Below are 56,759 nucleotides of genomic sequence, written 5' to 3' on the forward strand. Positions count from 1 at the left end.
ATAACTGATAAAAAATAATTTTAATCTCTGAGTACTTTGATTAGCCTAGCTTTTTTGAGCTTCAGGGACTGACTTGACGCGACTCGCTGCATGCGGCACATTTACGATGAAATGTTCGATATGCCTTCTGTTGCCGTAACAAGCTGTGTATGCTGTTAATTTTCCGCTGGCGCGTATATCATTCCAGAAGAGAATCAGTCAGTTTGCGCGGTGACGAAAGTTTAGGCGGATGCAAGCGTGGAATGGTCGAACCGTTCGACGCTAAGTCAGGCGCTTTATCGGGAGAATGATCATGGCGGTTGCGTCCAGCACGGCGACTGAACAACAGGAGACGAATTTGCGCCCCGCCGATGAGACCATTGCCGAAGACGCGCGCGCCCTGTCAGCCCAACTGAAGGCCATGCGGGAGCGGTTGTTTGCGCCATCGTCGCGCAAAACCCTGCGGACTTTCACATCTGGAGAGGCGGCACGTCTCGTAGGAGTCTCGGACGGCTACTTGCGGCAATTGTCGCTAGCCGGTGAAGGCCCTGCGCCAGTCGTTGGGGCAGGGGGGCGCCGTTACTATTCGCTCTCTGATATTGACGCTCTGCGCCACTACCTGGCGGAACAGGCGATGATAAAAGGCAATGTTTCCAAGGCCCGTTCCTATGTGAAATGGCGTGATGCCGAACGTGGCGAGCATTTGCAGATCATTTCCGTGACAAATTTCAAGGGTGGCTCCGGTAAAACCACCTCGGCCGTCCATCTGGCGCAATATCTGGCCATGACCGGGCACCGGGTTCTAGCGGTCGATCTCGATCCGCAGGCATCGCTGTCGGCTTTGTTCGGCTATCAGCCGGAACTCGATCTGGTCGGCAATGACACGATTTATGGCGCCATTCGCTACGACGATGAAGTCAGGCCGTTGCGGGAGATCATCCGCAAGACCTATTTTCACAATCTCGACCTGCTGCCCGGCAATCTGGAATTGCAGGAATTTGAGCATGTGACGCCGCGTGCCTTGGCGGAGCGAAAGACGGGCGATGCCAAGAGCCTGTTTTTCGCCCGTGTCCAGAATGCCTTGCACAGCGTAGCGGATGATTATGATGTCGTGGTCATCGATTGCCCGCCGCAGCTTGGATATCTGACATTGTCGGCGCTTTGTGCATCGACATCGGTGATTGTCACCGTGCATCCGCAAATGCTGGATGTGGCGTCCATGAGCCAGTTCCTGTTCATGACATCGGATCTTCTCGGTGTGGTGCGTGAAGCGGGCGGCACGCTGAATTTCGACTTTCTGCGCTATCTTGTGACCCGGTTTGAGCCGAATGATGGCCCTCAGGCGCAAATTGTCGGTTTTCTGCGGTCGCTGTTCGGGGAACGAGTGTTGACCTCTCCGATGGTCAAATCCACGGCGATTTCCGATGCCGGATTGACCAAACAGACGCTTTACGAAGTCGGGCGCGAGAATTTCAGTCGCGGTACTTACGACCGGGCGATTGAAGCGCTGGAATCGGTAAATGCCGAAATCGAACAGTTGATCCACACGGCGTGGGGACGCAAAGAATGATTGGAAAAAACCGAAAAAGCGAGTTGCGCGCGCTGTTTTCCGATCCAGGATCGGGGGCAAGTTCAGAGACTGCGGAACCCTCTGTTTCGCAACCGACGGCGTCCGGCGAACCGCGTAGAGCAGACACTGTTGAAGAACAGCCCCCCGCAGCGCCCGTGGCGCGCGCAGCCTCCGGGGCGATAAAGGCAATGGGATTGACGTTGTCCTCCATCACCAGAGAGGCGGAGGAAGCGCGTGCGTTGCGGCAGGCGATTGATGAGGGCGAAAGGGTCATTTCCCTTGCTACGGATAAGATCGATGCGTCCTTCGTTTCAGATCGTCTGAGTGATGAGGAACGAGACGATCCTGATTTCATCGCGCTGGTTTCCAGTATGCGCGAGAGTGGCCAGCAGGTTCCGATCCTCGTGCGGCGTCATCCTCTTAATGACGACCGCTATCAGGTTGCCTATGGTCACCGTCGCTTAAGTGCTGCCAAGCGCCTCGGTATCGCGGTCAAGGCGCTTATCCGGCCCTTGAGCGACGACGAGCTTGTGCTGGCGCAAGGCAAGGAAAATGCCGAGCGACGCAATCTCACCTTCATTGAGCGTGCCTTGTTTGCCAAGGCGTTGGCCGATCGTGGTTTTGATAGAAAAGTCATCGGTGAAGCGCTTTCGGTGCAAAAAAGCGAGTTGTCGCGGCTTATTCAGGTCGCGGAAAGCGTACCAGAGCGCTTTGCTCGTGCCGTTGGACCAGCTCCGAAGGCGGGTCGCGAGAGATGGATGGCACTTGGCCAATTGCTTTCGAGCGAGCAGGGGCAGCTGAAAGCGGCTGGATTGGTGTCTACAGACGGATTTCGGATCGCAGCCACAGATGAGCGGTTTCAAAAACTATTCGATACGCTGTCCGGTAAGGCTCCTGTGGAGCGCCCAGAACCTGAGGACATCAGGGGGCCTGATGGCCGTGTCTTCGCCCGTATTGGACGGCAAGGGCGGCGGCTGAAGATTGAATTTCTGGCGGAGGCCAATCCGGGGTTTGTCGATCAGTTCGAAACGCGTCTGGCGGCGGCTTATGCCGCCTATTTGGACGGCGAACACGACTAGAATGGGTTTGCATCCGGCTTTTGCTGGATGCTTTAGACCTGCATTTTTGCAGCACTACTGCATGCCCCTTAAATCCCAAGGGATTTTAAGAGGACACTATGCAGAGGTTACAACGGGTTATGGCGCGTTGTGTTTTATCGAACGCAAGACGCCGTAAAGTGCAACGAGAAGGAAGCAATACGAGACAAGAAAAAAGGCCCCAAAACGTCACCATTTCGGAAGCCCTCTTCTATGTAGCAATTCAAGAGAATCACTTCTGGCCCCAAAAGTCAAGACATGACCTCATATTCGTGGGTCATGATGTATCTTTTTGCGTCTTGATTTTACGGCGCTGGTAGCAGCGTCAGGCCATAATGGTGCTTAGACAAAATGATGGAACAGTATCGACCACAATGTGGCGGTGCTTACGGCGTCGTGCGTTTTGTCAAATGCGTATAAGATGCTGTAATCTTTAGATCTGCTGCGCAATTTCTCCGTAAGTCTGGTTCGATTTATGGAGTTATGCGTTAGATCGACCGTTGCATAATATGCTGAACTCCTCGGATTTCAGGTGGGAAACCTGTGGTTTCTATAAGAGATAAGATTGGTCTTAAATCTCGCTTTATAGCGCGGGAAACGGTCAATTTCGCTTATGCGACCAGTTGGTTGTCGATACTGTGGTGAGTTCAATTGTCTTGGATCCTTGAGATACCAAGCAACGAATTCGTGTGCGGACGGGATTCCTGCGTTTTATCAATAGGATGCCGTATCACTTCAATCTGCTGCGAAATATTCTCTTGGTCTTGTGTCTTAAGTCAGAAATTGCGCAGTCGATTGATGGATTGCCGAAAGAGTGAAGGGTCTTCAGTCCATCCTATTTCGGTGATCGTTAACCCGTCCTGTTGGGTTGATTGAGTTTCAGTGTTTGTCATTTGGGCCTGCTTGTCTCCTTGTAGAGGGGACGCGACATTATGGAACGAGCTGCAACAACGCCCTTTGGCGGCGGACGGATGTCTGGTCGCGTCCTAGCGCGACAAGCACGCATTGGCGAACGCCAAGCTGCTCTGCGGCAAAGCGAAGGCGCAAATTCTTCTGGTCGCGCTGACAAATGGCAATTGCTTCGCGCCTTAACCGAAGCGCGTGCTGTCTATGGTCTGGGTGACCGGACAATTTGCTTGCTTGAAGCGCTTGTCAGCTTCACCACCGAGCGCGAGCTGGATGGCCGGGAACCGGTTATTGTCTTTCCGTCCAACCGGGAATTGGCTTTTCGTGCAAGAGGAATGGCGCCAGCGACCATACGCAGGCACCTGGCCTGCCTTGTCGATGCAGGCATGATCTTTCGGCGTGATAGCGCCAATGGAAAGCGCTATTGCCGGAGAGATGAAACTGGCGAAGTTGAGGATGCATTCGGATTCGATCTAGCGCCGTTTGTGCTGAAAGCAGAAGAAATTTACAGCGCGGCCGAAAGCGCCCGTGCGGAAGCCAAGCAGTTCCGCGCCTTGCGAGGGGAGGTCACTGTTCTATCCCGGGATATTTCTAAAATAATCACACTCGCCCTTGAAGAAGGACGAGCAGGGGATTGGGAAAGCTATTTGCTTTGCTATCAGTCTTTTTGCAAAACGCGCACAAGAATGAAATTCAGCAGCGACATGCAAATTTTCGCGCAGGAGCTGCGCGCACTGTTGTCAAAGGTTGAAAATGATTACCTTTCAAGCCTTTCTGAAGAAGAAATGAGCGGCAATGATCGTCAAAATGAGCGTCATCAACAGAATTCAAAATCAGACCTACAATTTGATAGAAACGGCAATGATCATAAAACAGCGGAGCCGGTTTCACCTCCTCTCGACCAACGCAGATTGGCTGTAAGCCTGAAAAGGTTGAAAACGCTTTGCCCACAAATCAACGATTACGCCAAAGATGGGATTTCTGAATGGAGCGATTTGATCAGGGCGGCTGACACTGTGAGGACGATGTTGGGCATCTCCCCTGATGCATGGTTGAAGGCAAAACAAGCAATGGGTGAACAAGCCGCCGCAATTACCGTTGCGGTCATGCTTGAACGCGCCGAAGCAATTCGTTCCGCAGGCGGTTATCTTCGGACATTGACCGATAAGGCAGAGCAAGGGCAGTTCAGCGTTTATCCTATGCTGCAAGCGCTCGAGAAAAACCTACCGCGTAGCAAATCTTAAAGCTGGGTGACGTTGGGAAAATCTGAATGGGGTGATGCGACAGAGGCTTTCTTTCCGTCGCAGCCTTTTGAAGTTTAGGTTTCCCCTGCTCGCTCCACTGAGCTTGGAATTTCGGCGCATTGAGGCGGAACAAATGTCACTGCAATGCGTTTGTCTATGACGCGAACCCTTATGGTCCTGAAGCGTAAGTAGACAACTCCGACCGTGACAACGGCCGTAACGATGCAGCAGGCAAGTGAAGCGTAATTCGGGTACGCGATCATCCGGCTGGGATACAGAAATATGCAGGGTTTCGAGAAGGCCAGCAGCCATCACCGCATTGGATCGGATCAGGTGATCAGAGTGGGCTATAATGCCTGGAAGACCGGTGTTGCATCGAAGGCGGGATTTTTGATTGATGGTGCGCAATATTTTCGCGCACTTGCGGATTCTCTATCTCGCGCTCAGGAGCAGATATTCATCATCGGTTGGGACTTTAACCCTGACATCCAGCTTATACCGGAAGATCAAGCTTCACCCACTTTAGGTGAGTTCCTTATTTCGCTTGTCGAAAACAATAGCCGTCTCGCCATTCACATTCTTGTCTGGGCGATGGGTCCAATCTATTCTGGAAAATCCCTGCGCATGCTTGGGAACACCGAACTGAAGTCGCATCCAAGGATCGACTTGCGGCTTGATACGCGGCATGCTGTTCGAGGTTCTCATCATCAGAAAATGGTGGTTATCGACGATGCGCTGGCGTTTATTGGCGGCATCGATCTGACAGCCAAGCGCTGGGATACGCCCGAGCACCGGGCCGATCAACCTTTACGCTGCACACCAAAAGGCGAACGGTATGAGCCGGTTCACGATGTGCAAATGGCAGTTGATGGTGAAGCGGCCGAAGTAGCGGCTGAAATCGCCAGGCGTCGGTGGTGGCAGGCGACAGGTGAGGATCTTGTGCGTCCACGCTGCTATTCTCATTCTTTTCCGCCAGCTGCACGCTATGTATTTAGCAATTGTGACATCGCTTTTGCGCGGACCGAACCGGCAATTCGCAGAAGCACATCCGTTCGTGAGACGTTACAACTGACCCTTGACTGCCTGTCGCGGGCAGAGAAGCTTATCTATATAGAAAGTCAATATTTTGCATCGAAAGATGTAGCGGATCTTTTGGCTTCTCGATTGAGTGAGCCGGATGGTCCTGAGGTCGTATTGATTTCGACGCTGAATTCGCATGGATTTCTCGAGAGAAAAGTACTGGGGGAAAATCGAGACCGAATGATCCGCAAGCTTAGACAAGCTGATCGATTTGGTCGGTTTCGTGCTTTCTATCCAGTTGTCCCAGATGAGAGCCGCGATACTAAGTGCGAGGAAGTCCTGGTCCATGCCAAGTTGATTATCGTCGATGATGTTTTCATTCGCGTCGGGTCGTCGAACCTAAACCAGAGATCGGTGGGCCTTGATACGGAACTTGACGTCGCCATCGAAATGCATAGCGACAAAGAACGGCAGATCCTGGCCGACATGCGAAATGGGCTGCTTGGTGAGCATCTTGGTCTGCCGAGCACTGAATTGGCAAAAGCCCATCAAGAAGCCGGATCATTGGTGCGCGCCTTGGATCGAGTGAACGTTGGATTGCGTGGGCTGCGATCTTTTCCTGTCGGTGACGAGAACGGCAAGACAGGTTTGCATTTTGCTACGGGCCTTGTGGACCCAAAAGCACCTTGGTGGCCGTTGCAGTTGGTTTCTATTCCATTTTCGATGCTCAAGAAAATCCGACGCATGGCGATGTCGAAGGCAGGACTGAGCCAGGCCGATGGACAACAGCAGCGGATATCTGCCAACAACAGTTAAATTATATTTTTGAGCCCCACCGAGAGCTCTTGTGATTGGTAAATCACAAGAGCTTTTTCTATGGCGAGGCTTAGTATTCTTATGAATGCAGCCTATGACATCGTCAAAGAGTTGCTGCTTTCACCGTCTCATTTGACGAGGAATTATTCCGGCGTTCGCGGCGCGAATAATACCATTCACTGATGGCAAAGACCGGGATGCCGATTGCCAGCGGAATGAAAAAATACACAACGCGAAATGCAATGAGCGCGCCGATCGATGCGTCTTTGCCCATGATGAATGAGATCGTCGCTTCCATGACGCCAAGTCCACCAGGAACATGGGCAACCAGCGCCGAGAGGTTAGCCATGACATAGGCGGTTGTCGTTTCAAAAAAACCTGCGGACGATCTTGCCAACCAAAAGAGACAAGCGGCGACGGCAGCGAAATTGGCGATGCCAACAGCAACCTGGGCAAGGGCGATAGGCAGGGTTGGCAGTGAGAAACGCCATTTGTATATTCGTATTTCACCGCGCAGCCAGGCTGAGGCCACGAGATAGATGCCAATTGCAGCCAGACAGGCAAATCCAATCAGCCGAGCAGCGAAACTCCCCATGCCGCCGAGCTTGGCCGCACTCTGCGGAAACAGGGCAAGGCAAATGCCAGCCAATCCTATCAAGCCGATTCCGACGGTTGCGCCGCAAAAGAGAATGATTTTGGCGACTTCCTCGTTTTTTAGGCCCCAGCGCCGATAATACCGATAGCGGACCGCACCGCTGGACAGCGCCGCCAAGCCGACATTATGTCCGATAGAGAGGCTGACAAAAGACGCGACCGCGGCTTTTCGCCAGGACAAACGAGAACCAGCATAGAGGATGCCAAGATAGTCGAAGCCAGTCAGACAAAGGTAGGAGACGGCACAAAAAAATAATGACAGAGCAAAACCTGTCCAAGGGATGGCAGACAATGACATTTCGATATCGTTGAGGGAGAATTTGCTCAGTGCCCGGTAGCTCAGCCAGAGGGCTATTGCTGTCGCAGCAAGGAAAATGCCATTCAACAAAATCTTCTTTTGCATCAAATCCGTTCCGAGGTTGCTCTTCGTACAGGGAACGATTTCCTGGCTAAGGTGTTCCCTGACAATGAGCTCCATATTTCGTCTCCTTACCTATAATATTCATAGCTGTATCGGCACAGACAGAAGACTTGATCCAGCCAGAATTGCCGAAGTGATCGTAGCCACCGAAGCAGATATTGTCTGCCTTCAGGAAGTGGATGTCGGACGAAACCGAACCTCAGGAATTGATCAAGCCGACGTGATAGCAGGCTATCTCACCATGCAATCACATTTTCATTCCGCCTTGAATGTTGCTGAGGAACGATATGGCGATGCACTGTTGACCAGGTTTCCGACCCGGATCGTCCAGCAGGGCATGTTGCCATCACGCGGTGAGCAAAGGGGCGCGCTATTGGTGGAGGTATCGATTGGACAAATTGCTGTTAACGTCTGCGTGACACATTTCGGCTTACGGGCGGGTGAGCGAGCAGAGCAGGCAAGGGCGCTTTTGGGCGTGGAATGGCTCGGACCTTTGCTGGAGGCAGATGCTCCCATTGTGGTCGCAGCCGACTTGAATGCTGTCTCGAATTCAAAAGCTTTCAAACTCCTGACGGCAAGATTGGCCGATGCCACGAAAGCTAACCTAAAGTCCGACAGCCTCAGTCGGTCGAAGCCGACATTTCCATCTCGCTTTCCATTCCTGCGGTTGGACCATGTTCTAATATCAGGTGGATTAAATATCCTTGAAGCACGGGTTATCGATACACCTTTGGCACGGCGTGCCTCAGATCATCTGCCGCTTCTTGTTACAATGCAAATTTGATTGCACTTCGCATGATAATATTCAATTAGTTCCATAATGTTCATTATCAATTTTAATGATGTGCCTGGGTGGGTTCATCTGTGAAATGCGAAGGGATATCCACCCCTCGCATTTCGATTTTCCCACGGATGAAGTGATCTGGCTCAAGGCCACAAACGGGCGTGTCTGTTGACATCCTTGTAAAGCAGATAGCGGAACCTGCCGGGACCGCCAGCGTAGCAGGCTTGTGGGCAGAAGGCGCGCAACCACATGAAGTCACCGGCCTCCACCTCGACCCAGTCGTCGTTCAGTCGGTAGACGGCTTTGCCTTCCAGGACATAGAGGCCGTGTTCCATCACATGGGTTTCCATGAACGGAATGATGCCGCCAGGTTGGAAGCTGACGATATTCAGGTGGAAGTCATAGCGTATATCATTTGGATCGATGAACCGGGTTGTCCCCCAGGCCCCGCCGGTGTCAGGCATCATGGCAATTTCATGCTCGTCTTCGTGGGTGAAGATTGCCGGTGGTGGCTCCAATCCGTCTACCGCTTGGAATGTCTTGCGAACCCAATGGAATTTTGCAGGCGCGTCGCTGGTGTTGAGAACTGTCCATGTCGAACCGGCTGGCAGAAAAGCGAAAGATCCGGCACGAAGATCATGCTCTGTGGTTCCAAGAGTAAGTCTAAACGCACCTTCTACTACAAAGATCGCTGTTTGGGCTTGAGCATCTGGCTCCGGTCTTATGCTGCCTCCTCCGGGTTGAACTTCCATTACATATTGCGAAAAAGTTTCCGAAAATCCTGTCATGGGTCTGGCGATGATCCAGGCGCGGGTTTTTTCCCAATGCGGCAGAAGACTGGTGACGATGTCGCTCATCACGCCTTTGGGAATGACCGCATAGGCGGTTTTGAAAACAGCCTTGCCCGAAAGCAACTGCGTCTGGGGCGGCAGGCCCCCATAATTGGTGAAATAGCTGTTCTGGGTCATGCGGCCTCGGTTTTTCTCCGGATGGGTTCCTTTGTCTTGTATCGCATAAACCGAGCAACAGGAATCGTGAACCTAAGTCTTTTCCTTTGAAAACCTGCTTTGCAGCATATGGGATTTGGATAGTCGTGGATTTTCTGGGCTGAAAAATCCTTGAAATTGCCGAGCAAACGCCTTGAAACAGACGACTTACGGCTCCATCTTCAGGTCAACCCGTGGTCCGGGCCCCTCTGGCAGCAGCCGCCGGCGCTTCTGCGATGTCGGACCGTTTTCGACACATGCGCCGGCATAGGATTGTAGCCATGGTCTTGGTTCTGTCAGGTGGTTCGCGCGCTTTTTCCCAGGTCAATTGCTTGTCATCGATGGCGATAAACATCTCGCACCGCGCCGGTCGTGATTGCCGTTACCGTATCCCCGCCCCTAAGCTTTTGAATATCTTACGCTAGGAGCAGGGTTATGTTTACAGAAATCTTTGCCACTTTGATCAGCTTTTTTATGATCGACCCGATAGAGGCGGATCTTCGCAGTCGCCTGGCGTCGATGAATTCATCGGCAAGTACAATAGAACAGGCGCAAACATGCGTGCGAGATTCAGCTCCGAAGCTATTACAACAAGCGCTTGGTGATCCAAGCTGGGCTGTTGCCTCTGGCTTACGGATTTCTTTTGGCTGGACTACGCCGGTTGCGGTTGTCTCGGAAATTTCTCCCGAATGTCGCACCGCCTTCTCACTGCTTGGATCTGAGACCGGCGGCGATGTATAGACGATTTGAACAAGGACAGGTTATGACAAAACTTCACGACAGAGGACATGCGATGGTTCAGAGCGTTTCAGGGCTGGATTGGTGCCCAAAGGACGATACCACCTTCACAATCCGTGCCCGTCGGAATGTTCTGGCTGGGTTCTGGGCCGGAGAACGCCTGGGATTGCGCGGCGAGGATTTGGTGCTTTACGCCCAGGCGCTGCATGTAGAGGATCATCGATTGCCTGGTGATCTCGATCTTGTTGAAAAAATTCAAGCAGATTTCGCGTCGGCTGAGGTGGCAATCAGCACAGCCGATATTCACCTTGCGTTGCGCTCGTCGCATCAGCAAGCGCTACGGGATAGCGGTTGCACGGATTAAGATGATGATGATGTCTCGACAGCACGGTCCTGCCGCAGGTGACGACATTGTGCGGGGATCCGGCTTCCTGTTGGAGGTGCTGGAAACCGCTCGTTTGCGTGGTGGTATTTCCATTGGTGAACTGATCGGTCGGCGGGGTCGAATCGGGATAGCCTTCACCTTGCTGGTGCTTTGCCTGCCGACCCTGGTCCCCCTGCCCGGTCCTTTCGGGATGGTTTTCGGCACCTGCCTGGCATTTGTTGCCGTACAAATGTTGTATGGTGCAGACCGGATCTGGCTTCCGGGTTTCATTGCGCGGCGAACGGTGTCGCTCAAGGTTGTGGAAACAATGGTGCGGCTTGGACGGCCCTGGGTGCTGAAACTCGAAAGCTGGCTGATCGCCGGGCGTCTGCCGTTTCTCACGGGCAAGACGGCGCGAATGATCCTGGCGCTGCCCATTCTCGTACTGGCAGTGCTGATCTCCCTGCCTATCCCCTTTGGCAATACCGCTCCAGCGCTGGCAATCATCTTGATTGCTATCGCTCTTGCGGAACGCGACGGCCTCGTGGTGATTTTTTCGCTCTTCGTTGCAGCTGGCGCCGGTGTCGTGACCTATTATCTCGTCACCGCCGCTGGAAACCTGCTGACCTGGGCATTTTAGCGGTTCTGCTGGTGGCGAAGGAGATTGTCTCTATTTCGCCATCGGTACGAATAGCCCGAGTTTGATATCCCGCAGCACGACATTGGTATGCATTCGGCGTATTTGCGGGTTTTCAGCCATGATAAGGGCGGCGATATCGTCGTAATGCTCAACATCCCGGGCAGTGACAATTGCGATCAAATCGACCTGCCCGGTTACATAATAAACCTGCTGAATATGATCCTGACGTTCCGACCAGGTACGAAAGCGGGCAAGCGCATCGTAATTGTCGCGCTCAATCTCCATGCCGACGATAAACACCATGGGATGGCCGGTTATCTTGCGGTCCACCACCGCCACTTCACTTTTGATGATCCCCTCTTCCCGCAGCCGTTTCAGACGTCTTTGTACCGCAGACAGAGAAAGGCCGATCTGTTCGGCAATAATCTCAGCCTTCAGCTGACAATTTCTCTGAATGATATCGATGATCTGGCGATCGAACCGATCCAAATCGTCCATATGGCTGATCCTCCAAGTGTGCGTTTCACCTTATTTTTCCAGGGACTATCCGCTTTATGCAAGGATTTTCTGCGGTAATTATGCAATCTAGTTCGAAATTGCGCGCATAAACTGCACGGATAAGCCATTATTGTGACAGTCAATGTGAAAACTGGATCCTGTATGATAGATGGCAGCGGTTTCGCCCTTGAGGTGGAAGATATCCACAAGAGCTTCGGCGCGCACGCGGTTCTGAAGGGCTTGTCGGTGCGTGCTGCGAAAGGCGATGTCATTTCGATCATCGGGTCCTCGGGGTCTGGAAAAAGCACGTTCCTGCGCTGCATCAACTTCCTGGAAATGCCGGACCGAGGGCGCATCGTCGTCAATGGTGAAGAGGTTGCCATCAAGCTGGGGCGGCGTGGTGAGCCAAAGCCCGCCAGCTGGCGTCAGGTCGAGCGGTTGCGGACCGGACTTGGGATGGTGTTTCAAAACTTCAATCTCTGGGCGCATCGGACAGTTTTAGAGAATGTTATCGAAGCGCCGGTGCATGTGATGGGCGTCAAGCGCGCGGAAGCTATCGAACGTGCCGAGTCCTTGCTGCATAAGGTCGGTCTCTACGATAAGCGCGATGCTTATCCGGCTTTCCTCTCGGGCGGGCAGCAACAGCGTGCCGCCATTGCCCGCGCGCTCTGCGTGGAACCTGCCGTCATGTTGTTCGATGAGCCTACGTCGGCGCTCGATCCGGAACTGGTTGGTGAAGTGCTGAAGGTCATTCGTGATCTGGCCGAGGAAGGCCGGACCATGCTGCTCGTCACTCATGAGATGCGCTTTGCCCGCGACGTTTCCAGCCATGTTCTGTTTCTACACCAGGGGCGTGTCGAAGAGCAGGGACCGCCTGAACAGGTCTTCGGCAATCCGCTCAGCGACCGCTGTCGGGAATTTACCGGCGGGATCGGCGCCTGACGGTATCTTTGAAAATTTAAAATTCAACCAGGAGAAAGCCTTTTATGAAATTCTTCCCGCTTCTGTTGGCAGGCGCTGCCTTCGCCTTTTCCGCTTTTTCGGCCCAGGCCGATGTGCGGTTTGGTGTGATGAACGAATCCTATCCGCCCTTCTTCGCCAAGGATGCGAGCGGTAAGTGGCAGGGTTGGGAAATCGACCTGATGGATGCTGTTTGCGCTGAGATGAAAGAGAAATGCTCTATCGTCGAACTGTCCTGGGATGGGTTGATCCCGGCATTGGGCGCCAAGAAGTTTGACGTTATCTGGTCTTCCATGTCGATTACCGACGAGCGTAAGAAGGTGATCGATTTCACCGATAAATATTACAATACTCCCAGCCGGTTGATCGGCGCGAAGGACATGAAGCCGGGCGCCAGCGCTGATGACGTCAAGGGCAAGACCATCGGCATCCAGGTGTCGACCATTCAGTCCGAATATTACAAAAAGTATTTTGCCAAGGTGGCCTCGGAAAAGACCTATCAAACGCTGGATGAAGCCTTTCAGGACCTAGCCGCAGGACGGATCGATTACGTCTTCGGCGATTCCATCGTGCTCGACACTTTCGTCAAGAGTGATGCCGGCAAGGATTGCTGCGCCAATATGGGCGATGTCGCCGCTGATGCCGCCGTGCTTGGTTCAGGCGTGGGTGGCGGTTTGCGCAAGGACGATACCGCTTTGAAGGCAAAGTTGAATGCGGCGCTGGCCGCTGTCCGGGCCAGCGGCAAATATGATGAGATCACCAAGAAATATTTCGATTTCGATATCTATGGTAAGTAAACGGTAGCTTACGTAAATGGCTGTTTCCCCCGGCATACTCGATCTGCTTTCCCCCTATCCACCTGGATGGGGAGGAACGCTGCTATGGGGTGCCGGGGCGACGCTTACCATTTCGGCAGGTGCTTTTCTGATAGGGTTGGTGATTGGGATTGGCGGCGCTTTGGGCAAGCTGTCTGGCAACCGCCTGCTGCTCGGATTGCTCGATGTCTATACGACAGCGGTGCGCGCAGTGCCGGAACTGATCCTGATTGTCGGTCTTTATTATGCAGGCACCGATGGGCTTAACCGACTATTGCAGGCATTCGGCATGCCAGTAGTCGAGGTCAATGGGTTGATTGCCGCGATTGCGGTTCTCGGTGTCGTCCAGGGTGCTTACATGACCGAAGTGCTCAGGGGAGCTATCCTGGCGATCCCGATTGGTCAAAGTGAGGCGGCAAAAGCCTTCGGCATGTCGCCGTTCCTGCGGTTTCACAGGGTCACCTTGCCTGCGCTGCTGCCCAACGCCCTGCCCGGCCTTGCCAATTTGTGGATGGCTGTCACCAAGGATAGCGCGCTGGTTGCCGTCGTCGGCTATCAGGAACTGGCGCTGGCGACCCGGCTGGCGGGGGCGAGCACCAAGCATTATTTCCTGTTTTTCCTGGCTGCCGCCCTGCTCTACCTCGCCATCACTCTTGTTTCCAACCTGTTCTTCAAGCTGATCGAGCGCCGGGTGCGGCGCGGTCAGCCGCTGCTGTCCTAGGAGATGTGATGGATTTCTCCTGGATAGGCAATTACTGGCCGTTGCTGCTGACCGGAGCATGGCAAACCCTCGCATTGCTGGTGATTTCTGTCGTTCTCGGATTTGTAATGGCGATTGGCCTCGCTTTCGCTCAGGTCAGCGGTGGACCGGTGACGCGGGTCCTTGCGCGCGGCTATTCGACGTTTTTTCGTGGCACGCCGCTATTGATCCAGCTCTGGTTGCTTTATTACGGCGTCGGATCATTGCTGCCGATGATCCCGGGCATTCGTCAAAGTCTGATCTGGCCGCTGTTGCGGGAAGGATTTTTCTTTGCGGCGGTCAGTTTCACGCTCAATTACGCGGCTTATGAGGCCGAAGTTTTGCGCGGCGCATTGCTGGCCGTGCCCAAGGGCGAACTTGAGGCGGGCCGTGCTTTCGGCATGGGACGCTTCACGCTCATTCGGCGGGTCTGGCTGCCGCGTGCTATCCGCATCGCCCTTCCCACCATCGCCGGGGAAGTGGTCATGCAGCTGAAGGCCACTCCCCTCGCCTTTACCGTGACGGTCATGGATCTCTATGCGGTCGCCTACAAGGTGCGCCAGGATACGCTGCTTGTCTATGAACCGCTGATCGTCGTTACCCTTTTCTATCTCGCTATTACTGCGATTATTGCCCGTTGCTTCCGGATGGTCGAGGCGCAGGTTCCAATCCGGCGATAACCAACAGGACTATATATATGACAAAGGTTCGTATTCTCGATGGCGGCATGAGCCGTGAACTTCTTCGGCTAGGTGCGGAGTTGAAGCAGCCGGAATGGTCGGCGCTGGCCCTGATCAATGCTCCTGACATCGTTCGTCAGGTGCATGCGGAATTCATTGCGGCGGGTGCCGATGTTGTGACGACCAACTCTTATGCATTGGTGCCGTTTCATATCGGCGAAGAGCGTTTCCAGAGTGAAGGCCCATCTCTGATTGCTCTGTCGGGTGAGTTGGCGCGGCAGGCGGCGGATGCCTCAGGTCGAAAGGTGCTTGTAGCCGGCTCTTTGCCTCCTATCTTCGGTTCCTATGAGCCGCAGAATTTCGATCCGTCGACGGTTGATGCCTATTTGGATGTGCTGGTTGCCAACCTTGCGCCCTTCGTCGATGTGTGGCTTGGTGAAACGCTCAGTCTGATTGCCGAAGGCGAAGCCGTTCAAAAAGCGGTTGCCGCAACAGGCAAGCCCTTCTGGATTTCTTTTACACTTGCTGATGAAGCGGGACAGGATATTGGCGGCTCACCGAAGCTTCGCTCCGGCGAATTGGTCCAGGATGCCGCGCTTTGGGCGGCGGGCTCTGGCGCATCGGCGCTGTTGTTTAATTGCAGCAAGCCGGAAGTGATGAAGGCGGCGGTGGATGTGGCGGCAGCGACATTCAGGCAAAAAGGTGTTTCCCTGGACATTGGTGTCTATGCCAATGCTTTTGAAGGTGAGCAGGGTGAGGCCGCAGCAAATGAGGGACTGCATGAGACCCGCGCCGACCTGACTGATGATGCCTATTGCCGCTTTGCCTGCGATTGGGCTGACGCGGGTGCAACGATGATTGGCGGTTGCTGCGGCATTGGCGCGGCGCATATACACCAATTGTCCAAGGCACTTTCCGCTTAGTCTGCGCTTCTAAGCACCAGAACGGGTCTTGCGCATGATCCAGAGAAAGGCAAGGCATCCGGCAAGACCTGTGACGATGCCAATCGGCATGTCCTCCGGTGCAACGGCCAGTCTTGCCACGAGATCGGCGAGGATCAGCACCAATGCGCCCGTCAGCGCCGAGAGCGGCAGGACACGGACATTGTCTGATCCCGCCAGTGCGCGCACCATATGGGGAACCATCAGGCCGACAAAGCCGATGGCACCTGAAAATGCGACCATTGTCCCGGTGATGAGTGCAGAGATCACAAATAACATCATGCGAAACCGGGCGACAGGCACGCCCAGGGTTGCCGCCGTCTCATCGCCCATCGCCAAGGCATTCAGCAAACGGGCATTGGGTAGGAGATAACAAAGTCCGGCGGCAAGCACAGCGGCGGGGTAAATCAGGTGTTGCCATTGGGCAAGGCCAAGCCCACCGAGCATCCAGAAGGTTACGGTTTGGGTGGCGCGGGGATCTCCGAGAAAGACCAGGAGGTTGCCGAGCCCGGTAAAGAAAAATCCGACAATCACGCCCGACAGCACCAGCCGGTCGGCCTGAAGGCTGCGGGTCAATCCGGCCACCAGTCCCACCGTGGCGGTGGCCAGTAGTGCCCCGCCAAATGCGAAAAGCGGCACGGTCAGCAGTCCGAAGACCATGCCGGTATGCAGCAAAGCGAGGATTGCACCAAAGGCGGCGCCGGAGGAGACGCCGAGCAGATGCGGATCGGCGAGCGGATTGCGGGTCGCGGGTTGCAGGACCGCCCCGGTTAGCGCCAGCCCAGCCCCGACAAGTCCACCGAGCAGCACCCGTGGAAATCGAACATCCCAAACAATGCTCACCCGTCCCGCTGGCCAATCCACCGCAAAACTGCCCGGAACGAGATGATTGGCAAGTATCTTCCAGACGGTGGCAACAGGAATGGGAGCAGCACCCAGCGAAATGCCGGCACTGACGACGACGATAATCGTCAGAACCAGCAGGATCGGCACAGATAAGCGTTTAATGAAAGTCAATGCTTACAGACTTTGCGGATGAAAGGCTTGGGCCAGCCGGGCGATGGCATCGACATTGCGCGGTCCCGGAGTTGCCTCGACATAGTCAAGCACAACGAAACGATCATTTTTCACGGCGTCGATATTCTGGAAGGCCGGGTTATGCTTCATGTAATCGATCTTCTGTTGAGCGGTCACTTCGCCATAGTTGACGATGATGATCACCTGCGGATTCCGCTCGATCACCGGTTCCCAGGAGACTTCCGTCCAGCTTTTCTGCACGTCATCCATGATATTGACGCCGCCAGCCGCCTCGATCATTGCGGTCGGAATGCCGAAGCGACCTGATGTGAACGGCTTCTGTTCACCGGAATCATAGACAAAAACGGTTGCAGGCTTGTCTGTTGGACTGATTTTGGCCTGGATTTTTGCCAATTGCTGGCGATAGCCTGCAACCAATGCCTCTGCCCTGTCTTCGACCCGGAATATCCGGCCCAAGTTGATGAGATCGATGAACATATCGTCCATGGTCGGCTTGGCCTTGGCCATGATGTGAATGCAGCTTTCCGTCAGTTCATAGACCTTGATGCCCAATGGGCTGAGGGTGTCCGGTGTCACCTCGCCGCCGACCTTCATGCCATAGTTCCAGCCGGCGAAATAGAAATCCGCATTGGCATTGAGCAGGACTTCCTTGCTCGGATATTTCGGCGATAGTTCCGGCAGTTGGCTGACACCCTCGCGCAGTTTCTCATCCAGTGTCTTCCAGCCGGAGACCCCGGTATAGCCGACCATATGGTCCTGTAATTTCAGCGCCAGCATCATTTCGGTCAGGTTGACGTCATTGGAGACGGCGCGTTGCGGGGCTGTATCAAAGGTAACCTGACGGTTACAGCTCTTGACGGTAACGGGTTCTGCTGTGGCTGCGGTGAGGCTGACTGCGGCAAGAAAGGTTGAGAGTGTGAAAATGAGAAGAGCGTTTTTCATGTATGGTCCAATGGGTTGCGGATCAGGCACTGAGCGCGAAGGAAAAATTGCGGGTGGCGCCGCCATCCAGGCTGTGGACATGAGTTTGAACGGTGAAGGCCGCGGAGAGATGGTCTGCGGTCAGGACATCGCGCGGACAGCCCTCGGCAATCATCTGCCCGTCCTTCAGAATTATTGCTCTTGTGGCAAAGCCTGCGGCAAGATTGATGTCATGCAGCGTCGTCACGATGGTAATGCCGAGACCGCGCAGCAGATCGAGAATTTCCAACTGGTTACGAATGTCGAGATGGTTGGATGGCTCATCCAGAATGAGCAATTGCGGATCTTGCGCCAGCGCCCTGGCGACGAGAACGCGTTGCTTTTCGCCGCCTGACAAAGTTGCAAAATCACGTCGCGCCAGATCGGTGACATGGAGGTGATCCATGGCATGCAGCGCTCTGGCTTTGTCGTCTCCGGTGCTTTGCGACCTTTTCCAGGCGCGTTTCTGCCAGGGAATTCGGCCCATCATGACGATATCTTCGACGGTAAAAGGGAAATCTGCTGGCATTTCCTGGACTACGACGGCGATCCGGCGGGCGACCGTCCGCGGATCGATTGTCCACACATCCTGCCCGTCCAGTAGCACCCTGCCCTCACCCGGGCGCACCGCACGATAAAGGCAGCGCAGCAGAGTTGTCTTACCCGCCCCATTCGGGCCGAGAATGGCCAGGCGCTCACCAGCGGTAAGCGTAAAATCGATATTTTTTATCAGCGATCGCGCGCCAGTTGGCCCATAGCTGAGCCCCCTCACCTCAAGCGAGGCACCATGACCGTCACAGCTCATGCAGGAGCCTGCATCCGTTGACCGGACATCAGGCGTGCCGCGCCTCGGGCCGGATCGTCTGAACAAGGAACGGATGGCCACGCCTCTCGGCGGACCTGAAGTCTTATCGCTGCCATCGGAACACCCCGTCCGTTGCGGTTGAACATCTAAATGGCAGGTCTCCTGGCTTGCGGGTCGCTGTTGGCCTGCGCCTTCCCGGCTTATCGCCAGTGGCATCGTGCAGGCCCACTCGCCGCTCACAGTTGCGGGGGCAGCCACGGTTTCGGTCCCTGTTGGGTAAGCCTCACCGTATTCCCTTTTCAGCCGCAGCCTTCTTTGCAAGGCCACAGCACCATTTGGATCTATCACTGACATGGGTTGCGGTTCCGCACAAGTCCGTTTTCAAACTATATCGATAGTGTGGTTTTGTTATAACGTTACATAAAATGGGTCAAGCTAAAGAATGTGGATTTGTTCGGTTGGCTTGGTGCCAAGCCGAACAAATCCGGACCAAGCTTTACGGTTTAAGGAGGCAGACCGTTGAAAGTGACCCTGGATACGGCCTCTTACTTACGGCCACCCATTTCCACGATTGGCGGTTCTGCGTCGGCGGGCAAGGGACTTTGATAGGGTTGGCCCTTGCGACGGGCGACCAGATCAGCACGTGCCGCTTCGCGTAACTGTTCGCTTTCGAAGGCGGCGCGGCCTGTGGCGGCCATGACCTTTGCCGCAGCCACCATGCCCTTGTGAGCCAGAGGGCTTTTCCCCTGCGTCACCAATTGCCAGGTGTGGAACGGTGTGCCGATGGCGCAGGTCGGCCCATCGGCCTGCACGGTTGGCACCACCCAGCTGACATCGCCGACATCGGTTGACCCGGTCAGCAGCGGCGTGCGGTCATGGGCGGGCAGAATGAAATCGGCAAGCGGGATATCGCGCTCCGGCAGGCCTTCAAAACGCCAGGGTGCCGACTTTTCTTCCGGCGTCAAGACGGCGCGGATTGTTTCGGCGAAAGCCCGGTCCGCCGCATCGAAGGGTGGTGGGCCGAGTTCTTCCCAGGCCTCCTGCATGGCCGCCATTAGCGGACCATTGGTCAGCACGTTGGAAACGGCGCTGATCACCTGTGTTTCCAGTCGGGTTTCGGTCATCAATGCCGCACCCTCGCCAATTTTCTTCACCCGTTCCACGAGGGTCTTCATGCCTTGTAGCTCAGGGGCGCGGATCAGATAGCGGACCTTGGCATAGGCCTGGACGACATTGGGTGAAATGCCACCCGCATCGAGAATAGCGGCGTGTACGCGGCAATCGGATGGCATGTGTTCGCGCATATAATTGACGCCGACACTCATCAGTTCCACCGCATCGAGAGCGCTCCGCCCCAGATCGGGGTTTGATCCGGCATGGGCCGCCCTCCCCCTGAAAGTGAAATCGACACGGGAATTGGCAAGCGAGGTGGTGCGCTGCACGCCCGCGAAGGAGTTTGGATGCCAACTGATGGCGATATCGACGCCTTCAAAGGCCCCTGCCCTGACCATGAAGGCCTTGGCGGCTCCACCCTCTTCGGCTGGGCAACCATAATAGCGCACACGTCCAGGCAAGTCCTTTTCTTTCAACCAGTCTTTCAGGGAAGCGGCGGCCAGGAGAGCCGCGGAGCCGAGTAGGTTGTGGCCGCAGCCATGGCCGTTGCCGCCTGCGGCAATCGGCTTATGTTCAGCGACGCCGGCTTCCTGGCTGAGCCCGGACAGGGCATCATATTCGCCGAGAAACGCTATGATAGGACCGCCCTCCCCTGCTTCGCCCATCACAGCTGTGGGTATGCCGGCCAATTGTTCGCTGACACGAAATCCCTCCGCCTTCAGCATGGCGACATGCTCGGCAACGGACGATTCTTCCATATAACAGGTTTCCGGCATGCCCCAGATCCGGTCGCTCAAGGCGATAAAGTCAGGCGTCTTGGTATCGACAATCGACCAAAGCGCGGCGGATGTATTGGGGGAAACGGTCATGGGGCACCTTTGACAATAAACACCCGCCAACCATAAAAGCTTGGCGCTCAGCGGCAAGCTTTTATCCGCTGTTTTACCAGGCAATTCGATCTTGTGATGGAAAGTTAGTCATCCGGAAGGCCTGCTCTTCTGCTTCAGGAGAGCGGTTCTGTGCGTGTGTCTGCCGCGCGGGCCTTGGCTGCCTGAAGAATGTCGCGAGTTTCTCGCGCCTTGGCAACCGCTTCTGAAAGCGCCCGGTTTGGAACAGCGCCAGGATCTTCCTGGCCGTCGCTAAGCTGGCTCTCCTGTTCGAGACTACGGATCAAATCCTTGAAGGCCTCAGGTCCTTGCAGGCTTGCTGTCAGGAGTGAAATCAGCAATTCGCGGTGGGCGTTGATACGCCCCCGCATGGTTTCCGGGGTTGCGTCCGTCATGAATGCAGGCTCCGAGCCGGCTTGGTCCGCGCCGGAGTACGGCGATGGGTGACCGCATTATAAAGAGCAGCATATTGTTCGGCGCTGCGCTCCCAGCTGTAATGCGCCCGCATGGCTTGAAGCTGCAACCGCCGCCAATGGCGGGGTACGGCATAGGCGTCCAACGCACGGCGAAGCGCGTGGCGCAGGCCGTCGGTGGTGATCTGGTCGAACTGGAAACCGGTCGCTGCCTTGGCAGACATTGCTGCGTCATTGGCATCGATAATGGTTTCCGCCAGCCCACCAGTGCGTGACACCACCGGTACGCAGCCGTAGCGCAGGGCATAAAGCTGGGTCAGGCCGCAGGGTTCGAAACGCGATGGCTGAATGATGGAATCGGCGCCACCGTGAATGCGATGCGCGGTTTCCTCGTCATAGCCGATCTTGACGGCCATCCGGCCAGGAAAGCGCTGTGCAGTCTCGATCAGCGCCTGTTCCAGCGCGCGATCCCCCTGACCGAGCACGATCAGCTTACCGCCGCCATCAATGATCTCGCTGGCGGCCTCTGCCAGCATATCCATGCCTTTTTGCCATGTAATACGGGTAATGGCGGCAAACAGTGGACCATCATCATTGTCCAGGCCAAACTGGTTTTGTAAGTCCACCTTGTTCAACCGTTTGAGGCCGATGGTTTTCTGATCAAAACGGGAGAACAGATGCGGATCGGTAGCCGGGTTCCAGATTTCCGGATCGATCCCGTTGACGATACCGCGCAGCTTGTCCTTGCGCTGCCTGAGAACGCCCTCAAGCCCCATGCCAAAGCGTGGCGAAAGGATTTCCCGGGCATAAGTCGGGCTGACGGCGGTGATCATGCTCGACGTCATCAGACCACCCTTCAGGTAGCTGATATCCCCATAATACTCCATGCAGTCCGTCGACATCACGCTTGGCGGCAGTCCGATGGAGGGCAGCAGGGCAGCATTGAACTGGCCCTGGAAGGCCAGATTGTGAATGGTCAAGACCACAGGCGTTGTGCAATCCATGTGCCGCAAATAGACGGAGGTCAGAGCAGTTTGCCAGTCATGAGTGTGAACGACATCGGGAACCCAGCCCGGCAGGCTGCCAGCGGCAATTTCGGCGGCGGCCAGAGACAGGACCGCAAATCGCTTCCAATTGTCGGCATGGTCAAGGCCGTTTTCGTCCACATAAGGGCCACCCGGACGGTCGAACAATTGCGGCGCATCGAGTATGAAAAGGTCGAGACCATGAATGCTTGCGGCATAGAGCGCGGCGGATTCGCCAAGAAGGTCTTCGAAAACCAACAGCGGCGGTTGGTCCCGGATCAATCTGCGGACATTGCTATAGCCTGGAATCAACGTCCGGGTGGCTACACCAAAACTGGCGAGCGCCTTTGGAAGAGCGCCCGTGACATCACCGAGACCACCAGTTTTAACGAGTGGAAAAATTTCCGAGGTTACGGAGAGCGATCGCAGACTCTGATCGATGACATTGCCTTTCTGCATGCGTTGCGGAAGGCAGCGGATTCCAGCCGCAGCGGTCGCCATGTCCTGCCGGTCTGAAAAAACAGGTGCCATCAGATTATCTTTCGCTTGCGTTTCGTCGCTGCGGCAGGCTTTGGATCTTGGGGCGCATCGGCCATCTCAGCTTCTGGACTTTGTCTGGTCTTGGCGGCCTGAGCCTTGGTCGTTGGAGCCTTAGCAGTTTGCGTTTTGGCGGCCTGGCTCGCGCGCTTGAGCGCGCCTGCCTTGGCCTTTTGCGCAGATTGCGAAAGTTCGTAAAATTCACGATGGGCCTGTTGCCAATGGGCATCGTCCTTCCCGTGTGGCTTGCCCTCTTCTTCCCAAAGGCTATAGGCTCGCTTTTCGATCCACTCTTTGTCGGATGGCTTCATCGTTTATCTCCCATTGACCACCCCTCTAACGTGAAATCGGCCGTTTCTGTTCCGCGAACGGCGGTCATTTAGTGAAATTTTCATCGCTGACTTACGGATAGGCAAAAGGGGATAAAGATAGCGTCCATCACCGCCCTTGGCAGACAAGGAATTATCGCTTTTTCAGGAACAATAACCCTTGCCCGTCTGTTTTCGACCTGAGCGTCACACACGAAGAGAAGACAGTGGGACAAAGGAGAAGACAATGGAATTGATTGGCACCTTGGTGCATCCTGAAAAGGGCGGACGGTCTGGATATAATGTCGAGTTTGTTTCCGACAGTGGAGATGTGGTCTCTGTCCAACTGAGACAGAGCGAAGAACGGTCTCTGACCCGCGAAAATGCGCCGGAAGCAGCCAGGTCGCTGCTGGAGGAAATCAGCACGAAAGAGGTTGTTGAAGGCGGTACACGCCACGCCGATCAAGCTCAGCGAGATGAGAGTGACCGTGATCTCAACGATGCGCTGGAAGATACGTTTCCTGCCAGTGATCCGGTGTCAATGGCAACGTCCAGCACGATTGGTGGGACGGGAAATAACGACAACTGATCATCGCATGATGGCGGTTGGCCAAAAGTTGACAGGTTGACATCTGTCAACGCCGACTGAGGGGCCGACTGAGGGCTTGTGCGCGCAAAGGTATGTGCGTCACTCGCGGGTTAGCAAAAAGAAGAATGGCCTGTCGAAATCACGATGCTCCATCAGTCCGAGACAGCGGCGGTCATCAATACGGCGAAAATGGTCAATGATCGGCTTTTCGTCATAGATCATCGCTGCACTGACAGTGCCGCCCAGTGCGACGGGCCTTAGTCTTGCTTTTGGCCGGCCCGAGGCAAAAAACCGCCCTAGGTTACGGACTGCCACCCTTCCCACGACGTTGTTGAACAGTCTAGGTGATGCCAGCAAAAGCCGCAGTGGAATGAAGAACGGGTTTAACGGATAGAAACCGAAACGGTCGCGCATGATAAGCGGATGACCTTCGTCGGCGGAGACAAAATTCTTGCCGTGCCAACCGAAAGGCGGCATCAGGCCATCTATAGGATGATTTGTCGCTAACTCCTGCCCGACCCACATGCCGATCATGTCATCGACTTCAAGGGCAGGCAGTTGGAGAAACCTGGCAATTGCTTCTTCGCCCGTTGTGCCATGCTGTTGCCATTGGGTCAGCCAGTCCGTATCTGCAAAAGCCTGTGTGGTCACGGCAATGTGTTCCCGCTTTCTAGAGTTTCCGGTCCGGCGCATTGCATGACGTTTTCCCTTGCCTCATGAGACTCCTGTCCGGGTGATGGTTCTGGACTTTTTGCTTGTTGCGCTTTCTATGCGGCAATTATGCGTTGCTGCTATCAACATCACTTCACGGCATTTGTTCCTCTTGGGGCTGTCACGCTGCGTTGAACCTGGGTGAGGTATTGTGTTTGCGAATATTTCAAGCCTTTGATCCCTTTGATCCGTCTTCAGAAAACGAGCCGGATGTATGACCGGATTTGTTTGAAACGCTGAAAAATGATGGCAGGTGTGCACCAGTGGGGTTTGCATCGTTGAGACGAATGGCCTACTCCCTAAGGCGTGAAATAGTTGACATATGACAAATGCCAAGAGGCGCCATTGCCCTCGCATTGTCAGTGAAGAATGGACGAGCGGCGATCATGACGCGGTTTTTACCCGATAAATTCACCCTGATGCTTGTGTGTACAGTGGCTCTAGCTTCGGTCTTGCCGATCAGCGGGCAGCCGGCCGTTTATTTCGGCTGGGCAACGAAAGTTGCGATTGCGGCGCTGTTTTTTCTGCATGGCGCCCGCCTGTCGCGCGATGTTGTGATTGCCGGGATGCTGCATTGGCGACTGCATCTGTCGATCCTGGCCGTGACCTTCGTGATCTTTCCTTTGCTCGGCCTCGGGCTGGGGTTTTTCGTGCAGGGCTTCCTGCCGTCCTCGCTTTATCTTGGCATTCTTTATATCTGCGTCCTGCCATCGACCGTCCAATCGTCGATTGCCTTTACCTCCATGGCAGGGGGCAATGTGCCCGCGGCGATCTGTTCAGCTTCGGCCTCTAATATTTTCGGGATGATCCTCACCCCCCTGCTCTGCGGGCTGCTGCTATCGGCCGGTGGCCATGGCGGTATTTCGCTCGACGCTGTCTTGCAAATCTTCGTGCAATTGCTGCTTCCGTTCATTGTGGGGCAGTTGCTGCAACCCTTTATCGGCAATTGGGTCAGGGCGCGCAAATCCTTGCTGTCGCCAATTGATCGTGGCTCGATCCTGATGGTGGTCTATGCCGCCTTCAGCGAGGCGGTCATCGAGGGGATCTGGAAGCATTTCTCGCTGGCCGATATTGGCGCGGTCGTCGTGGTCGATATCGTCTTGCTGGCATTGGCGCTGATCATCACCACCTTCGGCAGCCGGTTGCTCGGCTTTTCCAAGGAGGATGAAATCGCCATCACCTTCTGCGGCTCGAAGAAAAGCCTGGCCTCCGGCGTGCCGATGGCCAGCGCGATTTTTGCCGGGCAAAGCATTGGCGCCATCGTCATGCCGCTGATGCTGTTTCATCAGATCCAGCTGATGGCTTGCGCGGTGATTGCCCAGAAATATGCGGAAAAGCGCAAGCTGAAGGAAGCCGAAGTGGTAGTTGCTTCGGCCTGACGCCATTCTAATCAAGGCGAGGATGCTCGTGAATCCTCGCCTTGAAAGCACATTCAGGAAAAGGCAATCTGAGCTTTCATCGCCTTGCTCCGGTCGGATGCGATGGTGAAGGCTGAAAGCGCGTCTTCCAGAGGCACGGTGTGGGTAATCAGCGGTTTAACGTCGATCAGCCCTTTGCGCATCAGCTCCACCCCGACCGCAAATTCACTGTGGAAACGGAAGGAGCCGCGCAGGTCTAGTTCCTTTGCGGTAATGGCCATCATTGGCAAGGTCATATCGCCGCCAAGACCAAGCTGCATGATGACGCCGCGTGGGCGCATGGCGGAAATTCCGCCTGCTAGCGCCGAGGCAACGCCGGTGCATTCGTAAAGCACATCGAATGTGCCTTTCCCCACAGCGTATTCTGCAAGGCCGTCCGGCTGGGCTGCGGTGTTGATCACCCGGTCAGCACCGGCTGCCTTGGCCAGTGCCAGGGTAAAATCCGAGAGATCGGTTGCAACGATTTCTTTCGCTCCGGCTCCGCGAGCGGCAATGATCGACAAAACGCCAATCGGGCCGCAACCGGTGACCAGAACCCGCTTGCCGAGCATTTCACCGGCCCGCCGTGTCGCATGCAACGTCACGGCCAGCGGTTCGGCCATCGCCGCCTCCCCTGCTGTCAGTCCATCCGCTACCACGCATTGGCTGGCGTCAGCGACAAGGCTTTGCCGGAACGCACCCTGGATATGCGGAAAGGGCATGGCGCTGCCGTAAAACCGCATATTAATGCATTGATTGTGCAGGCCTTCCTGACAATATGCGCATTTGTGGCACGGGCGTGACGGTGAGACGGCGACGAGTTGGCCAATGTCCAGTCCTGTGACCCCTGCCCCCAATGTCTCGACATAGGCCGAGACTTCATGGCCAAGGATCATCGGTTGTTTCAGTCTGACCGCACCAAATCCGCCGTGATTGTAATAATGAAGGTCACTGCCGCAGATGCCGCCGGTGGCAAGCCGCAGTTTTACCTCGCCGTGACCGGGCTCGACCTCGTCGACCTCTTCGATGCGAACGTCTTTTGCCGCATGGGCAACAATGGCTTTCATGGATTTATCCTCATAGAACCGGGGTTGGCAGAGCCGAGCCAGCGAAATGTGCGGTCAGATTATCGCGGACCAACTGGCCCATGGCCTGGCGGGTCTCAATCGTGCCAGAGGCATGGTGGGGTTGGAGCAGGACGTTGTCCAGCGCCAGGAAACGTGGGTTTAGCTTGGGCTCACCTTCAAACACATCCAGCGCGGCGGAGCCCAGCCGTCCGGCTTCGAGCGCTTCCAACAAGGCTGCTTCATCGATATTCGAGGCGCGGGATATGTTGATCAGCATACCCTCCGGCCCTAACGCCTCGATCACATCGCGTCCGACGATATGTCGTGTATCGGCGGATGCGGCCAACGTAACGAACAGGAAGTCCGAGTTTCCTGCCAGTTCTACCGGATCGGCGACAAATGTCATGCCCTCGGCATAAGGCTTGGCTGCGACATCGCTGTAGGAAATTTGCATATCGAAGCCTTTGAGGCGCTTGGCCACCTCAAAGCCGATGCGGCCAAGGCCCAGCACCCCTGCCCGCCTGCCCCAGACCCGACGCTTCAGTGGATAAAGGCCCTTTGCAGCCCAACTGCCATCCTTCACCCAGGTCTCGGCGCCGATCATGCCGCGCGATTGGCACAGCATCATTGCGATGCCGAGGTCGGCGACGTCATTGGTCAACACATCGGGCGTATTGGTGACGCGGATGCCGCGGTCACGGCAGGCGGCGAGATCGACAGCGTCATAGCCGACCCCGTAGACCGAGATGATTTCCAACTTCGGGCAGGCGTCTATCATGGCGCGGTCAGCACCGAGTTCGCCCCTTGTGGCAATGCCTTGAATGCTTGGTCCGACGTGAGCAACGAAGGCGTTCTTGTCGGCTGCGTCAAAATAGCGGTGCACGGTGAACTGGTCGTTCAAAGGGCCTTCATCCCAGGCGGGATAGGGTCCGACCTGCAAAATCTCCGGCTTTGCCACTTTCTTTTCCTCTCCTTGATGAACCTGTTCTAAAAAACTTGACAGGAAATGTTATCGATAACATAAACAGGTTCAACAAATGTTGTCGAGATAAAAGTGGAGGATGCCATGTCGCTTGGTCTTTTCGATCTGACGGGTCGCCGCGCGTTGGTGACCGGGTCTTCGCAAGGCATTGGCTTTGCCCTGGCGCAAGGTTTGCGGGCAGCAGGCGCGACCGTGATCGTCAACGGACGCGATGAAGCTAAGCTTGCCGCCGCCGCCGCCCGGATCGGCGACGGCTGCGATAGTCTGGCTTTCGATGTCACCGACCATCAGGCGTCGCGGGATGCCGTCGATGGCTTCGAGGCCACCAAAGGGCCGATCGACATTCTCGTCAACAATGCCGGAATGCAGTTTCGCGGCCCGCTGGAAGAGTTTCCGGCAGATGCTTTCGAGCGGCTGCTGCGCACCAATATTTCCAGCGTCTTCAATGTCGGCCAGGCGGCGGCCCGGCATATGATCAAGCGCGGCGCTGGCAAGATCATCAATATCGCCAGTGTGCAGACGGCGCTGGCCCGGCCGTCGATTGCGCCGTATACAGCTACCAAAGGTGCGGTCGGCAATCTCACCAAGGGCATGGCGACCGACTGGGCCAAATATGGGCTGCAATGCAACGCCATCGCGCCCGGCTATTTTGATACGCCGCTGAATGCAGCGCTGGTTGCCGATCCTGATTTCTCGACGTGGCTGGAAAAGCGCACGCCAGCTGGCCGCTGGGGCAAGGTGGAGGAATTGGTGGGTGCTTGCATCTTCCTGGCGTCTGGAGCCTCATCCTTCGTCAATGGCCACGTGCTTTATGTCGATGGTGGCATCACGGCCTCACTCTAGGATGAATGCCGTGGTGAAATTTGTCCTCATGGGTGTGTCCGGATGCGGAAAATCCTCCGTTGGCGCTGCATTGGCGGCAAGGCTCAGTGCGGTCTATATCGACGGCGACGACCTGCATCCGCCGCAAAATATCGCCCGGATGCAGGCAGGCATTCCGCTTGGTGACGAGGATCGCTGGGCATGGCTGGATGCGGTCGGAACACGCCTTGCCGGGGGACAAGGCGTGACCATTATCGGGTGTTCGGCGTTGAAGCGGGCGTACCGCGACAGGATCAGGGAAAAGGCTTGTGGTTCTGTGCGTTTCATCCATCTGGCTGGCAGCCATGCCGTGATTGCCAGACGTGTCGCTGAGCGACCAGGGCATTTCATGCCCGCTTCGCTGCTCGACAGCCAATTTGCAGCGCTTGAACCGCCGGGGGCCGATGAACAGGCGGTGACCGTCGATATCGATCAGCCGCTTGACAGTCTGGTCGCGGCGATTGTTTCGGCCATAGGGGAGGAGTGATCATGACCAACACAGTGGCGCTGATCGGCGCGGGCGCCATGGGTGGCGCAATCGGCAGAAGGCTGGTTGAAACCGGCAACCAACTGACTGTCTTTGACCTCAATGCTGAAAAGGTGGCGGAGTTGACCGCGCTTGGCGCGACGTCTGCAAAGACAGCGGCGGAAGCTGCATCTCGCTCCGACTATGTTATTCTCAGCCTCAATGCGCCGCACATCATTCGGGCCGCCGTGTTCGGCAAGGACGGAGTGGCCGAAGGCGCAAAGCCCGGGACGTTGATTATCGACATGTCCTCCATCGACCCGGAGGCAACCCGGCAATTGGCCGGGGATGCGGCGCAAATGGGTTTGCGCTGGGTCGATAGCCCGCTTTCAGGCGGGGCACCCAAGGCGGCGATTGGTGAATTGACGTTGATGGCTGGCGGGACAGAGCAGGACGTGGCCGATGCCCATCAGGTTTTGCAGCACATCGCATCCAACTATACGCATATGGGTCCGGTGGGTGCCGGCCAAACCACCAAGCTGATCAACCAGGTGCTGTGTGGCTTAAATTTTCTGGCTGTGGCCGAGGCAACGCAGTTGGCGCTGGATGCTGGGGTTGATGCCGCGAAAATCCCGCAGGCATTGAAGGGCGGTCGGGCTGATAGCGCCATCCTCCAGGAATATATGCCGCGTTATGTCACTAAGGATTATCGCCGCACGGGCCGGATCGACAATATGGTCAAGGACCTGAACGGCGCGCAGGATTTGGCGCGACGAACCAATACGGCGATGCCGCTGACGGCAGTCTGTGCCGAAGTGCATCGGATGCTGACAGCGGCGGGCCTGGGTGGAGAAGATCAGGCTATGTTGATGGAATTTTTCACCGGAGCAAAAAGGGAGATCTCCTGATGATCACACGTTACGCCTTGTTTGAAGGTACGGTAAAGCCGGGGCAGACGGAGGCATTCCGCGCTGCTGTTCTCGAAACCATCTTGCCGAAATGGAAGCAGTTTCCGAAGGCGATTGACGTCAGAGTGTCGTTTGCCGAGGCCCGTGATGATGGCGCACCGGAATTTCCGATGATCCTGGCGATCAACTACCCGGATCTGGAGGCGGTCGAGGCGGCGCTGGCCAGCCCGGTTCGCGCCGAAGCTCGTGCGGCAACAGAAGCGGTGCTCTCGCAGTTTTTCGATGGACGCATCCACCATCACGTCACGCTTGCCAACGAATTTGCGCTCTGACGCGGCGCTCGTCGGGTCCCCTCCCCTGTTTGGGGTGGGTTTGCCGATGGGAAAAGCTTTTAGCTGGCTTTTACGCACCTTATAAACGCAGTGTAACGCGCTGATAACCATAACGGGGGCCATTGGGTGACTGATTTCCGCAAACCGCCAACCATGGCCGATATTGCCCGCGTCACGGGTGTGTCGCCGATGACGGTGTCGCGGGCCTTCAAGACCGATAGTCTGATCAGCAAGGAAACCCGCGATGCCATTCTGCAAGCGGCAGAAGATCTTGGCTATGTATTCGATTCCACTGCCTCCAATCTGAGATCGCAGCGCTCCGATTTTGTTGCGGTCACTATTCCATCGATCAATAATGCCAATTTCGCCGATACGGTCGGTGGTCTCTCGGAAACGCTTGCCACCCGGAAGATGCAAATCCTGCTTGGTTACACCAATTACGATATGCAAGAGGAAGAACGGCTGATCGAGCAATTGTTGCGTCGCAAGCCGCAGGCCATCGTCGTGACCGGCGGCAAGCATACGCCCCGCGCCCGCAAATTGCTGGCCAATGCCCATATTCCGGTGATCGAGACCTGGGATGTGCCGTCCGAGCCGATTGGCCACTATGTCGGCTTTTCCAATGCCGGTGCAGTTTGCGCCATGGTTGATCATTTCGTTGCTGTCGGTTATCGGCGACTGGCGTTCATTGGCGGGGATGTCGGTCGAGACACACGCGGTAGCGATCGCCGCAACGGGTTTATTGCCGCAATGACCCGACACGGGCTGGATGCATCCCGGTTGATCGCCGCCGGTCCGCCACCGATCTCGATGCGCGAAGGCGCGAATGCGATGACGCGGCTGCTGGAAACCCTGCCCGATACCGAAGCGGTGATTTGCGTATCTGACCTGTCGGCGTTCGGCGCTTTGACGGAATGTCAGCGGCGCGGCATCGCCGTGCCAGAGGGGATCGCCATTGCCGGGTTCGGCAATTATGAAATCGGCGCAATTTCCGTGCCGACGATTACCACCATCAATGCCTTTTCCCGCGACATCGGCGAAAAAGCAGCGCGGCTGATCCTGGATCTGCTGGACGGGCGGCCATTGGCCGGAAACATCACCATCACGCCTGAACTGATCCTACGTGACAGCAGTCTATAATGGTAAAGCCATGCGCCGGTGAAGGCGCATGGCAGGGTTATCAGCTCATTTGCCCCAGATTTTCTTATAGGCATCCCGATAGCCATTGTCGGGATCGAAGCTGTTTTTCGGTCCGCCATCGAATTCGACATTGTCGGCTGTCACCACATGCAGCGGCGACATATAGCCGGACCATTTTTCGCCATTGAGGGCGCGGTTCAACTCATCCACCAATTGCCAGCCTTGCAGGTTCAAGGGTTCGGCCACCGTCACCTTCTGGTACTGGCCAGCGCGGATGCGCTGATAGGCGGATTCGGAACCATCCCCTGCAGCGACATTGATCGGTGCATCGGTTCCCCCCTTCCCTGCCGAGGCCAGCGATGGTCCCATGAAATCGAAGTAGAGGTCGTTGATGGCCAATGTATGGGTCCAGCTGTCGCCGTATTTCTGCAACAGCGAGGTGGTCAGCTGTGGCATGCGCTGCGAGGTTTCAGCAATCGGCGTATCGACATAGGCCAGAACCTTGCCGCCCAGCCGCTCGATTTCGGCCTTCATCTTGTCAGCCTTGGCGATGGCGATGGCATAGGTGGAGTCGGTAAAGATGATAACGCCCGGCTTGCCTTTGGCATCGACATAGGCCCAGTTGGCGGCGGCCTTGGAGACTTCCATAGCGTCAGTGCTGATATTGGCGAACAGGCCGTTCTTTTCGTCCGGTCCGATGGTGGGACCGGCATGCCAGGCGACCAGCGGGATTTTATTGGCTTTCGCCTGTTCCAGCGCCGGTGCCTGTTCTACTGCATCGAAACCGTCGATGATGATGGCATCAGGCTTCAAGGCCATGGCCTGACCGAAAGCTGCGGTACGCCCACCGATCGAGCCTGCGCCATCCAGCACCTTGACCTGCCAGCCTATGGCCTTGGCGGCTTCCTCGACGCCATTGCTGACACCCAGAATGCCACCATTTTTCAGGTCACCAGCCAGAACAACAATGGTTTTTCCCGGCTGTGGTTTTGGGGCGCTTTTCGGTCCGTCCCAAGTCGTGACCTTGCTGGCATATTTATCGACCACCGCCTTGGCTTCTGCCATCGGATCGGCCCAGGCGTTGCCCGCCGTGAGCAGTATCAAGGCACCGGTTGCTTGCAGGATATGTCTGCGTTTCATGTCCATTCCTCCCTCTGGAAATTACTGACTTGATGCTGTTATTGTTGCTTAGGGTGAGGCGTGCTGGGTGCCGCCATGCGACCCGACAGGCTGCGCCGCCGTTGTGCGTAGCCAGCAATGCCGATGGCGACCAGCAGGGTGACGCCGTTAAACAATGGCTCGACATAGAAGGACCCGCCGATCTGCTGGATGCCCGCAATGCCGACGGCCAAAATAATCACGCCGATCATCGTACCCCAGACATTGACCCGACCGGGCTTGATGGTGGTGGAGCCAAGAAAAGCGCCAACCAGAGCTGGGAGCAGATATTCCAATCCGACGCTGGCCTGGCCGATCCGCAGCTTTGAGGCGAGCAGCACGCCCGCCACTGCGGCGAGTGTGCCTGACGTGACAAAGGCACCGATAACGAAGCGGCGAACGGGAATGCCGTTCAGCGCGGCGGCCTTTGGATTGGCGCCGATGGCGTAGACATAGCGGCCAAGCGGTGTGTATTCGAGCACCAGCCACATGATCACTGCCAGCACCAGAACATAGAAGCCGGTAATCGGCAGGCCGAAAACCATGGTGCCATTCAGGCTGTAAAAGCCTTGCGGCAACATGCCGACCACCTGACGTCCACCGGTATGCCAGAGCGCGATGGCGTAAAGCACTGTGCCGGTGCCAAGCGTGGCAATGAAACTATCGATCTTGGCGACTTCGACCAGAAGGCCATTGAGAAAGCCAGTAAAGGCACCGAGGGCAATGACGATCAGCACGGCCACCGGCCAAGGCAGGCCAAACATGGTTTGCAGGCTGATGGCCAGCACGTGCCACAGCACGATGCCATAACCAATGGTGAGGTCGATTCGTCCCGCTGCCATGGGGATCATGGCGGCTAGCGACAGGATGGCGATGATCGTTTTGTCGGAGATAATTGACCGTAGGTTCAGAACGGTTGGAAAAGTCTGCGGCAAGAGAATGGAAAACAACAGGATGAGCCCCACGGTCAATATGACGAGACCGTAAACTGGCAGCAGACGCTGGATTTTCTGCGCTGTGCTCATGCCGGAAAGCTCGGCTCGCGTCGGCTCCAGCGCGTTGGATTCGATGGATTGCATTGGTTCTCTCCCAGGTTCAGGCCGCGTCCGAGGCGGAGGCTGCGGCGATCACCGCTTCTGTTGTCAACTCTGGCCCGCTCAGCTCTCTCAAAATTTGGCCGCGAGAAAATACCAGCGCCCGCTGGCAGATATGGGCGATTTCTTCAAAATCGGTTGAAACCACTAGGACCGCCAATCCGCCTTCGACGGCCTCGGCGATCAGGCGATAGATATCGGCCTTGGCACCAACATCGACACCGGCAGTCGGATCTTCCGCCACCAATAGGCGCCGGCCTGTCGCCAGCCAGCGACCCACCACAACTTTTTGTTGGTTGCCGCCGGAAAGCGCTTCTATGGCAAGGCTCTGGTCGTTTGGCCGCAAGCCGACGCGCGCGCCAATCGCGTAGGCTTGCGCGGCTTCCTTGGCAGGGGTCAGAAAGGAAAGGAGACGGCGGCCTGAGGCGGCAGGATTAATGAAGGTGTTTTCTCGCAGGCTCAGGGACATGGCGACCGACTCTTCTGTTCTGTCGCGGGCAATCAATCCGACCCCACTGGCCATGGCTGTTGAGGGGTTGGTGAGATCGACAGGGCGACCGGAAATCGTAACGGTGCCAGAGGCGGGTTCTGCGCCGAACAGTGCGCGACCGACCAATTCGTGGCCTGCGCCGCGCAGTCCGACCAGTCCGAGCAATTCACCTTGCCGGATGTCGAAAGAGACCGGCCCTGCCCCGCGGCAGCCAAGATCTCTGACGGTGACGATGGCCGGTCCCGCCGGACTTGTGCTCTTGGTGAAGAGCTGGTCGGCCTTGCGCCCGACGATCATCCTAATCAGTTCGTCAGGTGTCGTCTGGGTTACGGGCTTTTCGCCAACCAATTGTCCGTCTCGAAGGACGGCGACGCGATCGGCGATACGGAAGATTTCATCCAGGCGGTGCGAGACATAAATCATCGCTACGCCGCGTTCCTTCAATGGGCGGATTGCTGCAAAGAGTTTTTCGACTTCATCAGCCGGTAAGCTGGCCGTCGGCTCATCCAGCACCAGCACGTCTGCTTCGACTGCCAGTGCGCGGGCAATTGCGACAAGTGATTTTTCTGTCCGTGTCAGGCTCTGGATACGTGTGGAGGGATCGAAGTTGCAGCCGACGAGAGCAAGGGCTTCGGCGGTCCGCTGTTCGGTTTGTTTCCAATTGATAAGGCGGTTGCGTAGTGAGTAGCCTTGGGCAAGGCCGACATTTTCGGCAACGGTCATCCATTCGATCAGGCCGAGATCTTGATGAATGAAGGCAACGGGCTGGCGCTGGTTTGGCTTTGGTGGCCGGTGATTATAGGTCTGTCCACGAAATCTGATTTCACCGGTGTCTGGCTTGTAAATACCTGCGAGGGTCTTGATCAGGGTTGATTTTCCAGCGCCGTTTTCGCCAAGCAGTGCCAGGATTTCACCGGGTCGCAGGTCGAGCGAGACATTTGACAGGGCGCGCGTTCCGCCGAAGGTTTTTGTGATCGCACAAAATTCCAGTAGTTTTTCGTCGACCATTGTTACTCCTCCCAAAGTCACAGAAACTTAGCGTATGTTATCGATAACATGTCGTCAAGTGTCCTTCTAAGAAGCACGTAAAGGTAGATTGCGAGTGGGAATTACTTTAAGTAGCAAAACTTTATTTACAACCTTGACGCTAGATGTAGAGGGTCATGGGCTAGGAGAAGTCGAGACCTGTTTTCCGAAGGGCAAGCTGAAGCAAGTGCTCCTTGGGATGCGATGCTTTAATTCAACAGCCATGAAAGCTTCGGTCTCTCTTCGTCACGAACCTTTGTGGCTGTTTTTCCGTCGTGCTTTGCTTTTACAGATTGTGCGCTGGGCTAGGAGATGCCGCTATAAGTGGGGTCGAGCCGATGGGCTTTGTGAGAGCTTTCGGTCTTGCGCGGTTCGTTTTCAACGGTGCTATGGGGAGAAAAAGGACGCCTTGATGTAGGTGAGCTTTGACATGAAGGTGATGTTGTCAGCTGGTTTCCAGCGTGTCGTCGCTGTGGGCGGGGGAGTGTTCATGTCTTGAATATTGGTGGGCATTTTTTGGTGGTCAGCGATAATCTAAATAGGCATGGGTCGTGCCTCTCTTGATTATTGTCGTCTTAATCGTTTGGGGTCGAACTCAGCGACCTGGTTTTTATCATAGCGGCTTTAACGTACTTTTCACGATGACGTTTGTGTTTAATGCGTGAGATGTTTCGATCTTGTTGTCGGTTTATTGGATGCGGCGTAACGGATGGGTTCCCCACTGCCCTGCCCTTCCCCGAGGTCTTGTTGGGCATGCATTGGAATATTATTGTTGGGTGCCTGTGATTTTGCAGCCTTTAAATTGTCTGGTTCTTGCTCGTTTGCTCGCTGGGTGTCTAAATTCATTGAGTTGAACGGTTCCTTTTAAGCAGGCTTTTATGCGGATGCTTGATCCCGTGGCTTAATGGTTCGCGTACTCAAATGTGCAGCTAAGGACTCGCGTATTCGGCGTGTTTCTATTGACCCGAGCTGAGATTTCGATCGTCTGAAAATCAGAGAAGGTCAGTCGATTTTTGTTTTGTGGAAGGCGCATTTTAAGGAGGCGTTTCTTGCGCTGTTGACAGCTGTCAACGTCAGAAAATGCGTTGCGTTGACAGCTGTCAACAGTGACTTTCTGTCTGCTGTAACGTCAGTAAGCGGGCTTCGACGCTGTAAAGAAGAGGGTGCTCTTGGAGAGTTCTATTCGAAAAGATGCAACGTCAAAAGCCGCCATTCACTCTAAGCGTTCCGCATCGTTTTGGGTGTATGGCCTGGGTGCGTGCACAAACTAAAAAATGGTGAGCGCACACAAAATTCACCACTTCTTTACTCCTGCCAGTGCATAACTCAGCCAAGCGCGAAATGTAGTGCGTACGCGCGGTTTTCTTCTGAGCAGAAGCAATTGGCTTTTACGCATCCAACAAGATGCCCCTGCCCTCCACGATAAAACATCCCTAGTTTTTTAAGGTCTGCCTCGACTTTGCCATGCGAATCGTGTCAGCGCACTGCTCCAATAAAAAAACAGGAGTGGGTCCATGGCTCGTTTCGATCATGAAGACCAACTGGCCGATATTATGCGGCAATTTTTCGAAGTGCGTGATGCAGCGCGTGCCTTACGGGTTCGTCTGGAAACCCAGCGGCGAGAGATGGGTGTGTCGGTCGCCGCGTTTTATGATCCTCGCAGCAATCCGGTCTATGCCGCAGATATTCTCCGTCATCTCGATTTGCGCCAAAGTCAGGCGAACCTTCTTGAGGCTGCCGAAAGGAAAGTCACGGGTCCGTCGTCAACGGAGAATGACGACGAGCAAAACGTGATGATTGGATCGCTTTTTTCACAGGACGATGAAAATCTCGGGACTAAAGAGTAATCCAGATTCGCCGAAAGAATCCGCTTGGGCCCAGCCATCTCAAGCCATATCATTACAATCCGCTTCCAGTTCCACGTGATTCAAGATGCAACAGGATGATGCGTGTGAAAACCGCATCATGCTGTAAGCGCATTCGGTCTGCGAAGAAGCCCTTATTCACTCTTATAACTGATAGCTGACCTGTACCCGCGTGATCGATTTTCTTCGTCCCTTATCATGGCATCTAAGATCTTGCTGCCGTAGTACCGGCAACAGGAGCCAATCAGGGTAGGGTGCTATAAAATCATTCTGCAGCTGTGACGGAGGGTTCATTTTAACCCCAAGGGACCAGAATCCCCCAATGCCATTCATAGGCTTCCAGTGCGCGGATAATTGATACCTTAAAAGTGGATCATGTTCGCGGCGCGATATAAACAACATGCTGCATCACTCAAGGTTCTACGTTTTTGCTCGTTCCCATGAGGTTAAATCTATTACGGAAAGGTAGGATTTTTTCTACCTTTGCCGTAACCTACATGAAAAGGCGTAGGCATATGTTTTTCGCCATTGCCTGGTGAAAAGCGAAAATGGGCTTTCCATCCGGTGCCAACCGTGGCATAATAGTCTTATAAAACGTTAGGACGCTAATTTTCGTAGATTTTGGTAATATCACTGACGAAAGCTAAAGCCCCCTTCCTTTTCATTGTCTCATTCGTGTAACGTAAATTCAATGCGTTACGTGATCGACTCATTGCCCTGGCAAAAGCTTGTTCTGCCGCTCGCAGCGGCAGGTGAAGCACTTGTGCGTCTGGATGAGCGCACTGCTCGTTCAGATGTCGGAAGCGGATTGCGTGAACGGCTGCATTATGCCGATGCCATTGCCTCCTTATGGGTGGATGGAGAATTGGTTCATATGGAAGATTTGGTCTTTCATGATGCCCGAATGGACACGCGCACGCCCACCCACGAACTGACCATTGCCCATCTAATTTTGCGAAGCCGTCGAGAGCTTGTTCAGCATGAGCCTTCCTGGGCGTTCAGCGCGTTGGGTTTGCTGCGACTACGCGGTCGTGGCAATTGGCTTTCGCAGGAGATGACGCTGCCTATGCCGCAGGCCATATCCGAGCCTGAGGAACCTGCTGCCGAAGGCAGCGTCGACGATGCCTTTGAGGCAGAATTGGATCGCTTCGATGCGGTTTTGAAGCGAAGTGAAACCGTACTCGACGATGTCGGCAAGATGCGGTTGCGACCGCGTGCGGAAGATCCGCAAGCTGTGGTATATGATCCGGACTGGAATGAAGAGGCGCGGCTTGCAGAGTGGCAGACCCTGCTAGGCGACGTTCAGGCGCTTCCTCCAGTGCTTGCCGCAGCCTGCCTGCTTGATGCCTGGCAGAGCCAGGAGGTCAGTGAGCATAGTCCCTGGCTTGGCCGTCTTTTGGCGGCAGCCTATCTGCAAAAAGCCGGAGTGGCGAAATTTCATCTTCCGGCACTATCGATCGGATTGCGGGCTGTACCGCGTGAACAGCGCCAATCTCCCAACCGCACCCAGCGTCTGATCGCCATTCTTGAGGCATTCGAAAAAGGCGCGCAATTGGGCTTGAAGGAACATGACCGGCTGATATTGGCCCGGGGCAATCTGGAGCGGCGGACTATTGGCAAGCGCGGTTCGTCAAAGCTACCCGACCTGATTGATCTCGTCTTGTCGCGTCCGCTCGTATCGGCGGGCCTTGTCGCCAAGTATCTGGAGATTACGCCGCAAGGAGCGCTTGGCCTGATCCGGCAATTGCCGCTGCGAGAATTGACCGGACGAGGGCGCTACCGTGCCTGGGGTATTCTGTAATTGTGCAGTGGAAAGCATATGCTGCAATGCAGCATATATAATACTACTAATCAGCTTTACAGCTCTCATATTTCTGCTTATGAATTTAAGCAGACGTCATGGAGGTGACGTTTTTTTGGGAGGACATCCATGAATAAGCTTTGCAAACTCGCGCTCAGCGTGAGCATGACCGCGCTTGCCTGCTCGTCAGCTGTCGCGGCCAATCTGACGGTTGGTTTCTCGCAGATCGGTTCGGAATCCGGTTGGCGCGCGGCGGAAACATCGGTTACCAAGATGGAAGCCGAAAAGCGCAAGATCACCTTGAAATTTGCCGATGCGCAGCAGAAGCAGGAAAACCAGATCAAGGCTATCCGTGGCTTTATTGCCCAGGGCGTCGATGCCATTCTCATCGCACCGGTTGTTGCGACGGGTTGGGAAGACGTGCTGAGCGAAGCCAAGGAAGCCAAGATCCCGGTGATCCTGCTGGACCGCGGTATTGATGCACCGAAGGATCTCTATCTGACATCCGTCGCCTCCGATCAGGTCAAGGAGGGCAAGGTTGCCGGCGATTGGCTGGTGAAGTCAGTCGGCGACAAGCCCTGCAAGGTCGTCGAACTTCAAGGCACCGTTGGCTCCACACCGGCCATCAACCGCAAGAAGGGCTTTGAAGAGGCGATCAAGGGGCATTCCAATATCTCAATCATCCGCAGCCAGACTGGCGATTTCACCCGCGCCAAGGGCAAGGAAGTGATGGAAGGTTTCCTGAAGGCGGAAAATGGCGGCAAGGACATTTGCGCCATGTATGCGCATAATGACGACATGGCAGTCGGTGGTATCCAGGCGATCAAGGATGCCGGTCTGAAGCCGGGCAAGGATATCAAAGTCGTCTCCATTGATGGCGTTCCGGATATCTTCCAGGCCATGGTGGCCGGTGAGGCCAATGCTTCCGTCGAACTGACCCCGAACATGGCCGGTCCGGCATTTGATGTTCTTGCTGCGTATCTGAAGGACGGCAAGCAGCCGGAAAAATTCATCATCACCGAGTCCAAGCTCTACACTCCCTCGGATGATCCGAAGGGCGAATATGAACGCCGCAAGGGCTTGGGCTACTGATATCCAAACCAGACCGCGTCCGGTTGCAGATATGCGCCGGGCGCGGATTGCCCTTTTATCGACAGGCATAGCCGGGTGAAACGATGACGATCAGCCAACAGGCGGTGCTGGCCGCGACGGCCATTACCAAGACATTCGGCGCCCATGTCGCCTTGCACACTATCGATATTGCCTTCCGCCCGGGTGAAGTCCATGCATTGCTGGGCGAAAATGGCGCGGGCAAATCGACACTGATCAAGATCCTGACCGGAGCTTATACGCCTGATGCCGGGACCGTTCTTGTCGATGGCGCGCCCATGAGTTTTTCCACCCCACAGCAAGCCCAGGCAGCCGGCATCGGTACCGTCTATCAGGAGGTCAATCTCCTGACGAATATGACGGTGGCCGATAATCTATTCATTGGTCGCCAGCCGCGTCGTTTCGGCCTGGTCGATCATCGCACCATGGAGCGTGAAGCGCGCCGCATTCTTTCCGGCTACGGATTGGATATCGACGTTCGCGCCGAATTGGCGACCTTTTCCGTCGCGGTACAGCAGATCATTGCCATCGCCCGGGCCGTCGAACTTTCCGGCAAGGTGCTGATCCTGGATGAGCCGACGGCTAGTCTCGACCGTTCCGAAGTGTTGAAGCTCTTCGAAATTGTCCGAGGTCTGAAGGCGAGGGGGCTTGCCATCGTCTTCATCACCCATTTCCTGGATCAGGTATTCGAGCTATGCGACCACGCCACCGTATTGCGAAACGGAAAGCTGGTCGGCAGCCAACCGATCGACACCCTCAACCGGACGACCCTGGTCAGGATGATGCTGGGCAAGGACTTGTCCCTGCATCACGATGCCGTCGCCGGGATTGAGGCGGAGGTTGGCGAAAGCCTCATGCAATTTACCGGCTACGGGCTTGACGGCAAGGTGCAGCCCTTCACGCTTACCATTCACAAGGGTGAGGTAATCGGCGTGGCCGGATTGCTCGGGTCCGGGCGCACGGAAATGGCCCGGCTGATGTTTGGCATCGACTCCGCCGACAAGGGCGAACTTACCTTGAATGGAGCGTCGTTCAAGATCCGCTCGCCGCGTCAGGCTATCGATCTGGGGTTTGGCTTCTGCCCGGAGGATCGCAAGGCTGACGGTATTTTCGGGGATCTCTCGGTTCGGGAAAACATTATCATCGCCATGCAGGCCAAGCTCGGCTGGTTGCGCACGCTGAGCTATGACGAGCAGATGGAAATCGCCGGGCAATTCATCGAGGCGCTGGACATTCGCACCGCGTCTGCCGAATTGCCGATCAAGCTTCTGTCTGGCGGCAACCAACAAAAGGCTATTCTGGCGCGCTGGCTGGCAACCGATCCTCGCTTCCTGATCCTTGATGAGCCGACCCGCGGTATCGATGTCGGAGCCCATGCGGAAATTGTCCGAATGATCAGCCGCCTGCGCGAGGATGGCCTGGCGCTGATCGTCATTTCGTCAGAACTGGACGAAGTCGTGAGCTATTCATCACGGATCGTCGTCATGCGGGACCGGGCCATGGTGGCCGAACTGCACGGCGCTGATATTGCCCCTGACGTTATCGTTCAGACAATTGCCGCCCAATCCAACACGCCTGCCCAGTCCGAAGGCGCATTCTCATGAAAATTCGCTCCATGTCGTCTTTCTTGAAGCCGCAATTTGCAGCGCTCATCGCCGTCCTGCTGTTGAACTGGATGGTGTTTCCCGGTTTCTTCGATATCGCCTGGCGCGATGGCCGGTTGTTCGGCAGCCTGATCGATGTGCTCAATCGTGGCGCACCGGTTGCCATTCTCGCCATCGGCATGACAGCCATCATTGCAACACGCGGTGTCGATCTTTCCGTCGGCGCGGTCATGGCGGTGGCGGGCGCCGTTGCCGCCACCTGCGCCGTCGCAGGCCAGCCCTTGGTGGTGACCTTGGCAGCAGCGCTTGCCGTGGCGCTCGCCTGCGGCATCTGGAACGGCCTGCTGGTTGCCTATCTCGGTATTCAGCCTTTTGTGGCGACGCTGGTGCTGATGGTGGCGGGCAGGGGGCTGGCGCAATTGGTCACATCCGGGTCGATTGTCACCTTCAGCGATCCGGCTCTTGTTTTCGTGGGAACAGGATCACTGCTTGGTTTCCCGATGCCGGTGGTGATTGCCCTGGTGCTGATGCTGTCCGCCCATACCTTCATGCGCCGCACCGCCATTGGACTGTTCATCGAGGCGATTGGCACCAATCTTTCGGCAGCGAATTACACAGGTCTTCGTAGCCGCGCGCTGATTCTTGCGGTTTATGCGTTTGGCGGTCTCTGCGCGGGTATCGCCGGCACCATCGCCGCTGCCGATATTCGCGGCGCCGATGCCAATAATGCCGGGCTGTGGCTGGAACTGGATGCCATTCTTGCGGTCGTTATCGGGGGCACGTCGCTTTTGGGCGGCCGATTTTCCATTCCGATGTCGGTTTTGGGCGCAGTGATCATCCAGGCGATGAATACCGGTATTCTGGTGTCCGGCCTGCCGCCGGAATTCAATCTCATCGTCAAGGCCAGCGTGATCATCATCATTCTGGTTCTGCAATCGGACCGCGTCAGCGAGCTGGTCAGTTTTTGGAAACACCGGCCAGCCGTCTTGCCCAAAAACACTCAGGTTAAAATCCAGGCTCCGGAGAAAACAGGATGAACCCGCGCTATCGGCCCCTTGCTGCCACGACCCTGATTTTCATCGTTGCCTATACCCTCTGTGTCATCAGCTATCCCGGCATGTTTTCAACCCGTGTCCTGGGTAATTTTCTGACGGATAATGCATTTCTGGGCATTGCTGCTGTTGGGGCGACCTTTGTCATCCTGTCGGGCGGCATCGATCTGTCCGTCGGTGCCGTCATTGGCTTGACAGGCGTTATCACCGCTCTGCTGATCAGCCATGTGGGGCTCGATCCGATTGTGGTCTTTCCGCTGGTGCTGGTACTTTCGGCCTGTTTCGGCGCGGTGATGGGGGCGGTTATCCATTTCCTGAAGGTGCCGCCCTTTATCGTCACCCTGGCGGGGATGTTTCTGGCACGGGGCATCGCCTCGGTTTTGACCCAGGACAGCATCCCTATCGATCATCCGATCTACCGTGCGATTTCGCAGGCCTATTTTCGCCTGCCGGGCGGAGGCCGGTTGAGCGCCATCGGTTTGTTGATGCTGGCGGCGTTTCTGGTCTGCGGCTTAATCGCCCACCGCACCCGGTTCGGCTCTTACGTCTATGCTATCGGCGGCAATCCGGTTTCGGCAGCGCTGATGGGGGTGCCCACCGGGCCGGTGACGATTGGCATCTATGCGCTTTCCGCCTTCCTGTCCGGTCTGGCCGGCATCGTCTATTCGCTTTATACCTCGGCAGGTTATCCTCTCGCTGCGGTTGGCATAGAGCTTGACGCCATCGCGGCGGTAGTGATAGGCGGCACATTGCTGACTGGAGGATATGGTTTCATCTTCGGCACCTTGATTGGCGTCATGCTGCAAGGGCTGGTGCAAACCTATATTGTTTTTGAAGGCACGCTTTCCAGTTGGTGGACGAAGATTGCCATCGGTGCTTTGCTGTTTATGTTCATTCTCTTGCAGAAGCTGGTATTTCATGCCGGAAGTGGACGGACGAGGACGAAAAAGGCGTCTGCATGATTGAACCAGGCAGCCTGCTTCGCTCCCTTTCCGGGCGGATCACGGCGCGCAATTTCCACTCTCACGTCATCAACGAAATCGGAGCGGGCGTCATTTCCGGGCGCTTTGCCGTTGGCTCCATCCTGCCCAATGATGCTGCTCTGATGGATGAATTCAGCGTCTCGCGCACTGTGCTACGAGAGGCTTTGAAAACGTTGGAGGCCAAGGGCCTGGTGGAAGCCCGACCCAAGGTTGGCACCAAGGTTGCCAAGAAAAGTCGCTGGAACCTCTATGATCGCCAGGTCTTGGCCTGGTGTCTCGAAACCCAGCCGGATGACGAGTTTTTGCGCGGGCTTGGCGAGGTACGGCGTTCTCTGGAGCCGCTGGCGGCTGGTGATGCTGCCCGCGATCATACCGGTGACCAGATCCGTCTGATGCATTACTGGCTGAGGCAGATGGAGCTTGCCCTGGATGAGCCGCAAAGCTTCAGCCTGGCCGATTTCGAGCTGCACAGGATCATCGCTGAGGCATCCAGCAATCCGTTCCTGCGGGCATTGCAGGGCGTGATCGAACTGTCCCATGCGCTCGCTTATTTGCCCGCCGTGCGCGACGGCAAGGTTTGCGAGCTCACAGCCGTGTTGCAAAGCCACCGCGTGCTCGTCACCGCCATTGAGCGCGGTCTTGCCGAAGAGGCAGCGGCAGCGATGATTGGCACCATCGAGCAGGACCACGCACGAATGTCGTAATCTATTTGCTCCAAGGCGGGTGTGATGGCATGCATTTTTGACAATGCATGCCATCTTGTCATTCAACCCAACAGATCAGAACGGATAGTGCTGGTTCGGATCTTCGATGGTGATCCAGCGCAGGTCGGTGAATTCGTTGATCGCCGCCTTGCCGCCGAACCGACCGAAACCGGAGCTTTTCACACCGCCAAACGGCATTTGCGCCTCATCGGCAACGGTCGGGCCGTTGATATGGCAAATGCCGGCTTCGATACGGGCCGCAATCGCCAGGGCGCGTTGGATATCGCGGCTGAAAATCGCCGAGGACAGGCCGTATTCGCTGTCATTGGCGATGCGGATGGCCTCTTCCTCGTCCTTGACCCGGATGACCGGCTTGACCGGGCCGAAGCTTTCCTCATCGAAACTGCGCATTCCTGATGTGACATGGTCGAGAAGCGTCGCTTCCACCACGCTGCCCGTGACCTTGCCGCCAGCCGCGAGGGTTGCGCCCTTGCCGACGGCATCGTCGATGAATTCCTGCATTTTGATGGCGGCCTGAGGATTAACCAGCGAGCCCAGCACGACATGGCCGCGCGGATCGCCAGCGGGAAGCGAGGCTGCCCGGGCGGCCAGCTTTGCCACGAATTCGTCGGCGACCTTTTCGTGGACAATCAACCGCTCCGTGGACATGCAGATCTGGCCCATGTTCATGTAGCAGCCAAACACCGCCGCATTGACGGCAGCGTCGATATCGGCATCTTCGAGCACCAGAAAGGGTGCTTTTCCGCCGAGTTCAAGCAGGGCGGGCTTCAGGTGGCGACCGCACAATTCGCCGATAATGCGTCCGACCTTGGTGGAACCGGTGAAATTGACGCGGCGAACTTCCGGTGCGCTGACCAGCGCCTCCACCACCTGGGCAGCATCTTCAGGCGCATTGGTGATGACATTGATGACGCCATCCGGCAGGCCAGCTTCGACCAGCACCTGGCCGATCAGGACGTGAACGCCGGGGCAGGCTTCGGATGCCTTCAGGATGACGCTGTTGCCGCAGGCAATTGCCATGGCAATGGCGCGTGTGCCCAAAATGATTGGTGCGTTCCAGGGCGCAATGCCAAGGCAGACGCCTGCTGCCTGGCGCACCGCCATGGACAATGTACCGGGCTTGTCGGAGGGGATGACTTCGCCCTGGATCTGGCTGGTCATGCTGGCGGCTTCCCGCAATACGCCAGCGGCAAGCATGGTGTTGAAGCCGGCCCAGGGACCGGTTGCACCCGTCTCCGTGATCATCAGCGCGGTGAAGTCTGCCGCCTTCGAGGCCATGATGTCGGCGGCTTTCAGCAGCAGCGCCCGCCTTTCGCCGGGGCCGGTGCGCGACCAGGCGGGAAAGGCCGCCTGGGCTGCGGCAACTGCTGCCTTGACATCGTCCAGGCTCGAGGCCGGGGCGCGGGAAGCAATCTCGCCATTGAATGGATCGATCCGGTCGAAGGTCTTGCCCGACAAGGCTCCGACTTTCTTGCCACCAATGATTTGCTGGATTTCGTGCATGTCTTCTTCCTCCACTTATATGCGACCCCTGTCGCAGTCTTTGTTGGTTCGGTTGCTGCATTATGCGGGAGTTGTGCGTTCAGATCGGATAATCTGCCGGGCCTGAGGCAAGGCTCACCCACCGCAATTCGGTAAATTCGTCCAGTGCCGCCACGCCGCCGAACCGGCCATAGCCGGAGGCCTTGACGCCTCCAAACGGCATGAGCGGATCGTCTGCCACGGTAGCGCTGTTGATATGGAGAATGCCGGTTTCCACCCGCCGTGCGACGTCGAGGGCGCGGTGCAGGTCGCGGCTGAATACTGCGCCGGATAAGCCGTACTCGCAATCATTGGCGGCGGTCACGGCCTCGTCGGCGTCTGTGACGCGAATAATCGACACGACCGGTCCGAAACTTTCTTCACGATAGAGCCGCATGCCGGGCAGGACATGATCGACAACAGTGGCATCCATCAACGTGTCGTGAACGCGCCCGCCTGCCAGAACATGCGCGCCCCTGGCAACGGCATCATCGATCATGCCTGCAATTCTCCGGCCGGACTCTACCGAGATCAATGAACCAAGCGGTGTCAGGCCAAGTGCCGGGTCGCCTGCCTTGACGGTTTTCGCTTTACTGATGAACAGCGACAGAAAATCATCGGCGATGGCATCGACCAGAATGATCCGCTCGGTGGACATGCAGATCTGACCCTGATTGAAAAACGCCCCGAAGGTTGCGGCGCGGGCGGCCTGTTCGAGGTCTGCATCATCAAGCACGATCAGCGGCGCTTTGCCGCCAAGTTCCAGCAGGCAGCGCTTTAAATGGCGGGCGGCGATTTGCGCAACGATCTTGCCGACCCGCGTTGAGCCGGTGAAATTCACCCGGCGAACAACGGGATGGGCAATCAGGGTTTCGACAATCGCCGCTGCATCGGCAGGCGCATTGGAGATGATATTCAAAACGCCATCGGGCAGACCGGCTTGCTGAAGCAGATCGCCCAGCAACCGCTGCGTGGCGGGCGCCAATTCCGAGCTTTTCAGGATCACGCAATTGCCGCAGGCCAGTGCCAAGGCAATCGAACGGACAGCAAGCAGGATTGGCGCATTCCAAGGCGAGATGGCGAGGCAGACGCCAGCCGGTTGGCGCAATGAAAAGGACGCTCCAACGATCAAATCATCCGGGCAAATCGATCCCGGCACATGCACGGCCATGGCGGCGGCGTCCTGGAAGATCTTTGCTCCATAGTCGATGTTGAAACGGCACCAATCACGGGTGGCTCCCGTTTCGGCCATCATTGTCCGGGTAAAAATCTCGGCGGCGTCGATCAGCAGGATGGCTGCTTGTTCCAGAATAGTCTTGCGCATGGCGCAAGGCGATGCTGACCAGCCAGGAAAGGCAGCAGCAGCAGCAAGTGCTGCGTTTTCGGCATCCGCAAGACTTGCGGCGGCGGCCACCGTGACGATTTGCGAGGTCAGGGGATTGGCTCTTGTAAAGACCCTGTCTCCTTGCGCGTTGACGGACTTTCCTCCGATCAGCAGGGAGGCTGCAAAAGGCGTGGGAGTGCCACTTGCCATATCCATCCAGTCCAGGCTGGAATTTCCAGGTGTTGCGGACCGTTCCATGGCCATATGCAATGCCTCCTCCCAAAGGCGTGTCCCCGACAGCGTTTTCACCATTGATCCGAAACCGCCTGTTTCAGGCTGTTTTTCTGGAATTCTTCATGGTGAGAAAATCCGTCAGACATGTATTGCGGGCAACTCTAACGATTTGCACAGAAAGAAGAATGTAGATATCTGGGTTGTTATTGTCGATTTCTGGTCAATTGCCGCAATTTGGAGACTGTCTCTATGGTGGAGGAATACGCGCTGATGCGGCGAGCCTGGGGCCAGAGCCTGGAGCCGACGCTTTCACAACGCATCATCGGTATTGGCAACCATCCCTATCGTTGGTTTACCCATCTGGTCTTCATTCGGCTGGGTACGGTCAGGCTTGGTGCCGGTGACACTGCGGGCGTGCTGCAAGGCCCGTGTCTCCTGCTGCTACCGTCTTCGGAACTGGTAAGGCTGCGCCTTTCTGCTGGCTCATGCGGCCATGTCATTGGCGCGGCCATGGATATTATCGGCGATGCCATCGGCGATTATCCGGAATCCAAGCCAATTAGACTGTTCATCACAACGACAACGATCATGACGGGACTGTTGCCGCAGCAGGCAAGCGCACTGGAACCGCACATGCGTGGCCTCATCGACGAATTGAACCGGGATGGACAACCTTCGCATATGGTGGTGTCAGCCTATTTACGGCTGCTGATCAATTGGGTCTGGCGCCACAATATGCCTCCCGGGCCAGCCGCATCGCTGTCTTCCGGGGGCGCTGCACCAATCCTGCATCAATTCCGGCAATTGGTGGAGGCGGACTATCGTCATCATCGGCCCGTTGCCGATTATGCCGCTCGCCTGGGGATCTCGACCGACCGTCTGCATGCGCTATGCCGAAAACATCTCGGCCGCGCGCCGATTGAGCTTGTGCATGAGCGGCTGGCGCAGGAGGGCCGTATCCGGCTGGAGCGTTCCGATAGTAGCGCACGCGACATTTCAGAAGCGCTGGGCTTTCGTGATCCGGCGCATTTCAGCCATTTTTTCAAACGGAAAACCGGTCTTTCCCCGGCAGCCTATCGGCGCATGGTCCGGCAATCATCAGTAAATCCCGGTCTTGGTACCAATATGGACTATCACGACTGGCCCTGATTTCAGCGGTGTTGGACGGCTTGCTTGTATTGCATCTGGAGAGCATTTCAGCGTTTAACGGAAACGCTGAAATGCGACACATGATATTGGTTCTATGTGTTTTATGGAAAAGTGGGCTCCGCCTTCCCTAGGGAACTTCAGCGCCCATGTTCCTTGCGCCAAGCCTCGTATTTCTGCTGATGTTCGTCCTTCGTGCAGGGATAAAGGCCGATAATCACCGCTCCGGCCTTGACCTGTTCAAGGACGAAATCCTCGTAGCTTTCCATATCGGTGCATTCGTCGGCCAATTCGTCCGCCAGGTGGGCGGGAATGACCATGACACCATCGCGGTCGCCAACAAGCACATCGCCAGGAAATACCGCGACATCGCCACAGGAGATCGGCACGTTGATATCGATGGCTTCATGCAGCGTCAGATTGGTCGGTGCCGATGGTTTTGCGTAATAGGCGGGCATGTCCAGGGCACCAATCCCGTCTGCATCGCGAAAGCCGCCATCGGAAACGACGCCCGCTGCACCTCGCAGCGCCAGACGGGTGATCAGGATCGAGCCTGCGGTGGCGGCACGGGCGTCCTTGCGCGCATCCATCACCAGCACATGGCCGGGAGGGCAGATTTCCATGGCGACACGCTGCGGATGCTTCTGGTCTCGGAACACGGTGATCGGGTTGCGGTCCTCGCGCGCCACGATATAGCGCAGCGTAAACGCCTGGCCGACCATGGTTTCGGCCTTTGGCGCCACCGGCACGACGCCTTGAATGAACTGGTTGCGCAGGCCGCGTTTAAACAGCGCGGTGGCAATCGATGCGGTCGAGATCTTCTTGTATTTGGCGCGGGTCGCGTCGCTCAGCACATAGTCTGTCATCGTAGGTCCTTTTTTGCTTAATAGATATCCGGCTCACCAGCCGATTTGCCGAAGCCGGTTTCAAGGAAATCGAAATCGCAGCCCTTGTCGGCCTGCGTCACATGGCGGGAGAACATCCAGCCATAGCCGCGTTGGAAATGCGGTTCCGGTGCCGTCCATGCGGCCTTGCGGCGGGCGAGTTCCGCGTCATCGACCAGCATGTCCAGACTGCGATTGGGAAGATCCAGCCGGACGATGTCGCCGGTCCGCAACAACGCCAGCGGCCCGCCGATATAGCTTTCCGGCGAGACATGCAGCACGCAGGCGCCGTAAGATGTGCCGGACATGCGGGCATCCGAGATCCGCAGCATGTCGCGATGGCCCTGTTTGATCAGCGCCTTGGGGATCGGCAGCATGCCCCATTCAGGAAAGCCCGGCCCCCCCAGCGGCCCGGCATTGCGCAACACCAGAACATGATCGGGGGTCACGTCGAGATGTTCGTCGTCGATGGCTTTCTTCATCTCGGGATAGCTGTCGAACACCAGTGCCGGGCCTTGGTGGACGTGAAATTTCGGATCGCAGGCCGCCGGTTTGATGACCGCGCCGGTAGGGCAGAGATTACCCCGCAACACGGCGAGCGAGCCTTGGTGATAGACCGGATTGGACAGCGGCCGGATGACGTCGTCGTTATAAACCTCTGCGCCCTCGAGATTTTCGCCCATGGTTTTCCCGGTGACGGTCATGGCTGAAAGGTCAAGCCGTTCTTCGAGCTGTTTCATCAAGGCGCGCAGGCCGCCCGCATAGAAAAAATCCTCCATCAGGTAATCCTTGCCGGACGGGCGGACATTGGCGATCAACGGTGTGACGCGGCCCAGCGCGTCGAGGTCATCGAGGGTGAGATCGACACCGGCCCGGCGGGCCATGGCAATCAGGTGAACGACGGCGTTGGTGGAACAGCCGGTGGCCATGGCGACGATAGCGGCGTTGCGGCAGGCGGCGTCGGTGATGATCTGGTCCGGTGTCAGGTCTTCCCAGACCATCTCGACGATGCGGCGGCCACAGGAGGCCGACATGCGCTGGTGATTGGCATCGACCGCGGGGATTGAGGACGCACCCGGCAGGGTGAGGCCCATAGCATCGGCGATTGCCGTCATGGTCGAGGCCGTACCCATGGTCATGCAGGTGCCGGCTGAACGGGCGATGCCGCCCTGAATACCAAGCCATTCCGCGTCTGAAATATGACCGGCGCGCCGCTCGTCCCAATATTTCCAGGCATCCGAACCGGAACCCAGGATCTTGCCGGCATAATTGCCGCGCAGCATCGGCCCGGCTGGCAGGTAAATCATCGGCACACCAACCGAGATCGCACCCATCACCAGACCGGGCGTGGTTTTGTCGCAACCGCCCATCAGCACCACGCCGTCGAGCGGATGCGAGCGGATCATTTCCTCCGTCTCCATCGCCAGCATGTTGCGGTAGAGCATGGAGGTTGGCTTGGTGAAGCTTTCATCGACGGACAGCGAGGGCATCTGGACCGGAAAGCCACCGGCCTGGGTGACGCCGCGCTTCACGTCCTGCACCCTCTCCTTGAAATGGGCGTGACAGGTGTTGAGTTCGGACCAGGTGTCGAGGATGCCGATCACCGGCTTGTCGCGGAAATCCTCTTCCGCGTAGCCGAGCTGCATCATGCGGGACCGGTGACCGAAACTGCGCAGATCGTCGGGGGCGAACCAGCGGGCGCTACGCAGCGTTTCAGGCGTTTTCTTGCTTGTCATGGAACTGACCTTCTGCGGGGGCGACAGTGGAATGCGGCACGCGCTATTCCTTCATGCCCCATTTCTGGATTGTGTGGCGCTCGATCGTCTGGAAGACTAGGTTTTCGACGATCAGGCCGATAATGATGACGGTCAGCAGGCCTGCAAACACTGCGGGTATATCCAGCAGGTTGCGGTTTTCGAAGATGAACCAGCCAAGACCGCCCTGTCCCGAGGAAACGCCGAACACCAGTTCGGCAGCAATCAGCGTGCGCCAGGCAAAGGCCCAGCCGATTTTCAGGCCGGTGAGGATCGAAGGAAAGGCCGCCGGAACCAGGATGCGCAGCACATAGGAAATGCCGGTTAGTCCGTAATTGGCGCCGACCATGCGCAAGGTGCGCGATACGCCAAGAAAGCCGGAATGCGTGTTGAGTGCCACGGCCCACAGGACCGAGTGAACCAGAACGAAGACCAGGCTGGAGGCGCCGAGCCCAAACCAGATCAACGCCAAAGGCAGCAGCGAAATGGCGGGCAGCGGGTTGAACATCGCTGTCATGGTTTCCAGAAAATCGGTGCCAATGCGGGTGTTGATGGCAAGCACTGTCAGCAGCGCGGCAAGCACGGTGCCGACAGTATAGCCCATGAACAGGACTTGCAGCGTCGTCCAGATGCGAGCGGGCAGGGTGCCGTCGGCAAAGCGGTCGGTCAGCGTCACCAATGTGTCGCTCAAGGTGGGAAACAGCAGCGGATTGTCGAGAAAGGAGGCATAGACCTGCCAGATGATTGCCAGAACCACGATCAACAGCGTCTTGCGCAAGGCACTGATGCCCCACAGCGTTTCAAAGACGCTCAGTTTCTGTTCGACCGGCTTGATATTGTCATAGGGCTTGGCTGCTGCGACATCGGCGGCAAGGATGATGTTGGGGGACAGCATGGTTCTATTCCTTGTGACCGGGTTCGTTGGAGAACAGCAGGTTGTGGATATCGCGCTCCAAAGCTGCGGCACTGCCATCCGCCTGGCTCACCTTGTCGACATCGACGACCTCGGCCTTCACGCGCCCCGGATGCGGTGACAGCAGCAGGATGCGGTTGGAAATCTTGATCGCTTCAGCAATCGAATGGGTGACGAAGATCACGGTGAATTTGGTGTCTTCCCAAAGCTGAAGCAATTCGTCCTGCATCTGCCGTCGGGTCAGGGCGTCCAGTGCGGCGAAAGGCTCGTCCATCAACAGGATATCCGGCTGCATGGCCATGCCGCGGGCAATCGCCACGCGCTGCTTCATGCCGCCCGACAGCGTATGAGGGTAGCTGTTGACGGCCCGGGTCAGCTTGACCTTGTCGATATAATGGCGGGCCAGTGCCTCGGCTTCGGGCCTGGGCATTTTACGGGCGACGAGAAGCGGGAACATCACGTTTTCCAGCACGGTCTTCCAGGGCATCAGCTGGTCGAACTCCTGGAACACCATCATCCTGTCCGGTCCGGGGGCTTTCACTTGGCGGCCATTGATATGGATCGTGCCGGATACTGGGGTCATATAGCCGCCAACGGCTTTCAGCAGCGTCGACTTCCCACAGCCGGATGGGCCGAGCAGCACGAAGCGGTCGGATTCCCGCACATCGAAACTGACATCCTCAGTGGCGGTAATCAGCAGATTGGGCGTTTTGTAACGCAGCGTAACGCGATCAACGGAAAGAAGCGGCGCTTTTTCGGGGGCCGGCGCGAGGCGCACGGCGGCAGCAGTTGCCTGCATCATGATAGTCACTCCCTACAGTCTGTCAGATCTTTACTGAACCGGGCAGGCTCTCGATCTCTGTGGTGTCGGTTGTCTTTCGGGAAGGTTGAACTCAACGTCTTTCTGCATATCCAAGGCCCGGGAAACTCAATGCCTCACAAGCCTAAGGAAAGTGCAGCGGCAGGCGATGCCGCTGCATGGCGCGGCGCGGCTCAATTCCCGTTAAGATAGGCGCTTTCGGGCAGATAATAGTCGGTCCAGGCCTTCGGCATGGATTTGAGTGTGCCGACTTTATGGAGATGTTCGGCAAATTTCATCGTGCCTTGCGGATCGGTGCGCCACTCGTCCATGCCCGGTTCCTTCATCATGACCATCAGGTCATCAAGGCTGGTCTTGTCACCGGACACGGTTTTGTAAGCTTCAAGTGCAGCCTTCGGATCTTTCTTGATAAAAGTGATTGCTTCTTCCGTTGCGACCCGCAATGCCTTGACCAGTTTCGGGTTTGCCTCCGCAAAACTGGTGGTGGTGAAGAAGGTCGCTTGGGTCAGTGCTCCCCCGATGATTTCGCGAGAATCCGTGACTTTATGCACGCCCGGCTGCTTCAACTCGACATATTGGAAGGGCGGCGCGGAAAAGTGGTTCTTGACCTCATGTTGCGAATTGGCGATCGCCGCCAGCGCATCGGGATGGCCAAGCTGCACGGTGTTCTTGTCGAATTTCTTGACCTGATCGTCGCCATACAGCTTGGCTGCCGCCATTTGCAACAGGATCGCCTGGGTGGAGACGCCGACAGTCGGCACGGCGATCTTGTCGCCATCCTGGATATCCTTCAGCGTCTTGATGCGCGGGTCGTTGGACACCATAATCACCGGCTGGGCAGAACTGGTGATGATCCCCTTCACCTTGCCGCGGGTGCGATCCCATAGAAGCAGAAGATTGCCGGTACCGGTATTGACGACGTCGACATTGCCGGCCAGCAGCGCATCGGTCTGCGCGCCGCCACCGCTAAAGGTGCGCCACTCGACGGTAATGCCTTGAAGACCTTCGGCTGCTGCTTGTTTTTCGATAAGTTTCTGCGTCTCCATCACATGGCTTGCGAGGTAAAGAATCCCAGGCTGGCGGGTGATGGACAGGGTGGTTTTCTCCTCTGCCTGGCTTGGACAGGCCAATCCCAAAGCAAGGGCAATGGCGGTCACTCCGCCGATAAAGAAACGCATGATTTTCCTCCCAAGGATGCAGATTTAACGCTTTGCAGCCGGAAACAGGATCGCTTCATCATGCTCGCCCTTTGTTGCGCATCAGATGTTCCGAAAGCCGGTTCCCATTTTTCAATTCGATGTTCGACAGTCGCCGCTCTCTCCCAAAGCGGACAAATGCATTGAAGCACTAAAACATCAGTGCATCAACCCCGAATATGTGCTCTAATGGTTTTAACGGCGACATGAATGGATGGATGCATGAACGGAACGATCAGGGGCGGACAGTTGGACCGCTCGCGACAGGTGGCATTGCAGGTTCATGAAATCCTGCGCGACAGGATTCTGAAGGTGCAATTGGTGCCGGGCACGATCTTGTCGCGTGCCTCATTGCAACTGGAATTCGGAGTGAGCCAGACACCGGTGCGCGATGCGCTGATGCGCTTGCAGGAAGAGGATATTGTCGAAGTCTATCCGCAATATGCAACGGTCGTTGCCAAGATCGATATCGATCACGCCAGACAGGCGCAGTTCCTTCGGCTATCGATCGAACTCGAAGCGGTCCGGCGCCTGACTGAGGAGGCGCCGGGCGAGACCGCCAAGGAATTGGGCGCCATCCTGGCCCGTCAAAAAGAGGTGGCCACACAAGAGACCTATGACACTTTTGATGGCATAGACCGCGAGTTTCACCGTAAACTTTATGAGAAGAGCGGCATTCTACAGCTATGGGCAAATGTGCGACGACAAAGCGTCCATCTCGACCGGCTGCGGCGTCTCAACCTGCCAATGCCCGGCAAGATGCAGACCGTACTCGATGATCATGAAGCGATTGTCGCAGCCATTGCATCCGGCAATCCCGAGGCTGCGGCCTCGGCGCTCAGAAAACACCTGTCGGGTACGCTTTCGATCATCGATCTCATCAGCGCGGAATACCCGGATTATATTCGCAAGTGAACGTTGAGCTGTATTCGTCTCAGTCGTTTGCCACCGTCCAGCCGGTGCTTTACGCTTGGTTGGGCGCTCGACGTCGTCGCTGACCTTTTTGCCGATCCTGAGAAAATACCCTCGTCGCCTCTACAGCGTCGCTTGTGCGTTTTATAAAACGCACAAGCGACGCTGGAACGCTTTCAATCTCCTGCATTTCGCGATCTGTACCCTGATTGACCGGAGCCGACCGCCCTGATGTCTGCGGCGACGATATGCAATCTATAGGCGTTAAATTTGAAGCCTCAGCTCATTGTTACATGGTATTTGTAACCTCTCGTGACTTTTGCAGGCGGTGGCAAAAGCCCATTAGTCAGGCATTAAAACAGGCGACAGCGTTGTTCGGTGAGGATTGAGAAGAACGCATGTCGTCATGCAGGGAGAGAGTCTATGAATTTGGCATCTGCGCCTCGGCATGAGGAAAGCGCCCGGCAACCCTACGCTGCTGTGTCTGTTGGCCCAAGCGAGGCAGGACAGATCATGCGCGACAAAGTGCTGGCGCTGGTGCCTTTGATCCGACGCGAAGCCGAAGCCGGTGAGAAATTGGGTGCAATGACGCCTGCGGTCGTCAATGCGCTGAATGAGGTCGGATTTTTCAAAATCACCTTGCCACGCGAATATGGTGGTTATGGATTTGGCGCCCGTGACATTGCCGAGGTTGTCGGCGCAGCGGCAACCGGTGATGGATCGACAGCATGGTCAGGCTTTGTCTCGGTTGGCCTCAGAAACGCATTTGTTTTTGATGAGCAAACTGTTTCCGAGTTGATGGCGGATGCTGGCTCCTGGGTGGGGCCTCTCATGGTTGGCGCATCGGTATTTTCGCAGGTTGTCGGCGATGCACGACTGGTCGATGGCGGTTTTATGGTCCGCGGCAAGTGGAGCTTCGGCAGCGGGTGCAAACACGCGAAATGGGCCTTTGTCGGAATCCAGTGGGAAGAGGGGGGCGTTCCCCATCGGGGAATCGCCCTGCTTTCCCGTGACCAGTATGAAATTGTCGACGATTGGCACGTCATGGGTCTTCAGGGTACGTCGAGCAATAGTATCACCGCGCTTGATGAAGTGTTCGTACCCACGCGCCGCACGATGGCTTCTGCCGAAATGCCGATCCGCCTCGCGAAAATCCGCAACCGGTTTGAGGGGGTCGGCTACCAGACCGGTGCCTTTGGAATGATGTTGACAGTGACAATTTCCAACGTGGCGATCACGCTTGGTATGGCAAAAGGGTGTTTGCAGGAATTTTCCCAACAGGCGAATGCCCGCAAACCGTTCAACCTTCCTTATGACACGGTTGCGGAAACGCCTTCGACCCAGGTTGTTGCCGGACGGGTGAACGCAATGATCAATGCAGCGGAAACACTGATCCATGGTGTGGCCGATGAGGTGGACAGGCGTGCAGCTTCCGGTCTCGATTTCGAGCCGCGTGAAGAGGCTTTGAATACCATGAACTTGGTATTCGCTGCCCGCCTGTGCGCCGATGCGATCGATATGATGCAAATCTGCCTCGGTTCTTCGACGGTCACATTGAAGAATCCTATTCAGCGGTTTGCGCGTGACGCACGGGTTCTTATCTCGCACGGGGCTATCCGTCAGGATCCGGCCGCCGAAATCGCGGGTCGGCACGTGCTTGGCCTGCCGCCCTTCAAGATGTTCGCGGGCGGTCTTCCACAAAAATAACGGCGAGTCTCTGTCAGGTTCAGAGTGAACCAAAAAAGCTCTCGCTTCT

53 protein-coding genes and 1 riboswitch are annotated in these 56,759 nt (G+C 56.3%); of the genes, 30 read left to right on the forward strand and 23 right to left on the reverse strand.

Translation table 11 applies throughout. The features are described from left to right. Positions 1–286: 286 nt before the first annotated feature. The 4 genes from repA to AVI_RS17415 all read left to right on the forward strand — a co-directional run bounded on the left by repA (position 287) and on the right by AVI_RS17415 (position 6,632). Positions 287–1,549, forward strand: a complete 1,263-nt coding sequence (repA, locus tag AVI_RS17400; protein ID WP_012653445.1) for a plasmid partitioning protein RepA — start codon at positions 287–289, stop codon at positions 1,547–1,549. Continuing rightward, the gene (gene repB / locus AVI_RS17405) at positions 1,546–2,628 is read left to right on the forward strand and encodes a plasmid partitioning protein RepB (protein ID WP_012653446.1); all 1,083 of its coding nucleotides are present in this window, start codon (positions 1,546–1,548) and stop codon (positions 2,626–2,628) included. The genes repA and repB overlap by 4 nt, the downstream gene beginning before the upstream one ends. Positions 2,629–3,578: 950 nt before the next feature. Beyond that, positions 3,579–4,796 (forward strand): plasmid replication protein RepC, encoded by a 1,218-nt coding sequence (repC, locus tag AVI_RS17410; protein ID WP_012653447.1) that lies wholly within the window; start codon positions 3,579–3,581, stop codon positions 4,794–4,796. Between the two features lie 282 nt (positions 4,797–5,078). Further along, a complete protein-coding gene (locus AVI_RS17415) occupies positions 5,079–6,632 on the forward strand; it encodes a phospholipase D-like domain-containing protein (protein WP_012653448.1) in 1,554 nt (517 codons plus the stop codon). Between the two features lie 103 nt (positions 6,633–6,735). Here AVI_RS17415 and AVI_RS17420 read toward each other — a convergent pair whose 3' ends face one another. Next, positions 6,736–7,764 (reverse strand): putative bifunctional lysylphosphatidylglycerol flippase/synthetase, encoded by a 1,029-nt coding sequence (locus AVI_RS17420; RefSeq protein ID WP_234895197.1) that lies wholly within the window; start codon positions 7,762–7,764, stop codon positions 6,736–6,738. On the opposite strand from AVI_RS17420, the gene AVI_RS17425 reads away from it, so the two are divergent. Continuing rightward, on the forward strand, positions 7,754–8,491 hold the full coding sequence (locus tag AVI_RS17425) for an endonuclease/exonuclease/phosphatase family protein (RefSeq protein WP_012653450.1): 738 nt from the start codon (positions 7,754–7,756) through the stop codon (positions 8,489–8,491). The genes AVI_RS17420 and AVI_RS17425 overlap by 11 nt on opposite strands. A 143-nt stretch (positions 8,492–8,634) precedes the next feature. On the opposite strand, the gene AVI_RS17430 is transcribed toward AVI_RS17425, so the two are convergent. Further along, complete coding sequence (locus AVI_RS17430; protein WP_012653451.1) at positions 8,635–9,459, reverse strand: bifunctional allantoicase/(S)-ureidoglycine aminohydrolase; 825 nt, start codon at positions 9,457–9,459, stop codon at positions 8,635–8,637. 453 nt (positions 9,460–9,912) lie between these two features. Between AVI_RS17430 and AVI_RS30620 the strand changes: the two genes are divergently transcribed. The 3 genes from AVI_RS30620 to AVI_RS17440 are packed head-to-tail and all read left to right on the forward strand — an operon-like array spanning position 9,913 to position 11,219. Then, on the forward strand, positions 9,913–10,218 hold the full coding sequence (locus AVI_RS30620; RefSeq protein ID WP_012653452.1) for a hypothetical protein: 306 nt from the start codon (positions 9,913–9,915) through the stop codon (positions 10,216–10,218). Between the two features lie 52 nt (positions 10,219–10,270). After that, positions 10,271–10,579, forward strand: a complete 309-nt coding sequence (locus AVI_RS17435) for an ATPase inhibitor subunit zeta (protein WP_041698403.1) — start codon at positions 10,271–10,273, stop codon at positions 10,577–10,579. A 4-nt stretch (positions 10,580–10,583) separates the two neighbouring features. Then, a complete protein-coding gene (locus tag AVI_RS17440) occupies positions 10,584–11,219 on the forward strand; it encodes an exopolysaccharide biosynthesis protein (RefSeq protein ID WP_156531906.1) in 636 nt (211 codons plus the stop codon). A 30-nt stretch (positions 11,220–11,249) separates the two neighbouring features. On the opposite strand, the gene AVI_RS17445 is transcribed toward AVI_RS17440, so the two are convergent. Further along, positions 11,250–11,717: an Lrp/AsnC family transcriptional regulator gene (locus AVI_RS17445; RefSeq protein WP_012653454.1), complete on the reverse strand. Its 468-nt coding sequence runs from the start codon at positions 11,715–11,717 to the stop codon at positions 11,250–11,252. Positions 11,718–11,879: 162 nt separating this feature from the next. Between AVI_RS17445 and AVI_RS17450 the strand changes: the two genes are divergently transcribed. The 5 genes from AVI_RS17450 to AVI_RS17470 are packed head-to-tail and all read left to right on the forward strand — an operon-like array spanning position 11,880 to position 15,834. After that, the gene (locus AVI_RS17450; RefSeq protein WP_012653455.1) at positions 11,880–12,659 is read left to right on the forward strand and encodes an ABC transporter ATP-binding protein; all 780 of its coding nucleotides are present in this window, start codon (positions 11,880–11,882) and stop codon (positions 12,657–12,659) included. A 44-nt stretch (positions 12,660–12,703) separates the two neighbouring features. After that, positions 12,704–13,474, forward strand: a complete 771-nt coding sequence (locus tag AVI_RS17455) for a transporter substrate-binding domain-containing protein (RefSeq protein ID WP_012653456.1) — start codon at positions 12,704–12,706, stop codon at positions 13,472–13,474. Positions 13,475–13,490: 16 nt separating this feature from the next. Then, a complete protein-coding gene (locus tag AVI_RS17460; RefSeq protein ID WP_012653457.1) occupies positions 13,491–14,213 on the forward strand; it encodes an ABC transporter permease in 723 nt (240 codons plus the stop codon). Positions 14,214–14,221: 8 nt separating this feature from the next. Further along, entirely contained in the window at positions 14,222–14,911 is a 690-nt protein-coding gene (locus tag AVI_RS17465; RefSeq protein WP_012653458.1) for an ABC transporter permease, read from the forward strand. 17 nt (positions 14,912–14,928) lie between these two features. Next, positions 14,929–15,834, forward strand: coding sequence for a homocysteine S-methyltransferase family protein (locus tag AVI_RS17470; protein WP_012653459.1), 906 nt, complete (start codon positions 14,929–14,931; stop codon positions 15,832–15,834). Positions 15,835–15,843: 9 nt separating this feature from the next. On the opposite strand, the gene AVI_RS17475 is transcribed toward AVI_RS17470, so the two are convergent. The 7 genes from AVI_RS17475 to AVI_RS17505 form a co-directional block, all read right to left on the reverse strand. Beyond that, positions 15,844–16,869, reverse strand: coding sequence for a FecCD family ABC transporter permease (locus tag AVI_RS17475; protein ID WP_049777328.1), 1,026 nt, complete (start codon positions 16,867–16,869; stop codon positions 15,844–15,846). A gap of 3 nt (positions 16,870–16,872) precedes the next feature. Further along, complete coding sequence (locus AVI_RS17480) at positions 16,873–17,832, reverse strand: ABC transporter substrate-binding protein (RefSeq protein ID WP_012653461.1); 960 nt, start codon at positions 17,830–17,832, stop codon at positions 16,873–16,875. 22 nt (positions 17,833–17,854) lie between these two features. Continuing rightward, positions 17,855–18,655, reverse strand: a complete 801-nt coding sequence (locus AVI_RS17485; protein ID WP_041698405.1) for an ABC transporter ATP-binding protein — start codon at positions 18,653–18,655, stop codon at positions 17,855–17,857. A gap of 135 nt (positions 18,656–18,790) precedes the next feature. Beyond that, a riboswitch (cobalamin riboswitch) is annotated at positions 18,791–19,006 on the reverse strand. A 194-nt stretch (positions 19,007–19,200) separates the two neighbouring features. Next, positions 19,201–20,637, reverse strand: a complete 1,437-nt coding sequence (locus AVI_RS17490) for an amidohydrolase (protein WP_012653463.1) — start codon at positions 20,635–20,637, stop codon at positions 19,201–19,203. A 134-nt stretch (positions 20,638–20,771) separates the two neighbouring features. Then, positions 20,772–21,050, reverse strand: coding sequence for a hypothetical protein (locus AVI_RS17495; protein WP_012653464.1), 279 nt, complete (start codon positions 21,048–21,050; stop codon positions 20,772–20,774). Continuing rightward, on the reverse strand, positions 21,047–22,522 hold the full coding sequence (gene glgA / locus AVI_RS17500) for a glycogen synthase GlgA (protein ID WP_049777378.1): 1,476 nt from the start codon (positions 22,520–22,522) through the stop codon (positions 21,047–21,049). The genes AVI_RS17495 and glgA overlap by 4 nt, the downstream gene beginning before the upstream one ends. 101 nt (positions 22,523–22,623) lie before the next feature. After that, positions 22,624–22,941, reverse strand: a complete 318-nt coding sequence (locus tag AVI_RS17505; RefSeq protein ID WP_012653466.1) for a DUF2934 domain-containing protein — start codon at positions 22,939–22,941, stop codon at positions 22,624–22,626. Between the two features lie 244 nt (positions 22,942–23,185). Here AVI_RS17505 and AVI_RS17510 point away from each other — a divergent pair, with 244 nt between their 5' ends. Beyond that, positions 23,186–23,527, forward strand: a complete 342-nt coding sequence (locus AVI_RS17510; protein ID WP_012653467.1) for a hypothetical protein — start codon at positions 23,186–23,188, stop codon at positions 23,525–23,527. Positions 23,528–23,626: 99 nt separating this feature from the next. Here AVI_RS17510 and AVI_RS17515 read toward each other — a convergent pair whose 3' ends face one another. Continuing rightward, positions 23,627–24,178 carry a DUF4334 domain-containing protein gene (locus AVI_RS17515; RefSeq protein WP_158212731.1) on the reverse strand — a complete coding sequence of 184 codons (552 nt, stop codon included), beginning with the start codon at positions 24,176–24,178 and terminating at the stop codon, positions 23,627–23,629. A 446-nt stretch (positions 24,179–24,624) separates the two neighbouring features. On the opposite strand from AVI_RS17515, the gene AVI_RS17520 reads away from it, so the two are divergent. Then, positions 24,625–25,617 (forward strand): bile acid:sodium symporter family protein, encoded by a 993-nt coding sequence (locus tag AVI_RS17520; RefSeq protein ID WP_012653469.1) that lies wholly within the window; start codon positions 24,625–24,627, stop codon positions 25,615–25,617. Positions 25,618–25,670: 53 nt separating this feature from the next. On the opposite strand, the gene AVI_RS17525 is transcribed toward AVI_RS17520, so the two are convergent. Further along, on the reverse strand, positions 25,671–26,702 hold the full coding sequence (locus AVI_RS17525; RefSeq protein WP_012653470.1) for an L-idonate 5-dehydrogenase: 1,032 nt from the start codon (positions 26,700–26,702) through the stop codon (positions 25,671–25,673). Between the two features lie 10 nt (positions 26,703–26,712). Further along, positions 26,713–27,660 carry a 2-hydroxyacid dehydrogenase gene (locus AVI_RS17530; RefSeq protein ID WP_012653471.1) on the reverse strand — a complete coding sequence of 316 codons (948 nt, stop codon included), beginning with the start codon at positions 27,658–27,660 and terminating at the stop codon, positions 26,713–26,715. A 108-nt stretch (positions 27,661–27,768) separates the two neighbouring features. Between AVI_RS17530 and AVI_RS17535 the strand changes: the two genes are divergently transcribed. From AVI_RS17535 to AVI_RS17555, 5 genes are all read left to right on the forward strand, one after another. Then, positions 27,769–28,527 (forward strand): SDR family oxidoreductase, encoded by a 759-nt coding sequence (locus tag AVI_RS17535; RefSeq protein WP_012653472.1) that lies wholly within the window; start codon positions 27,769–27,771, stop codon positions 28,525–28,527. Between the two features lies 1 nt (position 28,528). Then, positions 28,529–29,032, forward strand: coding sequence for a gluconokinase (locus tag AVI_RS17540; RefSeq protein ID WP_012653473.1), 504 nt, complete (start codon positions 28,529–28,531; stop codon positions 29,030–29,032). Between the two features lie 2 nt (positions 29,033–29,034). Then, positions 29,035–29,919, forward strand: coding sequence for an NAD(P)-dependent oxidoreductase (locus AVI_RS17545; RefSeq protein ID WP_012653474.1), 885 nt, complete (start codon positions 29,035–29,037; stop codon positions 29,917–29,919). Beyond that, a complete protein-coding gene (locus AVI_RS17550; protein ID WP_012653475.1) occupies positions 29,919–30,251 on the forward strand; it encodes a hypothetical protein in 333 nt (110 codons plus the stop codon). Before AVI_RS17545 ends, AVI_RS17550 begins: the two co-directional genes overlap by 1 nt. A gap of 153 nt (positions 30,252–30,404) precedes the next feature. Beyond that, positions 30,405–31,391: a LacI family DNA-binding transcriptional regulator gene (locus tag AVI_RS17555; protein ID WP_041698406.1), complete on the forward strand. Its 987-nt coding sequence runs from the start codon at positions 30,405–30,407 to the stop codon at positions 31,389–31,391. A gap of 45 nt (positions 31,392–31,436) precedes the next feature. Here the strand turns inward: AVI_RS17555 and AVI_RS17560 are convergent, their stop codons facing one another. Genes AVI_RS17560 through AVI_RS17570 form a run of 3 tightly spaced genes read right to left on the reverse strand, consistent with a single transcriptional unit; the run spans position 31,437 to position 35,141 of the window. Next, positions 31,437–32,531 (reverse strand): ABC transporter substrate-binding protein, encoded by a 1,095-nt coding sequence (locus tag AVI_RS17560; RefSeq protein WP_012653477.1) that lies wholly within the window; start codon positions 32,529–32,531, stop codon positions 31,437–31,439. Positions 32,532–32,569: 38 nt separating this feature from the next. Further along, positions 32,570–33,628: an ABC transporter permease gene (locus AVI_RS17565; protein WP_012653478.1), complete on the reverse strand. Its 1,059-nt coding sequence runs from the start codon at positions 33,626–33,628 to the stop codon at positions 32,570–32,572. Positions 33,629–33,644: 16 nt separating this feature from the next. Further along, the gene (locus AVI_RS17570; RefSeq protein WP_012653479.1) at positions 33,645–35,141 is read right to left on the reverse strand and encodes a sugar ABC transporter ATP-binding protein; all 1,497 of its coding nucleotides are present in this window, start codon (positions 35,139–35,141) and stop codon (positions 33,645–33,647) included. A 1,532-nt stretch (positions 35,142–36,673) separates the two neighbouring features. Here AVI_RS17570 and AVI_RS17575 point away from each other — a divergent pair. The 7 genes from AVI_RS17575 to AVI_RS17605 all read left to right on the forward strand — a co-directional run bounded on the left by AVI_RS17575 (position 36,674) and on the right by AVI_RS17605 (position 44,278). Beyond that, positions 36,674–37,006, forward strand: coding sequence for a hypothetical protein (locus AVI_RS17575; protein ID WP_012653480.1), 333 nt, complete (start codon positions 36,674–36,676; stop codon positions 37,004–37,006). A gap of 709 nt (positions 37,007–37,715) precedes the next feature. Then, positions 37,716–38,825, forward strand: a complete 1,110-nt coding sequence (locus tag AVI_RS17580; RefSeq protein ID WP_041698408.1) for an RHE_PE00001 family protein — start codon at positions 37,716–37,718, stop codon at positions 38,823–38,825. Positions 38,826–38,954: 129 nt separating this feature from the next. Then, positions 38,955–39,917, forward strand: a complete 963-nt coding sequence (gene ytfQ / locus AVI_RS17585) for a galactofuranose ABC transporter, galactofuranose-binding protein YtfQ (RefSeq protein WP_012653482.1) — start codon at positions 38,955–38,957, stop codon at positions 39,915–39,917. Between the two features lie 83 nt (positions 39,918–40,000). Continuing rightward, a complete protein-coding gene (locus AVI_RS17590) occupies positions 40,001–41,539 on the forward strand; it encodes a sugar ABC transporter ATP-binding protein (protein WP_012653483.1) in 1,539 nt (512 codons plus the stop codon). Continuing rightward, complete coding sequence (locus AVI_RS17595) at positions 41,536–42,576, forward strand: ABC transporter permease (protein ID WP_012653484.1); 1,041 nt, start codon at positions 41,536–41,538, stop codon at positions 42,574–42,576. Before AVI_RS17590 ends, AVI_RS17595 begins: the two co-directional genes overlap by 4 nt. Beyond that, the gene (yjfF, locus tag AVI_RS17600; RefSeq protein ID WP_012653485.1) at positions 42,573–43,553 is read left to right on the forward strand and encodes a galactofuranose ABC transporter, permease protein YjfF; all 981 of its coding nucleotides are present in this window, start codon (positions 42,573–42,575) and stop codon (positions 43,551–43,553) included. The genes AVI_RS17595 and yjfF overlap by 4 nt, the downstream gene beginning before the upstream one ends. Beyond that, positions 43,550–44,278, forward strand: a complete 729-nt coding sequence (locus AVI_RS17605; protein WP_012653486.1) for a FadR/GntR family transcriptional regulator — start codon at positions 43,550–43,552, stop codon at positions 44,276–44,278. Before yjfF ends, AVI_RS17605 begins: the two co-directional genes overlap by 4 nt. Before the next feature lie 75 nt (positions 44,279–44,353). Here AVI_RS17605 and AVI_RS17610 read toward each other — a convergent pair whose 3' ends face one another. Both AVI_RS17610 and AVI_RS17615 read right to left on the reverse strand, forming a co-directional pair. Beyond that, positions 44,354–45,802, reverse strand: coding sequence for an aldehyde dehydrogenase (locus AVI_RS17610; RefSeq protein ID WP_012653487.1), 1,449 nt, complete (start codon positions 45,800–45,802; stop codon positions 44,354–44,356). A gap of 79 nt (positions 45,803–45,881) precedes the next feature. Continuing rightward, positions 45,882–47,354 carry an aldehyde dehydrogenase gene (locus AVI_RS17615; protein WP_041698753.1) on the reverse strand — a complete coding sequence of 491 codons (1,473 nt, stop codon included), beginning with the start codon at positions 47,352–47,354 and terminating at the stop codon, positions 45,882–45,884. Between the two features lie 273 nt (positions 47,355–47,627). On the opposite strand from AVI_RS17615, the gene AVI_RS17620 reads away from it, so the two are divergent. Further along, positions 47,628–48,527 (forward strand): helix-turn-helix transcriptional regulator, encoded by a 900-nt coding sequence (locus AVI_RS17620; protein WP_012653489.1) that lies wholly within the window; start codon positions 47,628–47,630, stop codon positions 48,525–48,527. Between the two features lie 137 nt (positions 48,528–48,664). Here the strand turns inward: AVI_RS17620 and AVI_RS17625 are convergent, their stop codons facing one another. The 5 genes from AVI_RS17625 to AVI_RS17645 form a co-directional block, all read right to left on the reverse strand. Next, complete coding sequence (locus AVI_RS17625) at positions 48,665–49,390, reverse strand: ribonuclease activity regulator RraA (RefSeq protein ID WP_012653490.1); 726 nt, start codon at positions 49,388–49,390, stop codon at positions 48,665–48,667. Positions 49,391–49,407: 17 nt separating this feature from the next. Beyond that, positions 49,408–51,144, reverse strand: coding sequence for an L-arabinonate dehydratase (araD, locus tag AVI_RS17630; RefSeq protein WP_012653491.1), 1,737 nt, complete (start codon positions 51,142–51,144; stop codon positions 49,408–49,410). A 43-nt stretch (positions 51,145–51,187) separates the two neighbouring features. Continuing rightward, positions 51,188–52,057 carry an ABC transporter permease gene (locus AVI_RS17635; protein ID WP_012653492.1) on the reverse strand — a complete coding sequence of 290 codons (870 nt, stop codon included), beginning with the start codon at positions 52,055–52,057 and terminating at the stop codon, positions 51,188–51,190. Positions 52,058–52,061: 4 nt separating this feature from the next. Next, positions 52,062–52,877 (reverse strand): ABC transporter ATP-binding protein, encoded by an 816-nt coding sequence (locus AVI_RS17640; protein WP_012653493.1) that lies wholly within the window; start codon positions 52,875–52,877, stop codon positions 52,062–52,064. Between the two features lie 191 nt (positions 52,878–53,068). Continuing rightward, the gene (locus AVI_RS17645; protein WP_041698411.1) at positions 53,069–54,073 is read right to left on the reverse strand and encodes an ABC transporter substrate-binding protein; all 1,005 of its coding nucleotides are present in this window, start codon (positions 54,071–54,073) and stop codon (positions 53,069–53,071) included. Between the two features lie 228 nt (positions 54,074–54,301). Here AVI_RS17645 and AVI_RS17650 point away from each other — a divergent pair, with 228 nt between their 5' ends. Together AVI_RS17650 and AVI_RS17655 are read left to right on the forward strand one after the other, a co-directional pair. After that, positions 54,302–55,006, forward strand: a complete 705-nt coding sequence (locus AVI_RS17650) for a GntR family transcriptional regulator (RefSeq protein ID WP_012653495.1) — start codon at positions 54,302–54,304, stop codon at positions 55,004–55,006. 420 nt (positions 55,007–55,426) lie between these two features. Further along, on the forward strand, positions 55,427–56,710 hold the full coding sequence (locus tag AVI_RS17655) for an acyl-CoA dehydrogenase family protein (protein WP_012653496.1): 1,284 nt from the start codon (positions 55,427–55,429) through the stop codon (positions 56,708–56,710). Positions 56,711–56,759: the final 49 nt, after the last annotated feature.

The sequence above is a fragment of the Allorhizobium ampelinum S4 genome (assembly GCF_000016285.1).
In the GTDB taxonomy this organism is placed as follows: domain Bacteria; phylum Pseudomonadota; class Alphaproteobacteria; order Rhizobiales; family Rhizobiaceae; genus Allorhizobium; species Allorhizobium ampelinum.

What these genes read in the sequence shown, in the direction of transcription:
- AVI_RS17625 (WP_012653490.1), bottom strand. Translation starts at nt 49,390, where the DNA reads ATGACAGACTATGTGCTGAGCGACGCGACCCGCGCCAAATACAAGAAG.
- AVI_RS17635 (WP_012653492.1), bottom strand. Translation starts at nt 52,057, where the DNA reads ATGCTGTCCCCCAACATCATCCTTGCCGCCGATGTCGCAGCAGCCAAG.
- AVI_RS17425 (WP_012653450.1), top strand. Translation starts at nt 7,754, where the DNA reads ATGAGCTCCATATTTCGTCTCCTTACCTATAATATTCATAGCTGTATC.
- AVI_RS17595 (WP_012653484.1), top strand. Translation starts at nt 41,536, where the DNA reads ATGAAAATTCGCTCCATGTCGTCTTTCTTGAAGCCGCAATTTGCAGCG.
- AVI_RS17430 (WP_012653451.1), bottom strand. Translation starts at nt 9,459, where the DNA reads ATGACCCAGAACAGCTATTTCACCAATTATGGGGGCCTGCCGCCCCAG.
- AVI_RS17575 (WP_012653480.1), top strand. Translation starts at nt 36,674, where the DNA reads ATGGCTCGTTTCGATCATGAAGACCAACTGGCCGATATTATGCGGCAA.
- AVI_RS17415 (WP_012653448.1), top strand. Translation starts at nt 5,079, where the DNA reads ATGCAGGGTTTCGAGAAGGCCAGCAGCCATCACCGCATTGGATCGGAT.
- AVI_RS17545 (WP_012653474.1), top strand. Translation starts at nt 29,035, where the DNA reads ATGACCAACACAGTGGCGCTGATCGGCGCGGGCGCCATGGGTGGCGCA.
- AVI_RS17555 (WP_041698406.1), top strand. Translation starts at nt 30,405, where the DNA reads ATGGCCGATATTGCCCGCGTCACGGGTGTGTCGCCGATGACGGTGTCG.
- AVI_RS17535 (WP_012653472.1), top strand. Translation starts at nt 27,769, where the DNA reads ATGTCGCTTGGTCTTTTCGATCTGACGGGTCGCCGCGCGTTGGTGACC.
- repA (WP_012653445.1), top strand. Translation starts at nt 287, where the DNA reads ATGATCATGGCGGTTGCGTCCAGCACGGCGACTGAACAACAGGAGACG.
- AVI_RS17505 (WP_012653466.1), bottom strand. Translation starts at nt 22,941, where the DNA reads ATGAAGCCATCCGACAAAGAGTGGATCGAAAAGCGAGCCTATAGCCTT.
- AVI_RS17420 (WP_234895197.1), bottom strand. Translation starts at nt 7,764, where the DNA reads ATGGAGCTCATTGTCAGGGAACACCTTAGCCAGGAAATCGTTCCCTGT.
- AVI_RS17640 (WP_012653493.1), bottom strand. Translation starts at nt 52,877, where the DNA reads ATGATGCAGGCAACTGCTGCCGCCGTGCGCCTCGCGCCGGCCCCCGAA.
- AVI_RS17570 (WP_012653479.1), bottom strand. Translation starts at nt 35,141, where the DNA reads ATGGTCGACGAAAAACTACTGGAATTTTGTGCGATCACAAAAACCTTC.
- AVI_RS17590 (WP_012653483.1), top strand. Translation starts at nt 40,001, where the DNA reads ATGACGATCAGCCAACAGGCGGTGCTGGCCGCGACGGCCATTACCAAG.
- ytfQ (WP_012653482.1), top strand. Translation starts at nt 38,955, where the DNA reads ATGAATAAGCTTTGCAAACTCGCGCTCAGCGTGAGCATGACCGCGCTT.
- AVI_RS17480 (WP_012653461.1), bottom strand. Translation starts at nt 17,832, where the DNA reads ATGAAAAACGCTCTTCTCATTTTCACACTCTCAACCTTTCTTGCCGCA.
- AVI_RS30620 (WP_012653452.1), top strand. Translation starts at nt 9,913, where the DNA reads ATGTTTACAGAAATCTTTGCCACTTTGATCAGCTTTTTTATGATCGAC.
- yjfF (WP_012653485.1), top strand. Translation starts at nt 42,573, where the DNA reads ATGAACCCGCGCTATCGGCCCCTTGCTGCCACGACCCTGATTTTCATC.
- AVI_RS17580 (WP_041698408.1), top strand. Translation starts at nt 37,716, where the DNA reads ATGCGTTACGTGATCGACTCATTGCCCTGGCAAAAGCTTGTTCTGCCG.
- repC (WP_012653447.1), top strand. Translation starts at nt 3,579, where the DNA reads ATGGAACGAGCTGCAACAACGCCCTTTGGCGGCGGACGGATGTCTGGT.
- AVI_RS17455 (WP_012653456.1), top strand. Translation starts at nt 12,704, where the DNA reads ATGAAATTCTTCCCGCTTCTGTTGGCAGGCGCTGCCTTCGCCTTTTCC.
- AVI_RS17605 (WP_012653486.1), top strand. Translation starts at nt 43,550, where the DNA reads ATGATTGAACCAGGCAGCCTGCTTCGCTCCCTTTCCGGGCGGATCACG.
- AVI_RS17620 (WP_012653489.1), top strand. Translation starts at nt 47,628, where the DNA reads ATGGTGGAGGAATACGCGCTGATGCGGCGAGCCTGGGGCCAGAGCCTG.
- AVI_RS17445 (WP_012653454.1), bottom strand. Translation starts at nt 11,717, where the DNA reads ATGGACGATTTGGATCGGTTCGATCGCCAGATCATCGATATCATTCAG.
- AVI_RS17460 (WP_012653457.1), top strand. Translation starts at nt 13,491, where the DNA reads ATGGCTGTTTCCCCCGGCATACTCGATCTGCTTTCCCCCTATCCACCT.
- AVI_RS17610 (WP_012653487.1), bottom strand. Translation starts at nt 45,802, where the DNA reads ATGCACGAAATCCAGCAAATCATTGGTGGCAAGAAAGTCGGAGCCTTG.
- AVI_RS17510 (WP_012653467.1), top strand. Translation starts at nt 23,186, where the DNA reads ATGGAATTGATTGGCACCTTGGTGCATCCTGAAAAGGGCGGACGGTCT.
- araD (WP_012653491.1), bottom strand. Translation starts at nt 51,144, where the DNA reads ATGACAAGCAAGAAAACGCCTGAAACGCTGCGTAGCGCCCGCTGGTTC.
- AVI_RS17650 (WP_012653495.1), top strand. Translation starts at nt 54,302, where the DNA reads ATGGATGGATGCATGAACGGAACGATCAGGGGCGGACAGTTGGACCGC.
- AVI_RS17470 (WP_012653459.1), top strand. Translation starts at nt 14,929, where the DNA reads ATGACAAAGGTTCGTATTCTCGATGGCGGCATGAGCCGTGAACTTCTT.
- AVI_RS17435 (WP_041698403.1), top strand. Translation starts at nt 10,271, where the DNA reads ATGGTTCAGAGCGTTTCAGGGCTGGATTGGTGCCCAAAGGACGATACC.
- AVI_RS17540 (WP_012653473.1), top strand. Translation starts at nt 28,529, where the DNA reads ATGAATGCCGTGGTGAAATTTGTCCTCATGGGTGTGTCCGGATGCGGA.
- AVI_RS17440 (WP_156531906.1), top strand. Translation starts at nt 10,584, where the DNA reads ATGATGATGTCTCGACAGCACGGTCCTGCCGCAGGTGACGACATTGTG.
- AVI_RS17465 (WP_012653458.1), top strand. Translation starts at nt 14,222, where the DNA reads ATGGATTTCTCCTGGATAGGCAATTACTGGCCGTTGCTGCTGACCGGA.
- AVI_RS17520 (WP_012653469.1), top strand. Translation starts at nt 24,625, where the DNA reads ATGACGCGGTTTTTACCCGATAAATTCACCCTGATGCTTGTGTGTACA.
- AVI_RS17525 (WP_012653470.1), bottom strand. Translation starts at nt 26,702, where the DNA reads ATGAAAGCCATTGTTGCCCATGCGGCAAAAGACGTTCGCATCGAAGAG.
- AVI_RS17560 (WP_012653477.1), bottom strand. Translation starts at nt 32,531, where the DNA reads ATGAAACGCAGACATATCCTGCAAGCAACCGGTGCCTTGATACTGCTC.
- AVI_RS17450 (WP_012653455.1), top strand. Translation starts at nt 11,880, where the DNA reads ATGATAGATGGCAGCGGTTTCGCCCTTGAGGTGGAAGATATCCACAAG.
- AVI_RS17550 (WP_012653475.1), top strand. Translation starts at nt 29,919, where the DNA reads ATGATCACACGTTACGCCTTGTTTGAAGGTACGGTAAAGCCGGGGCAG.
- AVI_RS17485 (WP_041698405.1), bottom strand. Translation starts at nt 18,655, where the DNA reads ATGAGCTGTGACGGTCATGGTGCCTCGCTTGAGGTGAGGGGGCTCAGC.
- AVI_RS17655 (WP_012653496.1), top strand. Translation starts at nt 55,427, where the DNA reads ATGAATTTGGCATCTGCGCCTCGGCATGAGGAAAGCGCCCGGCAACCC.
- AVI_RS17495 (WP_012653464.1), bottom strand. Translation starts at nt 21,050, where the DNA reads ATGACGGACGCAACCCCGGAAACCATGCGGGGGCGTATCAACGCCCAC.
- repB (WP_012653446.1), top strand. Translation starts at nt 1,546, where the DNA reads ATGATTGGAAAAAACCGAAAAAGCGAGTTGCGCGCGCTGTTTTCCGAT.
- AVI_RS17615 (WP_041698753.1), bottom strand. Translation starts at nt 47,354, where the DNA reads ATGGCAAGTGGCACTCCCACGCCTTTTGCAGCCTCCCTGCTGATCGGA.
- AVI_RS17490 (WP_012653463.1), bottom strand. Translation starts at nt 20,637, where the DNA reads ATGACCGTTTCCCCCAATACATCCGCCGCGCTTTGGTCGATTGTCGAT.
- AVI_RS17565 (WP_012653478.1), bottom strand. Translation starts at nt 33,628, where the DNA reads ATGCAATCCATCGAATCCAACGCGCTGGAGCCGACGCGAGCCGAGCTT.
- AVI_RS17645 (WP_041698411.1), bottom strand. Translation starts at nt 54,073, where the DNA reads ATGCGTTTCTTTATCGGCGGAGTGACCGCCATTGCCCTTGCTTTGGGA.